Source organism: Comamonas sp. FG99 (assembly GCF_057808605.1).
The window spans coordinates 114,280-159,297 of the sequence record NZ_JBMDII010000008.1; the positions used below are offsets into that span (position 1 = coordinate 114,280).

The 45,018-nt window shown below is 68.0% G+C and carries 39 protein-coding genes and 1 riboswitch (1 of these 40 only partly in view); of the genes, 15 read left to right on the forward strand and 24 right to left on the reverse strand.

Translation table 11 applies throughout. The features are described from left to right. Together ACODRX_RS07700 and ACODRX_RS07705 are read left to right on the forward strand one after the other, a co-directional pair. A protein-coding gene (locus tag ACODRX_RS07700) for a sigma-54 interaction domain-containing protein (protein ID WP_488870688.1) crosses the window boundary here: on the forward strand, window positions 1-1,402 show its 3' portion. Its footprint begins 287 nt before the window's first position; the window shows 1,402 of its 1,689 coding nt (coding positions 288-1,689); its start codon lies off the left edge, out of view; it ends in the stop codon at window positions 1,400-1,402. A gap of 191 nt (window positions 1,403-1,593) precedes the next feature. Continuing rightward, window positions 1,594-2,205: a M15 family metallopeptidase gene (locus tag ACODRX_RS07705; protein WP_488870689.1), complete on the forward strand. Its 612-nt coding sequence runs from the start codon at window positions 1,594-1,596 to the stop codon at window positions 2,203-2,205. 36 nt (window positions 2,206-2,241) lie between these two features. Here the strand turns inward: ACODRX_RS07705 and ACODRX_RS07710 are convergent, their stop codons facing one another. From ACODRX_RS07710 to ACODRX_RS07730, 5 genes are all read right to left on the reverse strand, one after another. Further along, the gene (locus tag ACODRX_RS07710) at window positions 2,242-4,719 is read right to left on the reverse strand and encodes a penicillin-binding protein 1A (RefSeq protein WP_488870690.1); all 2,478 of its coding nucleotides are present in this window, start codon (window positions 4,717-4,719) and stop codon (window positions 2,242-2,244) included. A gap of 101 nt (window positions 4,720-4,820) precedes the next feature. Continuing rightward, on the reverse strand, window positions 4,821-6,122 hold the full coding sequence (gene yjjJ, locus ACODRX_RS07715; RefSeq protein WP_488870691.1) for a type II toxin-antitoxin system HipA family toxin YjjJ: 1,302 nt from the start codon (window positions 6,120-6,122) through the stop codon (window positions 4,821-4,823). 165 nt (window positions 6,123-6,287) lie between these two features. Continuing rightward, a complete protein-coding gene (metH, locus tag ACODRX_RS07720) occupies window positions 6,288-9,047 on the reverse strand; it encodes a methionine synthase (RefSeq protein WP_488870693.1) in 2,760 nt (919 codons plus the stop codon). Between the two features lie 29 nt (window positions 9,048-9,076). Continuing rightward, window positions 9,077-9,163: riboswitch (S-adenosyl-L-homocysteine riboswitch) on the reverse strand. Window positions 9,164-9,218: 55 nt separating this feature from the next. Continuing rightward, window positions 9,219-9,377 carry a hypothetical protein gene (locus tag ACODRX_RS07725; RefSeq protein ID WP_488870695.1) on the reverse strand — a complete coding sequence of 53 codons (159 nt, stop codon included), beginning with the start codon at window positions 9,375-9,377 and terminating at the stop codon, window positions 9,219-9,221. A gap of 107 nt (window positions 9,378-9,484) precedes the next feature. Further along, window positions 9,485-9,931, reverse strand: a complete 447-nt coding sequence (locus ACODRX_RS07730; RefSeq protein ID WP_488870697.1) for a PACE efflux transporter — start codon at window positions 9,929-9,931, stop codon at window positions 9,485-9,487. A gap of 95 nt (window positions 9,932-10,026) precedes the next feature. Between ACODRX_RS07730 and ACODRX_RS07735 the strand changes: the two genes are divergently transcribed. The 4 genes from ACODRX_RS07735 (at window position 10,027) to ACODRX_RS07750 (ending at window position 16,925) form a co-directional block, all read left to right on the forward strand. Then, window positions 10,027-10,968, forward strand: a complete 942-nt coding sequence (locus ACODRX_RS07735) for a LysR family transcriptional regulator (protein WP_488870699.1) — start codon at window positions 10,027-10,029, stop codon at window positions 10,966-10,968. Between the two features lie 142 nt (window positions 10,969-11,110). Beyond that, window positions 11,111-14,467 (forward strand): mechanosensitive ion channel domain-containing protein, encoded by a 3,357-nt coding sequence (locus ACODRX_RS07740; RefSeq protein ID WP_488870701.1) that lies wholly within the window; start codon window positions 11,111-11,113, stop codon window positions 14,465-14,467. Between the two features lie 27 nt (window positions 14,468-14,494). Continuing rightward, window positions 14,495-15,463 (forward strand): Bug family tripartite tricarboxylate transporter substrate binding protein, encoded by a 969-nt coding sequence (locus tag ACODRX_RS07745; RefSeq protein ID WP_488870703.1) that lies wholly within the window; start codon window positions 14,495-14,497, stop codon window positions 15,461-15,463. A 139-nt stretch (window positions 15,464-15,602) separates the two neighbouring features. Further along, on the forward strand, window positions 15,603-16,925 hold the full coding sequence (locus ACODRX_RS07750; protein ID WP_488870704.1) for a Glu/Leu/Phe/Val family dehydrogenase: 1,323 nt from the start codon (window positions 15,603-15,605) through the stop codon (window positions 16,923-16,925). Between the two features lie 57 nt (window positions 16,926-16,982). Here the strand turns inward: ACODRX_RS07750 and uraD are convergent, their stop codons facing one another. After that, window positions 16,983-17,513 (reverse strand): 2-oxo-4-hydroxy-4-carboxy-5-ureidoimidazoline decarboxylase, encoded by a 531-nt coding sequence (gene uraD / locus ACODRX_RS07755; RefSeq protein ID WP_488870706.1) that lies wholly within the window; start codon window positions 17,511-17,513, stop codon window positions 16,983-16,985. Window positions 17,514-17,580: 67 nt separating this feature from the next. After that, on the reverse strand, window positions 17,581-18,510 hold the full coding sequence (locus ACODRX_RS07760) for a LysR family transcriptional regulator (RefSeq protein WP_488870707.1): 930 nt from the start codon (window positions 18,508-18,510) through the stop codon (window positions 17,581-17,583). A gap of 142 nt (window positions 18,511-18,652) precedes the next feature. Here ACODRX_RS07760 and ACODRX_RS07765 point away from each other — a divergent pair, with 142 nt between their 5' ends. From ACODRX_RS07765 to ACODRX_RS07785, 5 genes are all read left to right on the forward strand, one after another. After that, window positions 18,653-19,993, forward strand: a complete 1,341-nt coding sequence (locus ACODRX_RS07765) for an MFS transporter (protein WP_488870708.1) — start codon at window positions 18,653-18,655, stop codon at window positions 19,991-19,993. Window positions 19,994-20,007: 14 nt separating this feature from the next. After that, complete coding sequence (locus ACODRX_RS07770) at window positions 20,008-20,535, forward strand: hydroxyisourate hydrolase (protein ID WP_488870710.1); 528 nt, start codon at window positions 20,008-20,010, stop codon at window positions 20,533-20,535. Between the two features lie 45 nt (window positions 20,536-20,580). Continuing rightward, entirely contained in the window at window positions 20,581-20,916 is a 336-nt protein-coding gene (uraH, locus tag ACODRX_RS07775) for a hydroxyisourate hydrolase (RefSeq protein ID WP_488870711.1), read from the forward strand. A gap of 30 nt (window positions 20,917-20,946) precedes the next feature. Beyond that, the gene (locus ACODRX_RS07780; protein WP_488870712.1) at window positions 20,947-21,429 is read left to right on the forward strand and encodes a nucleoside deaminase; all 483 of its coding nucleotides are present in this window, start codon (window positions 20,947-20,949) and stop codon (window positions 21,427-21,429) included. Between the two features lie 216 nt (window positions 21,430-21,645). Further along, entirely contained in the window at window positions 21,646-21,888 is a 243-nt protein-coding gene (locus ACODRX_RS07785) for a hypothetical protein (protein ID WP_488870713.1), read from the forward strand. 14 nt (window positions 21,889-21,902) lie between these two features. Here the strand turns inward: ACODRX_RS07785 and ACODRX_RS07790 are convergent, their stop codons facing one another. Next, window positions 21,903-22,304 (reverse strand): OsmC family protein, encoded by a 402-nt coding sequence (locus ACODRX_RS07790; RefSeq protein WP_488870715.1) that lies wholly within the window; start codon window positions 22,302-22,304, stop codon window positions 21,903-21,905. Window positions 22,305-22,441: 137 nt separating this feature from the next. Between ACODRX_RS07790 and ACODRX_RS07795 the strand changes: the two genes are divergently transcribed. After that, complete coding sequence (locus ACODRX_RS07795) at window positions 22,442-23,149, forward strand: DUF2076 domain-containing protein (protein ID WP_488870716.1); 708 nt, start codon at window positions 22,442-22,444, stop codon at window positions 23,147-23,149. 164 nt (window positions 23,150-23,313) lie between these two features. On the opposite strand, the gene gap is transcribed toward ACODRX_RS07795, so the two are convergent. The 13 genes from gap to ACODRX_RS07860 all read right to left on the reverse strand — a co-directional run bounded on the left by gap (window position 23,314) and on the right by ACODRX_RS07860 (window position 36,321). Then, window positions 23,314-24,315: a type I glyceraldehyde-3-phosphate dehydrogenase gene (gene gap / locus ACODRX_RS07800; protein ID WP_488870717.1), complete on the reverse strand. Its 1,002-nt coding sequence runs from the start codon at window positions 24,313-24,315 to the stop codon at window positions 23,314-23,316. 29 nt (window positions 24,316-24,344) lie between these two features. Then, on the reverse strand, window positions 24,345-26,381 hold the full coding sequence (gene tkt / locus ACODRX_RS07805; RefSeq protein WP_488870718.1) for a transketolase: 2,037 nt from the start codon (window positions 26,379-26,381) through the stop codon (window positions 24,345-24,347). A 101-nt stretch (window positions 26,382-26,482) separates the two neighbouring features. After that, the gene (locus ACODRX_RS07810; protein ID WP_488870719.1) at window positions 26,483-26,989 is read right to left on the reverse strand and encodes a GNAT family N-acetyltransferase; all 507 of its coding nucleotides are present in this window, start codon (window positions 26,987-26,989) and stop codon (window positions 26,483-26,485) included. Continuing rightward, a complete protein-coding gene (locus ACODRX_RS07815) occupies window positions 26,986-28,173 on the reverse strand; it encodes an MFS transporter (protein ID WP_488870721.1) in 1,188 nt (395 codons plus the stop codon). The genes ACODRX_RS07810 and ACODRX_RS07815 overlap by 4 nt, the downstream gene beginning before the upstream one ends. Before the next feature lie 90 nt (window positions 28,174-28,263). Continuing rightward, entirely contained in the window at window positions 28,264-29,088 is an 825-nt protein-coding gene (hutG, locus tag ACODRX_RS07820; RefSeq protein WP_488870723.1) for an N-formylglutamate deformylase, read from the reverse strand. 3 nt (window positions 29,089-29,091) lie between these two features. After that, window positions 29,092-30,486 carry a formimidoylglutamate deiminase gene (locus tag ACODRX_RS07825; RefSeq protein ID WP_488870724.1) on the reverse strand — a complete coding sequence of 465 codons (1,395 nt, stop codon included), beginning with the start codon at window positions 30,484-30,486 and terminating at the stop codon, window positions 29,092-29,094. Between the two features lie 5 nt (window positions 30,487-30,491). Then, the gene (locus ACODRX_RS07830; RefSeq protein WP_488870726.1) at window positions 30,492-31,112 is read right to left on the reverse strand and encodes a HutD/Ves family protein; all 621 of its coding nucleotides are present in this window, start codon (window positions 31,110-31,112) and stop codon (window positions 30,492-30,494) included. Window positions 31,113-31,123: 11 nt separating this feature from the next. Further along, entirely contained in the window at window positions 31,124-31,909 is a 786-nt protein-coding gene (locus ACODRX_RS07835; protein WP_488870728.1) for an amino acid ABC transporter ATP-binding protein, read from the reverse strand. Further along, window positions 31,906-32,574 carry an amino acid ABC transporter permease gene (locus ACODRX_RS07840; protein ID WP_488870729.1) on the reverse strand — a complete coding sequence of 223 codons (669 nt, stop codon included), beginning with the start codon at window positions 32,572-32,574 and terminating at the stop codon, window positions 31,906-31,908. The genes ACODRX_RS07835 and ACODRX_RS07840 overlap by 4 nt, the downstream gene beginning before the upstream one ends. Window positions 32,575-32,629: 55 nt before the next feature. Continuing rightward, the gene (locus ACODRX_RS07845) at window positions 32,630-33,370 is read right to left on the reverse strand and encodes a transporter substrate-binding domain-containing protein (protein ID WP_488870731.1); all 741 of its coding nucleotides are present in this window, start codon (window positions 33,368-33,370) and stop codon (window positions 32,630-32,632) included. Window positions 33,371-33,419: 49 nt separating this feature from the next. Then, window positions 33,420-34,184: an IclR family transcriptional regulator gene (locus ACODRX_RS07850; RefSeq protein WP_488870732.1), complete on the reverse strand. Its 765-nt coding sequence runs from the start codon at window positions 34,182-34,184 to the stop codon at window positions 33,420-33,422. Window positions 34,185-34,381: 197 nt separating this feature from the next. Then, a complete protein-coding gene (locus tag ACODRX_RS07855; protein ID WP_488870733.1) occupies window positions 34,382-35,122 on the reverse strand; it encodes a 16S rRNA (uracil(1498)-N(3))-methyltransferase in 741 nt (246 codons plus the stop codon). 68 nt (window positions 35,123-35,190) lie between these two features. Further along, window positions 35,191-36,321 carry an aminoglycoside phosphotransferase family protein gene (locus tag ACODRX_RS07860; RefSeq protein ID WP_488870734.1) on the reverse strand — a complete coding sequence of 377 codons (1,131 nt, stop codon included), beginning with the start codon at window positions 36,319-36,321 and terminating at the stop codon, window positions 35,191-35,193. Window positions 36,322-36,485: 164 nt separating this feature from the next. Between ACODRX_RS07860 and ACODRX_RS07865 the strand changes: the two genes are divergently transcribed. From ACODRX_RS07865 to rsmA, 3 genes are all read left to right on the forward strand, one after another. Further along, on the forward strand, window positions 36,486-38,822 hold the full coding sequence (locus ACODRX_RS07865) for an LPS-assembly protein LptD (RefSeq protein ID WP_488870735.1): 2,337 nt from the start codon (window positions 36,486-36,488) through the stop codon (window positions 38,820-38,822). A gap of 11 nt (window positions 38,823-38,833) precedes the next feature. Continuing rightward, window positions 38,834-40,246 carry a peptidylprolyl isomerase gene (locus ACODRX_RS07870; RefSeq protein WP_488870747.1) on the forward strand — a complete coding sequence of 471 codons (1,413 nt, stop codon included), beginning with the start codon at window positions 38,834-38,836 and terminating at the stop codon, window positions 40,244-40,246. 172 nt (window positions 40,247-40,418) lie between these two features. After that, the gene (gene rsmA / locus ACODRX_RS07875; RefSeq protein ID WP_488870737.1) at window positions 40,419-41,186 is read left to right on the forward strand and encodes a 16S rRNA (adenine(1518)-N(6)/adenine(1519)-N(6))-dimethyltransferase RsmA; all 768 of its coding nucleotides are present in this window, start codon (window positions 40,419-40,421) and stop codon (window positions 41,184-41,186) included. A 19-nt stretch (window positions 41,187-41,205) separates the two neighbouring features. Here rsmA and ACODRX_RS07880 read toward each other — a convergent pair whose 3' ends face one another. The 3 genes from ACODRX_RS07880 to ACODRX_RS07890 all read right to left on the reverse strand — a co-directional run bounded on the left by ACODRX_RS07880 (window position 41,206) and on the right by ACODRX_RS07890 (window position 44,663). After that, window positions 41,206-41,631 (reverse strand): barstar family protein, encoded by a 426-nt coding sequence (locus ACODRX_RS07880; RefSeq protein WP_488870738.1) that lies wholly within the window; start codon window positions 41,629-41,631, stop codon window positions 41,206-41,208. Between the two features lie 145 nt (window positions 41,632-41,776). Beyond that, window positions 41,777-42,196 (reverse strand): guanyl-specific ribonuclease, encoded by a 420-nt coding sequence (locus tag ACODRX_RS07885; RefSeq protein WP_488870740.1) that lies wholly within the window; start codon window positions 42,194-42,196, stop codon window positions 41,777-41,779. A gap of 154 nt (window positions 42,197-42,350) precedes the next feature. After that, window positions 42,351-44,663 carry an NADP-dependent malic enzyme gene (locus ACODRX_RS07890; RefSeq protein ID WP_488870741.1) on the reverse strand — a complete coding sequence of 771 codons (2,313 nt, stop codon included), beginning with the start codon at window positions 44,661-44,663 and terminating at the stop codon, window positions 42,351-42,353. Window positions 44,664-45,018: the final 355 nt, after the last annotated feature.

Sequence of the window (45,018 nt, forward strand, 5' to 3'; positions counted from 1 at the left end):
CGAATCGGCCGCGCTGCTCGATTTCGTGGCGGCCGTGCCCTTTGCATTCGCCATCCTGAACATGTTCCTCACCAACCCGTACCAGGCGGTCACCGTGGCCGACCGCGAGGGGCTGATGCGCTACATCAGCCCGGTGCACGAGAAATTCTTCGGGCTGGCGCCGGGCGCGGCCATGGGCCGCAGGGCCGAGGAGGTGATTCCCAACTCGCGGCTGCCGCAAGTGGCCCGCAGCGGCAAGGCCGAGATCGGCGAGCTGCAGCAGCTCGGCTCCGGCGTGACCCGCATCGTCAACCGCCTGCCCGTCTTCGAGGGCGGCGCCGTGGTGGGCGCGGTGGGCCAGGTCAGCTTCAGCGGCGTGCAGGCCCTCAACCGCATGCAGCAGCGCCTGAACCAGCTGCACGACGAGGTGCAGCACTACAAGCGCGAGCTCCACCAGCTGCGCCGCGGCCCCGCCTCAGGCGCGCTGGTGGGCAGCAGCGCGCCCATGCAGCGCCTGGCGCGCGAGATCGATGCGGTGGCGCCGCTGGACGTGCCCGTGCTCATCCTCGGCGAAAGCGGCAGCGGCAAGGAACTGGTGGCCCAGGCCCTGCATGCACGCGGGCGCGACGCCCAGGCGCCGCTGGTGAGCCTGAACCTTGCCGCGCTGCCGGCGACGCTGATCGAATCCGAGCTTTTCGGCTACGAGGCCGGCGCCTTCACCGGCGGCCGCAAGCAGGGCCAGCCCGGCAAGCTGGAGCAGGCCGAGGGCGGCACGCTGTTCCTCGACGAGGTGGCCGACATACCGATGGAGATCCAGGTCAAGCTGCTGCGCGTGCTGGAAGACCGGCATGTGCAGCGCCTGGGCGGGCAGGCGGGGCGGCGCGTGGATTTCCGCATCGTGGCGGCCACGCACCGCGACCTGCGCGCCCTGATCGACGGCGGGCGCTTTCGCCTCGACCTGTTCTACCGCCTGAGCGGCGTGGTGCTGCGCGTGCCCGCGCTGCGCCAGCACCTGGAGGACATACCGGCGCTGGTGCAGCGCTTTGCCCAGTCCTTCTGCGAGCGCAACGGCATCGCCGTGCCGCGCATCGCGCCGGATGTCACGGGCTACCTGGCACGGCAATCCTGGCCTGGCAACGTACGCCAGCTGCGCCAGCGGGTCGAGGAAGCGCTGGTGTTCTGCGATGGCCAGGTGCTGACGGTGGGCAGCTTTGCGCGCCACGAAGACCCGCTGACAAGCACCGCACCGCCCGCCCCGCTGGCCACGGCCGGGCCGCTGCCTGCAGCCGCGCCCCTCAAGGCACTGGAGCACGGCGCCATCCTCGCGGCCATCGCCCGCTGCGGCGGCAACAAGAAGCAGGCCGCGCAGGAGCTGGGGATTTCGCGCTCCTACCTCTACAAGGTGCTGGCGGCGCTGGGGTAGGCTTAACCGAAGCGCGCTCAGCGCAATGCCAAGCTTGCGACCATCAGGATTGCGCGCATCCACCCAGCCCCTGCGACACCGGTGGGCCAATGCCGGCAACCACGGGCTGGCTCAAGAGCTGCAGAAGGTGGACAATTTCCCGACCTGCAATGGCGTCTCGCCGCTACAAAGACCTGTTCAAGGAGACCAGCATGCGTATCGAAGAGATGATCGCCGCCGTGCAAGAGGCGCTGGGCGTGGACGTGGACGGCAAGGCCGGGCCCCAGACCTGGGGTGCCATCTATGCCCGGCTGGTGCAAAAGAAGATCGATGGGCAGCCCCCCGCGCAAGCCATCACCCTCGTGGATGAGCGCAGCGAGAAAACACTCGCCACGCTGCTGCCCGAGGTGCGGCCCATGGCCCGCGCCCTGGTGCAGAAGGCAGCGGCGGCGGGCATCACCATCAGGATCATCAGCGGCCTGCGCAGCTACGAGGAGCAGGATGCGCTGTATGCGCAGGGGCGCAGCGCGCCTGGGAGCGTCGTCACCAAGGCCCGCGGCGGCTACTCGAACCACAATTTCGGCATCGCGTTCGACGTGGGGGTGTTCGAGGGCAACCGCTACCTGGGCGATTCGGCCAAGTACAAGGCGGTGGGCGCGCTGGGCATGGATCTGGGGCTGGAATGGGGCGGCAACTGGAAGTCCATCGTCGACCAGCCGCATTTCCAGTTGCGGCCGGTGTGGGCGCTACCGCTTTCCGAGAGCCAGATGCTGGCCGAGCTGCGCCGGCGGCGCGCGGCGGGCCAGCCGGTGTATGCGGCGTAGCCTGTGCCGACGTACTGGCCTGGCAGGCCGCCCAAACTATCGCGCCTGCAGTTCGCTGGCCGCAATGCCGGCATCACCCGGGCTGCCCGCCGCCTCGGGCTCGGGCGTGGCCCGGCGCCATACGATGCCATCGGCGCCGGCTGGCGGCCGGGCTGCGTCGGGCGGCGGTGCGCCGGGCACCACCACGCCCTGCTGCACCGGCACCGGGCTGGGCGGTGCAATGGCATTCGGCGCAGGAGGGGCGGTCTCGAACACAAAGTCCCCCTCGCCGCCACCGCTGCGGCGGTTGATGGGCTTGGGCTCGTCATCGATCACCGGCGGCAGCTTGTCGCCGCCCTGCACCGCGGGCGGATGCTCGAACGGATCGGGTTGCGGGCGGCTGTCGGTCGAAAAACCCAGCAGCCAGCTGCGCAAACGCTGCACGAAGGTGTTGTTCTCCGCCGGCTTCTCGAAGCGGGCGCCGGTATCGACCAGCTTGGCGCGCTGCGCCTGTGCCGCCACCTGGGCCACGATGGGCAGCGCGCTGTGCGCGCCCTGGCCCCAGTAGTCGTTGAGCGTGATGCGGCCGTCGTTGAAGCCGACCCAGGCGCCCGCGACGAACTGCGGGTGGATGAGCATGAACCAGCCGTCGGTGTTGTCCTGCGTGGTGCCGGTCTTGCCGGCCCAGTCGCCCTGCACGCCCCAGCGACGCACGCCCTGGCCGGTGCCCCGCGCAATCACGCCGCGCATCATGTCCACCAGCGCGTAGTCCACGCCCACATCCAGCGCCAGCTGGGTATCGGGCGGCGCGAACTCTTCCAGCACCTGGCCGTTGCGGTCGGTGATGCTGGTGACCATCACCGGCGGCCGGTAGCCGCCGCCATTGGCGAGCGTGGTGTAGGCGGTCACCATCTCCTGCAGCGTGACGGGGCTGGTGCCCAGCGCCAGCGCCGGCACGCTCTCCAGCGGGCTCTGGCGCACGCCCAGCGCGGTGGCCAGCTTGGCCACCTTGGCGGGGCCGACCTGTATCATCACCTGGGCGGTGATGGTGTTCTTGGAGTAGGCCAGGCCGTCGGCCAGCGTCATCGGCTGGTTGGATGGCGGGCCGCCGTCGCTGGGCCGCCAGTGCTGGCCGCCGGCGAGCACGATGTCCACGGGCTGGTCCATCAGCGTGTCGCTGGGCACCGCGCCATTGAGCAGGGCCGCGCCGTAGACGAAGGGCTTGAAAGTGGAGCCCGGCTGGCGCCGCGCCTGCGCGACATGGTCGAACGGATCGAGCGCGAAGTCGCGGCTACCCACCCAGGCCAGCACATGGGCGTTGCGCGGGTCCATGGCCATGAAGCCGGCCTGCACGCGGGTTTTTTCCTCGCGCAGCTTGGCCATGAAGTCGCCGTCGGCCAGCAAGGCCTTGAGCGCCTCGTCCTTGTCGGCGCCGCCCTGCAGCGCCTGGCGGTAGGCCGCGCTTTCGCGCACGAAGCTGGCCAGCTGCGGGTTCTTGGCATTCCACTGGCTGCGCGGCCCCCACAGGCCGTTGGCAATCTTCTGCAGCTGCTGTCCCTGGCGCGCCACCGCCTGGTTGGCCCAGGCCTGCACGCGCGAGTCGATGGTGGTGTGCACCACCAGGCCGTCGGCATAGATGTTGTAGTCGTGCGCGTCGGCCCAGTCGATCAGCCATTTGCGCAGCTGCTGCGCAAAATGCGGCGCGCTGCCCACGGTTTCGTCCTGGCGCTCGAAGTCGAGCTTGATGGGCCGGGTCTTGAGCGCGCCGAACTCGATGTCGCTGAGCTTGCCGTGCTTGTACATCTGCGCCAGCACGGTGTTGCGGCGCTCCTTGGCGCGCTCGGGGTTCTGCACCGGGTTGTAGTAGCTCGTGCCCTTGAGCATGCCCACCAGGGTGGCGGCCTCCTGTACGTTCAGCTCGTCGGCCGATTTGTCGAAATAGGTGCGTGCCGCCATCTCGATGCCGAAGGCGTTGTACAGGAAGGGCACAGTGTTGAGGTAGGTCTCCAGGATCTCATCCTTGGAGTACGAAGACTCGATCTTGAAGGCGGTGATCGCCTCCTTGAGCTTGCGGTTGAGCGAACGCGCCCGCCCCACCTCTTCGGGAAACAGGTTGCGCGCCAGCTGCTGCGTGATGGTGGAGCCGCCCTGCGGCCGGCCGGTGGCGGTGTGCACCACCGACGCCAGCGTGCGCCGCCAGTCGAGGCCATGGTGCTGGTAGAAGCGGTGGTCCTCGGTGGCGATCAGCGCATTGATGACATTGGGCGAGATATCCTTCAGCGCCACCCATTCGCGGTTGGAGCGGCGATATTGGGCCAGCACCTTGCCGTCGGCCGACAGCAGCTGTGTGGGCGCCTCCAGCTTGGCCTTCTTGATATCGCTGATCGACGGTGTGAACGGGATCAGCACCAGCACGTACAGCAGCAGCAATGCCGGCAGCGCGGCGGCCATCAGCAGCCACTGCTTTTTGCCGCGGCTGCGCAGCCATTGCCATCCGCGGCGCGCCAGCGCCGGCACCTTTTCGAGAAAACGCATACTACTCAGACTGAAAACCTGCGCCATTGTGCGGCAGCAGCATTCCGCAGGGGTTTGGATTTACGGGATATTGACGCAGCCAACTGTAACAAGCGCTGCAACTATGCCGGCGGCACCTGCGCCCAGAACCTGCGCGCCAATGCCTGCGCGTCGGGCCAGACCTCCAGCGTCGCCGCGCTGGGCTGCACCGCCTGCATGTCCCATTCCCAGGCCGGCACCTCGCCTTGCACCGGCATGAAGCGCATCGGCAACATGTCGTAGCAAGGCGCCAACGCCCAGCGGCGCCCATCCCACAGTAACGAGACATTGCCATAGTGCCGGTCGGTATTGGCGATCAGCTGGCCAAACGCGTCCCAGAGCTTCAGGCTGCGGGCAGCCTGCCCGCTGAGCAGGCCACGCTCGCGCAGGCGCTGCGCAGTCCTGGCCCATTGGTCCACCGGACCCGCATATTCAGCGTTGTAGGCCTGCAGCGAGGCCATGCCTATGCGGCCCGGCGCATAGGCATGGCCTGATAGATCGGGCGCCGTTCGATCAAACCGCAGTGCAGCCATGAACACACGGCCTTCGCGCTCGAAGCACCGGGTGAGCGCGACCGGCTGCCCCGCCTCGCGCAGCACCTGCAGCGCCAGATGCTCGCAGCGCAGCAGATGCCGCACCCGCTGCGCCACGGGGTTGTCGCCAGCCGGCGAGAACTTCACGATCCAGCTGCGCCCCTGCCCATCCAGGCAGCAGAACTTGGGCTGCTCGCCGCCCGCGCTGGAGCCCGGCACGGCGCCGGCCATGGCCGCGGCGGCCAAGGCCGGATAGTCCTCGGGCGCGGCCAGCGGCAAGGGGGAACGGCTGCCCTGCAGGTGGCGCTGCAGTGCCGCCTCGCCCACGATGAGATTGCCAGGCAGGTCATCGCCCCAGGCGCCAATGGCGCGCAGCAAGTCGTCATCGCTCCATTGCCGCGGATCGGGCCCCAGGCTGTGCCCGGCATGGACTCGGGCCAGGCTGCGGCCCAGAAAACCCTGTGGCCGCATATCCTGGACCAGCCAGGGCAGGCCGTCGTGATAGGCCTCGCCGCCCAATGGCTTGCGCAGCGCCTCGCCTTCCACCCAGAAGCCTCCGCCCTGCAGCGCCAGCAGGCTGCCCAGGGACTGCACGCCCCCCTGGCGGTCCACCTGGGCCACGGCAATGGAATGCCCCAACCCGCCGATGTGGCGCGGCAGGCCGTATCGCAGGCCACGCCCCTGGCCCAGCTTGCAGGCCTGCCCGGCCAGCACCAGCGCCGCCAGCGCCCGCGATGCGGTGGGCTGGCTGATGCCCAGCTGCCGCTGCAGATCGGCGCTGCGCATGGGGGCACCGCTTCTGCGCAGCGCCGCCAGCATGGCATCGGCGTGGGGAATGGCAGATGCGCCCATTGGATGAATGTCAGAATGAATAGATCAATGAATATAAATCAATTCATTTTTTTTCTGAAAATTCAATGACCTCTACCACTGGATAGACGATTGAATGAATAGAAAATAGCACCCCACGCTCGCGATTGCATGTGGTCGCCGCCCCTCCATGAGGGGGCTCTTGCCTCAGCCCAGGTTCGGCGCCAGCCGCCGCCGCAGCTCGGCCACATCCATGCCGCGCCGCGCGGCCATGTCCTCCACCTGGTCCTCGCCGATCTGGCCCACGTTGAAGTAGGTGGCTTCGGGGCTGCCCAGGTAGAAGCCGCTGACGCTCGAGGCCGGGAACATGGCCAGGCTGTCGGTCAGCTCCATGCCGATCTCCTTGGCGTCGAGCAGCCTGAACAGATCGGTCTTGGCGGTGTGGTCCGGACAGGCCGGGTAGCCGGGCGCGGGGCGGATGCCCTGGTACTGCTCCTTGATGAGCTGCTCGTTGCTGAGCCGCTCATCGGCCGCGTAGCCCCACAGGTCCTTGCGCACGCGCTCGTGCAGGCATTCGGCGAAGGCCTCGGCCAGGCGGTCGGCCAGGGCCTTGAACATGATGCCGGAGTAGTCGTCCAGCGCGTCCTGGAACTCCTTGTCCTTCTTCTCGGCGCCGATGCCGGCCGTGACGGCGAACAGGCCGGCGTAGTCGGCAATGCCCGAGTCCTTGCCAGCCACGAAGTCCGACAGGCAACGGCTGGGGCGCATCACACCATCGATCACCTGCTTTTCGGTCTGCTGGCGCAGGCCGTACCAGGTCATCAGCTCGGTGCTGCGCGATTCGTCGCTGTAGAACACGATGTCGTCGCCCACGCGGTTGGCGGGGTACAAGGCCATCACGCCGTTGGCGGTGAGCCAGCGGCCTTCGATGATCTTCTTGAGCATGGCCTTGGCATCGGCCAGCACCTTGCGCGCCTCCTCGCCGACGATCTCGTCGTCGAGGATGGCTGGGTAGGGCCCGGCCAGGTCCCAGGTCTGGAAGAACGGGCCCCAGTCGATGTACTGGGCGATCTCGGCCAGGTCGAAATTCTTGAACACGCGCCGCCCCAGCGCGCGCGGCGCCACCGGCGGGTGGGCGGCGAAGTCGAGCACGGTGGCATTGGCGCGGGCCTTGTCCAGCGGCCACAGCGGAGTCTTTTTCTTATTGGCGTGCTGGTGGCGCACCTTGTCATAGTCGGCCATCACCTCGGCCAGGTATTCCCGCTTGTTCTCGCCGAGCAGGCTCTGGGCCACGCTGACGCTGCGCGAGGCATCGGGCACGTAGACCACCGGGCCGTCGTACTTGGGCGCGATCTTCACGGCCGTGTGCACGCGCGAGCAGGTGGCGCCGCCGATCAGGAGCGGGATCTTCTTGATGCGGAAGTAGTCGTCCTTGTCCATCTCGCCGGCGACGTACTGCATCTCTTCGAGGCTGGGCGTGATCAGGCCCGACAGGCCGATGATGTCCGCGCCCTCGGCCTTGGCGCGCGCCAGGATCTCGTGGCAGGGCACCATCACGCCCATGTTGATGACCTCGAAGTTGTTGCACTGCAGGACCACGGTGACGATGTTCTTGCCGATGTCGTGCACGTCGCCCTTGACGGTGGCGATGACGATCTTGCCCTTGCTGGACACGTCCATGCCCGCGGCCTCCTGCTGGCGCTTTTCTTCCTCGATGTAGGGAATCAGGTGGGCCACCGCCTGCTTCATCACGCGCGCGCTCTTGACCACCTGGGGCAGGAACATCTTGCCCGCGCCGAACAGGTCGCCGACGATGTTCATGCCGTCCATCAGCGGGCCCTCGATCACATGCAGCGGCCGGCCGCCGCCCTGCACCACGATCTGCTGGTAGGCCTCTTCGGTATCGGCGACGATGAAATCGGTGATGCCGTGCACCAGCGCGTGCGACAGGCGCTCGCCCACGGTCTTGGGGTGCTCGGGCGTGCCGCGCCATTCGAGCTTCTTGCTGTCGTCCTTGGCCGCGCCCTTGGCGGCCTCGGCGATCTCCAGCAGGCGCTCGGCGGCGTCGGGGCGGCGGTTCAGCACCACGTCTTCCACGCGCTCACGCAGCTCGGGCTCCAGGTCGTCATAGACGCCGACCATGCCGGCGTTGACGATGCCCATGTCCATGCCCGCCTGGATGGCGTGGTACAGGAACACGGTATGGATGGCCTCGCGCACCGGGTCGTTGCCGCGGAAACTGAAGGAGACGTTCGACACGCCGCCGCTCACCTTGGCGCCCGGCAGATGCCGCTTGATCCAGCGCGTGGCCTCGATGAACTCGACCGCGTAGTTGTTGTGCTCCTCGATGCCCGTGGCCACGGCGAAGATGTTGGGGTCGAAGATGATGTCCTCGGGCGCGAAGCCCACCTCGTCGACCAGCACCCGGTAGGCGCGCTCGCAGATCGCGATCTTGCGCTGGTAGGTATCGGCCTGGCCCTGCTCGTCGAAGGCCATGACCACCGCGGCGGCGCCGTAGCGCTTGATCAGCTTGGCCTCGTGCTTGAACTTGTCCACGCCCTCCTTCATCGAGATGGAGTTGACGATGCCCTTGCCCTGCAGGCAGCGCAGGCCGGCCTCGATCACTTCCCACTTGGACGAATCCACCATCACCGGCACCTTGGCGATGTCGGGCTCGGAAGCGATGAGGTTCAGGAAACGCACCATCGCGGCCTTGCTGTCGAGCATGGCCTCGTCCATGTTCACGTCGATCACCTGGGCGCCGTTTTCCACCTGCTGGCGCGCCACCGATAGCGCCTCCTCGTACTGCTCGCCCAGGATCATGCGCGCAAAGGCCTTGGAGCCGGTGACGTTGGTGCGCTCGCCCACGTTGACGAACAGCGTGCCCTCGCCAATCAACACGGGCTCAAGGCCCGACAGGCGCATGGGGGGAACGGAAATGGGCGACGTGGGGACTGCGGCAGACATACGGCTCACCTGTGTTTTCAGGGCATCTCAACAGGTGAGCGTCGTTGCGGATACCAGGCTGCCTCCGAGCCTGACGCCGGGCTCAAGGCACGGGCGCTGCAACGCTCCTCGGAGGGGAGCGCCATTTTAGCGCGCTCCCCAGGGCGCTGCGGGAGCATGGCCAAGCCAGGGCTATTTGCTGCCCAGCAGCATGATCGCGGCGATGGTGCCCGCGCCGAAAACCACGGCCCAGATGGCCTGCGCAATCATCTCGGCGCGCAACAGCTGGTCCCAGGGCATGCCGCCCGGCTCGCTGCCGGTGCTGGCCTGGCGGCTGTCTATCGGATCCATGAACACTCCCATCTTGCATTCATCGGGCTGCGAGTCTAATCACAGCCGGGCCCGCGCGGCGTGACCGGAGGTAACAGCTGTCCCGCGCCATTTCCTCGCCACACCGCTTACTGGGCCGCGGCCGGCAGGCCGAACACCCGGTCGAAACACCAGTTGAAGACGAAGGTATAGACCAGGAAGAACAGCAGCAGGCCAATATCCATCACCAGCGCCTCCCACAGCGACACCTGGAACCACCAGGCGAACAGCGGCACCAGCATGAAGACCAGGCCGCCCTCCATGCCGAGGGCATGCGCGATGCGCCGGCCCAGGCTGCGCCCGCGCACGCTCTGGCGCGCTTCCCAGCGCTCGAAGAGCGTGTTCCACACCAGGTTCCAGACCAGGGCGATGGCCGACGACACCACCGAGATCGCGCCCGAATGCAGGGCGCCCTGGCCAGTGGCGGCGGCCAGCCCGGCGGTGGCGACCACGACGGCGATCAACTCGTACAGCCCCATGTAGGCGACGCGGCGCATCGGCCCCTGCAGCGACCAGAGAACGGGTTTGGATAGCATTTGTGTTGACATGGCCGGCATGGTATATCCACAATACTGAAATATAAAGTCATAATCTTTCATTTATATTGATAGATAAACCGCACTCCTTCACCATGGCCTTTACTTCTGACAACATCCAGGTCTTCCTGGCCGTGCTCGACCGGGGCTCGTTCTCGGCCGCCGCGCGGGCGCTGGGGCGGGTGCCTTCGGCCGTGAGCATGTGCATCGCCCAGCTGGAAGCGGAGCTGAGCCTGCCGCTGTTCGAGCGCAGCGGCCGCGAGCCGGTGCCGCTGCCCGCGGCCCGGGCGCTGGAGCCCCAGGCCCGGCTGCTGGCCACCCAGCTGCAGCAGCTCAACACGCATGCGCTGGCGCTGGAGCAGGGGCTGGAGAGCCGGCTGACGCTGGCCATCGCGCCCGAGCTGCTGTCCGCGCCGTGGACGGTGCCGCTCGCCACCCTCACCAGCGAATACCCGCAGCTCAATGTCGAGGTGCTGACCGCGCCGCAGGCCGATGCGATGGCCATGCTGCACAGCGGCCGCGCCCAGCTGGCCATCGTGTTCGAGCGCCCGAGCATCGACGGGCGCGAGGGCTTCCAGGAGATCGGCGAAGACACGCTGCTCGCGGTCATCGCGCCCAGCCATCCGGTGATGCAGGCCGCCAGGGCGGGCCACGCAAGCCCGGCGGACCCGACGGATGGCGGCGCGCCGGTGCTGCTGCGCGAGCACCATCTCGTGAACACGCGCCAGATCGTGGTGGCTAGCCGCGACTGGAGCGTGACGGACAGCCGCCTCGCCTACGCCCGTGACATCTGGCGCACCGACAACCACTGGGCGGCCATGAGCATGATCTGCGCCGCCCTGGGCTGGGGCCTGCTGCCGCGCCAGCTGATCCAGCCCTCGGTGCAGTCGGGCGCGCTGGTGGCGATCGAGTTCGAGAACCTGAGCAATGGCGTCAGCCTGCATGTGGACGTGGTCTGGTCGCGGGAGCATCCGCAGGGGCTGGCCGCGCGCCGCTACGTGCAGCTGGCACGACAATGGATGGGCGGCGCCGCTTGATTCAAGAAAAATCAAGCCATACCCCTTATGTATCAATCGCTTACAGCTATCATTTTTATAACAATGACTGCCTGCTTGGCATGGCGTACAGTTGCACAGGTCTCCCTACGCTGAAATGGTATCGATGCAGGCCATCCGGGCTTTGATTTCTGCGCTGCCCCGCCTTGCCAGGCTGGCCCTGCTGGGCGCGCTGCTGCCGCTGCTGGCCAGCGCCGCGCAGCCCGATTCCACGCCCCGCCTGCCCACGCAGGCGGGCGCGCTGGGTGCGCTGCGCGCCAGCCTGAGCAGCCCCAGCCTGGACGAGGAGCGCCGCAAGGCAGTCCAGGCCCAGCTGGATGCGGCCGATGCCGCCACCAAGGAGGCCGACGCGCTGGCGCAGGAGCTCGACCGCCTGCGCGCCCGGGTGCAAGCCCCTGTGTCCGCGGCGCCCGCGCCGCTGAGCGACGCGGAGCTGGCCGGCCTGTTCGAGCGCTGGAAGGAGCGCATTCCGGCCAATGCCGGCATGGATGTGCTCGAACGCCTGCTGGCCGACGAGCGCCAGGCCATCGCGGCGCTCAAGACCGGCATCGAGAAGACCGCGGCCGACCAGGCCGACCTGGTATCGCAGCCCGGCCCGGCGCGGGCCGACCTGCCGCTGCTGCAGCGGCGCGTGCAGGAAAGCGCCGAGCCGGTGACGGCCGAGCCCGGCGAGCCGGCCGCGCTCACCCAGGCCCGCCAGCTGCGGCGCAGCGCCGAACACCGGCGCGCCACGCTGGAGCTGGCGCTGCGCCAGGAGGAGCAGGCCACCGTCGAGGCCCGCCAGCGCCTGCTGGACGTGCAGCTGCAATCGCGCCGCCTCGAACTGCTGGAGCGCACGCCGCGCGTGGCCTGGCTGAACCAGCGCATTGCCGAGCGCAGCCGCCAGCAGCTGGAGCAGCAGGCCAAGGAGGCCGCCGATGCAGCGGCCGCCCAGGCCGGCGCGGCCGACCCCGCGCTGCGCGAGCTGGCGCAGCGCAACGCCGCGCTGGCCGCGCAAATACTGGACTACACCAACCGCCTGGCCCAGGAGCGCCAGACCCTGGCGAGCGACGAATACCGCCGCGACCAGCTCGCCTCGGCGCTGCGCGACACCCAGGCCCGCCTGCGCCTGGGCGGCACCGGCGCCACCGTGGGCCAGTGGCTGTGGAGGCAGCGCATGGCGCTGCCCACGGACAACGCGGTCAAGGCCCGGCGCAAGAACATACAGCGCCACCTGGCCGAACTGCGCCTGGCGCTGTTCAACTCCAACGAATGGCGCTTCAACCTCAACGGCACGGCCCCGGCCGCCGCCCAGGCCGATGGCGTGGCGGCGCAGCCCGATGCGGACGACGCCGGCACCGCCGCCCAGCGGACTGCGCTGATGGGCCGCCAGCTCGCGCTGGTCGACCAGCTGCAGCCGGTGCTGCTGCGCCGCATCGCGGTGCTGGAGCAGACCGACGACATGCTGCAGTCGGCGCTGCGCAGCAGCGGCGAGCTGGTGCAGGTGATGGACAAGGAGCTGCTATGGTTCCCCAGCCACAGGGCCATGGACGCCACCTGGCTGCAAGAATGGCGCGCCACGCTGCAGGACGGCCCGTCCCTCACGAACAGCTCGCCGTGGGCCACCACCCGCGCGCTGGCGGCCAGCGTGGCGGAAGATCCCCTGGCCTATGGCGCCATCGCCACGGTCGTGGCACTGCTGCTCGGGCTGCGCCGCTATGCATCGCGGCGGCTGCACGCGATTGCGCAGCGCGTGGGCAATTTCGCGCAGGACCATTTCGGCCTGAGCCTGATCGCGCTGGGCTGGAGCCTGCTGTACGCCCTGCCCTGGAGCTTCGCCACCGCGGCCCTGGGCGCTCTGATGCAGGCCTCGGACACGCAGGGCGCCGCGCTCGAGCCGCTGGGCCGCACGCTGGAGCAGCTCAGCGACTTCATCTTCGTGGCGACGCTGCTCAACGCGCTGTTTCGCCCCGGCGGGCTGGCGCTGGCCCATTTCGGCTGGCAGCCCGCGCGCGTGCGGGCGCGGCGCCAGCTGGTGCGCCGCGCCACCTGGCTGATCGTGCCCACCGAACTGCTGGGCGGGATGGCCTTCTTCAGCCACGACGACATCGCCATCAGCACCTGGGGGCGCCTGTCCATCCTGGTGCTGGCGCTGGGCCTGGCATGGATGGCCTGGAACCATTTGCGGCGCGGCGCGCAGCCGCCGGGCCCGGCCTGGGCGCGGTGGCTGGCCGGCGCGCTCATGCTGCTGCTGGCCGGCGTGGCCGTCGGCACCGCGCTGGGCTATGTGTACACCGCCACTGAATTCATCCAGGCGCTGCTGGGCAGCTTCGTGTTCCTGACCGCGGCCGAGGTGGTGGTCGGCCTGCTGCGGCGCTGGCTGCTGCTGGGCGAGCGGCGCCTGGCGCTGAGCCGGCTGCGCGAAGCCGCCACCCAGGCCATGAGCGGCGGCCCCGCGGACGCGGGCAAGGCCCCGCCACCGGACGAGGAAAGCCAGATGGCCCTGGTCACGGTGAGCACGCAGGCGCACCGGCTGCTGGGCCTGCTGCAGCGGGTGCTGATCGTGCTCAGCCTGCTCTATGCCTGGTCGCGGGTGCTGCCGGCGCTGCTGCGCTTCGAGGGTGTGGTGCTCTGGTACACCACCAACACCGGCAGCGACGGCGTGGCCCATGCCGCCCCGGTGAGCCTGATGGACATGCTGCTGGCCGTGCTGATCCTGCTGCTCACCTTCAGCCTGGCGCGCAACCTGCCCGGCCTGCTGGAGGTGATGCTGTCGGCCTCGCGGCACATCAGCAGCTCCGCGCGCTACACCACGGCCACGCTGGCGCGCTACATCATCAGCATCGCGGGCACGGTGACCGCCTTCTCGCTGCTGGGCCTGCGCTGGGGCCAGCTGCAGTGGATGGCCGCAGCGCTCACCGTGGGCCTGGGCTTCGGCCTGCAGGAGATCTTCGCCAACTTCGTCTCGGGGCTGATCTTGCTGGTGGAGCGGCCCTTTCGCGTGGGCGACGTCATCACCATCAACGTGCACACCGGCACGGTCACGCGCATCCGCACCCGCGCCACCACGGTGCTGGATTTCGACAACCAGGAAATCGTCATCCCGAACAAGACCTTCATCACCAGCGACGTGACCAACTGGACGCTGAGCGACGACGTCACCCGCCTGGTCATCCATCTATCCGTGGCCCATGGCAGCGACGCGGAGCAGGTGCGCGAGATGCTGCTGGCCATTGCCCGCGAGCATCCCCAGGTGCTGCGCGAGCCCGCGCCGAACTGCTGGTTCATGGCGCTGGAGGGCAGCGGCCAGAAATTCGAGCTGCGCGCCTATGTGGGCACGGTGGGCGACCGGCTGCAGGTGCGCCACGACCTCAATCGCCGCATCAACGAACGGCTGGCGGCGGCCGGCATCGCGATCGCCTTCCCGCAGATGGACATCCACGTGCGCGACCTGCCGGCCGGTGCGCCGCCAGCCCATCCACCCGCCCCGTCCGGCGCCTGAGCGCCGCATCCACCCAGAAAGCCCTGCATGCAACGACGCCATCTCCTCGCCCTCGCCGCCCTTGCCGCCCCCTGGGCCGCCACCGCGCAGACCGGCGGCCACTGGCCGAGCAAGCCGATCCGCATCGTCATCCCATACGCCGCGGGCGGCATCACCGACAACGTGGGCCGCAAGCTGTGCGAGCAGATGGGCAAGGCCCTGGGCCAGCCGCTGGTGGTGGAGAACAAGGCCGGCGCCGGCGGCACGCTGGGCATGGCCGAGATGGCGCGCGCCCAGCCCGACGGCTACCTGCTGGCGCTCAGCGCGATCAGCCCGCTCACGCTGTCGCCGCACCTGATGAAGCTGCCCTACGACCCGCAAAAGGACATCGCCGCGGTCGCGCCGATGATGTACTCGCCGGTCTACGTGCTGGCCACCCCGGCCTTCACCGGCAAGAGCTGGGACGAGCTGGTCGCCCAGGCCAGGGCCCGGCCCGACAGCATCCGCTTCGCCACCTCGGGCATAGGCTCGGTGGGGCACATCATGCTGGAGCAGATCCAGGCCCAGCTGGGAATACGGATGATCCACGTGCCCTACAAGGGCGTGGGCCAGACGGTGAACGACGCCGTGGGCGGGCACTTCGAGATCATGCTCGGCAACCCGTTCGGCACCATCAACGGCCTGCTGCAGCAAGGCACGCTGCGCCTGCTGGCCACCACCGGGCCGCAGCGCGCGCCCAACCAGCCGCAGGCCGCCACGCTGGCCGAGCTCGGCGTGCCCGAGGCCAACCTGACCTCGCTGTTCGGCTTCATGGCGCCGGGCAAGACGCCGCCCGCCATCATCGAGCAGCTGGCCCGCACCATCCACGCCCAGTTGCAGCAGGACGACATCCGGCAGCTGATGCGCAGCACCGACAACGTGCCGCTGCAGTTGGCGCCGGACGCCTTCGCCGCGCTGCTGCGCAAGGAGAGCCATAGCAATGCCGAGATCATCCGCAAGGCGCACATCCAGCTGTGAGCGGATGCGGATGCGCTGCAGGGATTGATTATTTTTTAATCAATCTCATGCATTGAATGCATAATTCCTTTGCCATCCGGCCTTGGACAAGGCCTGGCCGCACTCGTAAGCTGTAGGTCTTTCCACAACGAGACTGGCCATGACCGCCAAACCGACCAGCGCCAAAAGCGCGCCCTCGAAGCACCCAGCACACCCGCTGCCGTCCTATCTGCAGGCCGACCACCTCGGCCCCTGGGGCATCTACCTGCAGCAGGTCGACCGCGTGACACCCTACCTGGGTCACCTGGCGCGCTGGGTCGAAACGCTCAAGCGCCCCAAGCGCATCCTGATCGTGGATGTGCCGATCGAGCTGGACAACGGCACCATCGCCCACTACGAAGGCTACCGCGTGCAGCACAACCTGAGCCGCGGCCCCGGCAAGGGCGGCGTGCGCTTCCACCAGGACGTGACCCTGTCCGAAGTCATGGCCCTGTCGGCCTGGATGTCGGTCAAGAACGCAGCGGTCAACGTGCCCTACGGCGGCGCCAAGGGCGGTATCCGCGTCGATCCCAAGACCTTGTCGCGCGGCGAGCTCGAGCGCCTGACGCGCCGCTACACCAGCGAGATCGGCCTGCTGATCGGCCCCTCCAAGGACATCCCGGCTCCTGACGTGAACACCAACGGCCAGATCATGGCCTGGATGATGGACACCTATTCCATGAACACCGGCGCCACCGCCACCGGCGTGGTCACCGGCAAGCCGGTGGACCTGGGCGGTTCGCTGGGCCGCGTCGAGGCCACCGGCCGCGGCGTGTTCACCGTGGGCGTGGAAGCTGCCAAGCTGACCGGCCTGTCCATCGAAGGTGCGCGCGTGGCCGTGCAAGGTTTCGGCAACGTGGGCGGCACGGCCGGCAAGCTGTTTGCCGACGCCGGCGCCAAGGTGGTGGCCGTGCAGGACCACACCGGCACCATCCGCAATGCCAAGGGCTTCGACGTGCCGGCGCTGCTGGCCCACGTGGCGGCCAAGGGCGGCGTGGGCGGTTTCGCCGGCGGCGAGGCCATGGACGCCAAGGACTTCTGGGGCGTGGACTGCGACATCCTGATCCCCGCCGCGCTCGAAGGCCAGATCACCAAGGACAATGCCGGCCAGATCAAGGCCAAGATGGTGATCGAAGGCGCCAACGGCCCCACCACCACCGAGGCCGACGACATCCTCAACGACAAGGGCGTGCTGGTGCTGCCCGACGTGATCGCCAACGCCGGCGGCGTGACGGTGAGCTACTTCGAATGGGTGCAGGACTTCTCCAGCTTCTTCTGGAGCGAGGACGAGATCAACGCCCGCCTGGTGCGCATCATGCAGGAGGCCTTCGCCTCCATCTGGCAGGTGGCCCAGCAGCACGGCGTGACGCTGCGCACCGCCACCTTCATCGTGGCCTGCCAGCGCATGCTGCATGCGCGCGAGATGCGCGGCCTGTATCCGTAAAGCGGGCAGGTACCGGCCCCTTCGAAAAAAGCCGCGGCCGCGGCTTTTTTGCGTGCTTCAGCCCGCCTGCACCCGCTGCTGCAGGCGCAGGCCGGTGATGAAGCCGATCTGGCGCAGGGCCTCGGCCAGTTCGCCCTCGGTATCGCGCCCGCTGCGCGAGCCCAGTTCGGCGAACAGGCCGGCGCGGGTGTAGTGGCGCACGCAGGCAATGAAGGGAAAGCCGTGCCGGTCGCGGTAGGCCTGGTTCAGCGCAGTCAGGCGCACCGCCTGGTCGGGCGGCAGGTCGCCCAGGCCGGCGCCCTGCTGCTCCTGCTGCGAGTCGCTGGTCAGCGTGCCGGCATTCACCGCCTGCGCCGACAGCTCCGGGTGGCCGCACAGAAATCGCACCACCTGCTCGCGCGGGCTGGACTGCACCACCGCCATCATGCGGCGATGCATGTCCTGCACGCTGGCGAAGGGGCGCTGCGCGGCGGCGGCCTGCGCCACCCAGGGGGCGTACTCGAAGACTTCGCCCAGGGCGGCGACAAAATGCTCGGGCGCCATGGCATTGAGCGCGGCGAGGGTCAGGGGGGTGGGGTTGCTCGTCATGCCGGCCAGTGTAGGTAGCCACCCCGCGGCTTTCCCAGTGGCGGATTGTTATAGGCGGTATAACAGCTCAGGCGGCGCTGAGCGCCTGGGCGGCTGCGCTCAGCACCCCGCGCAGCCAGGTGTGCGAGGCCAGGCGGTGCTGCGACGCGTGCCACAGCAGGTAAAAGCGCATGGCGCGGGGGCCCATGGGCAGCGGCACGATGCGCAGCGGCAGCCGCCTGGCATGGTATGCGGCGAAGTGGCGGGCCGTGGTCATCAGCAAGTCGGTGCCCACCAGCAGGTCGGGCGCCAGCCCGAAATACGAGCACTGCACCCGCCGGTCGCGGCTGACCCGCATGGTGCCCAGGCTGGACTCGACCACGCCGCGCTGCGCGATGGAATAGGGGGTGGGCACGATGTGCGCGCCCTGCAGGTAGCGCTCGGGCGTCAGCTCGCCGGGCGCGGCCCAGGGGTGGGCGGCGTCCATCAGGCAGACCACCTCGTCTTCGAGCAGGGTGGACATGTGCAGGTGCTCGGGCGGGCTGGGCCAGTTGCCGATCACGATGTCGATCTCGCCGCTTTGCAGCGCCTGCTCGTAGTCGAACTGCGGGCCCAGCGGCAGCACCGCCAGCCGGGCGCCCGGCGCCTGAGCCCGCAGGGCCTGGGTCACCCGCGCGAGGAAAGGCGGCGCCAGGTAGTCGGGCGTGGCGATGGTGAAGCGCAGCTGGGTGCTCTCGGCTGCGAACGCCTTGCCGGCATTGACCATGCCGTCGATCAGCTCCAGCGCCGCGCGGGCCTGGTCGGCCGCCAGCAAGGCACGCGCGGTGGGCACCATGCGGTTCTTGTCGCGCACCAGCAGCGGATCGCCGAACAGCAGCCGCAGCCGCCTGAGCGCCGCGCTGATCGCCGGCTGCGACTGGTCCAGCCGGATCGCCGCGCGCGACACGCTCTGCTCGCTGATCAGCGTGCACAGCACCCGCAGCAGGTAGGTATCGAAGGCATCCTCGTTTCGTGACAAGCCGTGCTCCTGGGCCGCCGCGCATGGGGTATATGCGCTTTGCTATTCGGTCTATAGATGCTGCGCAGTTTCGCTCAAGAGGCCAAGCCGCGACCATGCAGCCGTGAAAACGCAGATAACTGTTGGAGACAAGGACCCCATTATGAGTGCTCAGACCCTACCGGCGACCGGCATGCCTGCCGCCGACGACCAGGTGAACGCCACCTATTCCAAGATTTCCTGGCGCCTGCTGCCCTTTCTCGGCGTGCTGTGGGTGCTGGCCTGGCTGGACCGGGTGAACATCGGCTTCGCCAAGCTGCAGATGCTGGACGACCTGAAGTTCAGCGAGGCGGTCTACGGCCTGGGCGCCGGCATCTTCTTCATCGGCTACTTCCTGTTCGAGGTGCCGTCGAACATGCTGCTGCAGAAGATCGGCGCCAAGAAGACGGTGATGCGCATCACCATCGGCTGGGGCCTCATCTGCATCATGCAGGCCTGGGTCAGCACGCCGGCCCAGTTCTACCTCCTGCGCTTTCTGATGGGGGTGTTCGAGGCGGGCTTCTACCCGGGCATCATCCTGTACCTGACCTACTGGTACCCCTCCAAGCGCCGCGCCAAGGCCTTCGGCACCTTCATGTCGGCCTCGGCGATCGCCGGCGTCATCGGCGGCCCGCTGGCCGGCGGCATCATGACCTGGGCAGCCGGCGCGCACGGCATGCATGGCTGGCAGTGGCTGTTCATCATCGAGGGCATCCCCTCGGTGCTGGCCGGCATCTTCGCCTATTTCTACATGACCGACCGCCCCGAGCAGGCCAAGTGGCTCAGCGATGCGGACCGCGCCGTGGTGCGCCAGCAGCTCGAACTCGACCAAAAGGCCCAGGGCGAGCGCCACAGCGACTGGCGCACCCTGTTCGGCAACCCCATGGTGTGGCTGCTGATCGCGGTCTTCTTCTGCCTGCTGTGCGCCAACTCCACGCTGACCTTCTGGATACCCACGGTGATCCGCGAGGCCGGCTTCAGCTCGCCGATGGAAGTCGGCTGGATCGCCGGCGCCGCCTACCTGCTGGGCGCGGCCGGCATGATCATCAACGGCCGCCATTCGGACCAGCGCGGCGAGGTGCGCTGGCACTTCGCGGGCTCGGCCCTGCTCGGCGCGGTGGGCATGCTGGTGCTGGCGGTCACCATGGGCATGGGCAGCATTCCGGTGCTGCTGGCGCTGAGCGCCATGGTGCTGGCCCTGGTGGGCACCATGAGCGCCATCCCGGTGTTCTGGCAGATGCCGAACATGCTGCTGAGCGGCGGCGCCGCTGCGGTGGGCGTGGCGCTGATCAACTCGGTCGCCAACCTGGCCGGCTTCGGCGCCCCCTACCTGATGGGCGTGATCAAGGCCTCGACCGGCAAGGTCGCGCCGGGCCTGTACCTGGTGGCCATCGTCGAGGCGCTGGCGGCCATTCTCGCCATCGCTTTCGTGGCCCGCATCCAGCGCCGCAAGAACAACCCCTGAAGGAGACACCGAGCATGCCATCCAACCTCTTGCAAGCTCCGCTGGCGCCGTCGCGCCGGCGGTTCGCCCTGTCCGGCATGGCGCTCGGCGCCTCGGCCCTGGCGGCCGCGCGCGGCGCGCTGGCAGCCGATGCCCCGCCGCCGGCCGCACCGGCGCAGAGCAGCGGCCCGATTTCGCTGCACGGCGCCAGCCCGCGCCTGACGGTGCACACCATCGACACCTACCACGGCATGGCCGCCACCGGCCTGCGCATCGACTTCTCGCGCCTCGACGGCGAGGCCTATGCGCTGCTGCGCTCCTTCACCATCAACGCCAACGGCCGCGCCGACGAGCCGCTGCTGGTGGACGACAGCTACCGCACCGGCCGCTACGAGCTGCTGCTGCATGTGGATGAGTATTTCGCCGCCAAGGGCGCCAGGCTGCCGCGCCCGCCATTCCTCTCCAAGCTGCCGGTGCGCTTTCAGATCGCCGATGCCGCGCAGCGCATCCACCTGCCGATCCAGTTCGGCCCCTGGAGCTACACCTATTCGCGCGGCAGCTGAGCAGCCGCGGCACCGCTCTATCGCAATCCCATCGAAAGGCACGCCATGGCAGGCATCAGCACCCATGTACTCAACCTCACCACCGGCCGCCCCATCAGCGGCATGCGGGTGGAACTCTACGACCTGGCGCAGACGCCCCCGCAGCGCATCACCAGCACGCGCACCAATGCCGACGGCCGCACCGATGCGCCGATGATGGCCGCCGCGGCGGCCCGCACCGGCGACTTCGAGCTGCGCTTTCACGTGGGCGAGCATTTCAAGGAGCCCACCGCGCTGTCGGACGAAGTGCTGGTGCGCTTTTCCATCTTCGACGCGGCCCAGCACTACCACGTGCCCATGCTGTGCTCGCCGTGGTTCTTCAACACCTACCGCGGCAGCTGATTTTGTTTTTTTACCAAGGAGAGTGACCCGATGAGCAACGACAACGACGCCGGCAAGTACCTGCTCGAATCCATCCGCCTGGCCATGGGCAATGTCAAGGACCGCGCACAGGCCACCTGGCCGTTCGGCGCGGTGCTGGTCAGGGATGGCCAGGTGCTGGCCCGTGCCGTCAACCAGGTGGACGAGCTGTGCGACCCCACGGCCCATGCCGAGATGCAGGCCGTGCGCGCTGCCGCCAAGGCCCAGGGCCATACCGATCTGAGCGGCGCGGTGGTCTATGCCAGCGGCTATCCCTGCAGCATGTGCTACACCGCCATGCTGCTGGCGGGCGTGAAGACGGTGTACTACGCCTACTCCAACGAAGACGGCGAGCCCTACGACCTGTCCGCCGCGCGCGGCTACGACGAGCTTCGCAAGGCGCCCGGCGCGCGCGCGCTGCAGCTGGTCTCGCTGCCGGTGCGCGACGAAGGCGAAGACCTGTATGAGGCCTGGCAGGAGAAGGTGGCGCGCTAGGCGCGCCGGTATCCTGCTGGGCAGGCTGTGAGCGCTTGCAATGTCCTACACGGAACTGCCACGCAGGCATGGTAAAAAGCAGGCTCGCCAGTGTGCATACGAACTGGCTCCTCCAGCGGACCGCCGATGCAGCGGACCGCACACCATGCCTGCCGTGATGGCAGCCGCGTCCCTCAAGTTCCAGCCCCCTGCGGGCACCTCAGCAGGAGTATCGATATGACGACAAGCAATCAGCGCGCGTACAGCGGCGACTTTCAGGCCCGTGTGGTCGGCCCGGTGCAGCACCGCATCGGCGACGGCCAGCTGGAAGAGATTCCCCGCGACCTGGACGTCCAGGTCTCCACCGCCATCGCCAGCTATGTGCTGTCGTGGGAGTCGGACGGCCAGCCGGTGACGGTCACCCTGTCCACGCCCGACTTCGAATACCACGTCGAGCACGGCAACATCATCGTCAAGTAGGCCGCCAGGCGGGCTCAATCGAGCTGCGTGGCGATGCGGATCTCGCCGCTCAGCAGCTTGTGCACCGGGCAGGCCTCGGCCACCTGCTGCAGCCGGGCGCGCTGCTCCTCGGACAGCGCGCCTTCGAGGTGGATGGTGCGCACGATGGCGTTGCCCTGCGCGGGCTTGCCATCAGGGTTGAGCGCCAGCTCCACCCGCACCGCATCCAGCGGCCAAGCCTTGCGCTGCGCATACATCTGCAGCGTGATCGTGGTGCAGGCGCCCAGCGCGGACAGCAGCAACTGCGAAGGATCGGGCGCCGCATCCCCGCCCCCCTTGTCCGCAGGCTCGTCGGCCCGCCACTGGTGGCCGGCCGGGTCGGACAGCTCCACCCGGTAGGGCGTGGCGGTGCTGCGGGCAGTGGCTTGTTCGCTCATCGGTATCTCCTGGGCCAAATCCGCATCTTAGACCACGCTTAAGCGCTGCACCTGGATACACCGCCGCGGCTTTTGCGGCGCGATACTGTCCCCATCTTCCTGCTGCATGCCCCGACACGGGGGAAAGGATGAATGCGATGACTTCCCAGGAACAGCAATGGCTCGATGAATTCCTGCAGCGGCTGGCCGCCGCCCAAGGCGTGGCCAAGGACCCGCAGGCCGACGCGCTGATCCGCGAGCGCCTGGCCGCGCAGCCCGACGCCAGCTACCTGCTGGTGCAGCGCGCGCTGCTGCTGGAGCGGGCGCTGCACGATGCGCGCCAGCAAATCGCCCAGCTGCAGCAACAAGCCCAGGGCCAGGGCAGTTTTCTGGGCCAGGGCCTGGACACCCAGTTCGGCCGCAATCCGGCGGCGGCCCCTTCCCCCACCCCCGCCTATGCAGCACCCGCCTATGCGGCAGCGCCGCCGGCCCAGCCCGGCTGGCGCGAGCGGCTGTTCGGCGGCCCGGCCGCCGCTGCCGGCGCGGCGGCACCGGCAGCGGCCGGCAGCAGCTTTCTCGGCCATGCGGCGGCATCGGCGGCGGGCGTGGCCGGCGGCATGTTCCTGTTCAACGGCCTGGAGAACCTGCTCGGCCACCACGGCACGGGCAGCGGCTGGCCGGGCGGCGGCAATTCGCCGCAGGTGGTCGAGAACGTGACCCAGAATTTCTACGACGACGGCCAGAACCAGGCCGGCCTCGACCAGCTGGCGCGCGAATCCGGCGGCGATGCCGGCCTGCTGCGCGGCAGCGACGACTTCGACAGCACCGGAGGCTTTTTCGACGATGACGACGACAGCTTCGCCTGATAAAAATAAGAGCTGCCAGCGATTACCGCACAATGATTTCAATATGAAAGCTATTTGAAAACATTGTATATAAAGCGCAAGCAGCTCCTGTTTTTGAAATCTCCAGCAACAAAAAGGCGCGCCCGCGGACGCGCCTTTTTGCCGTTGGCACTGGATGGCGGCGCTTACTTGCCGGCCACCACGCGCACCATCTCCAGGCACTTGTTGGAGTAGCCCCACTCGTTGTCGTACCAGCTCACCAGCTTGACGAAGGTGCCGTCCAGCGCAATGCCGGCCTCGGCGTCGAAGATCGAGGTGCGGGTGTCGCCGCGGAAGTCGGTGGCCACCACCTTGTCCTCGGTGTAGCCCAGGATGCCCTTGAGCGCGCCCTGCGACTGCGCCTTCATCTCGGCGCAGATCTCGGCGTAGGTGGCGTCCTTGGACAGCTCCACCGTCAGATCCACCACCGACACGTCGGAGGTGGGCACGCGGAAGGACATGCCGGTCAGCTTGCCCTTCAGCTCGGGCAGCACCACGCCCACCGCCTTGGCGGCGCCGGTGCTGCTGGGGATGATGTTCTCGAGGATGCCGCGGCCGCCGCGCCAGTCCTTGTTGCTCGGGCCGTCCACCGTCTTCTGGGTGGCGGTGGCGGCGTGCACCGTGGTCATCAGGCCGCGCTTGATGCCCCACTTGTCGTTCAGCACCTTGGCCAGCGGGGCCAGGCAGTTGGTGGTGCACGAGGCGTTGGAGATGATGGCCTGGCCGGCGTAGGTCTTGCAGTTCACGCCGAAGACGAACATCGGGGTGTCGTCCTTGGACGGGGCCGACATGATGACCTTCTTGGCGCCGGCGTCGATGTGCTTCTGCGCGGTTTCCTTGGTCAGGAACAGGCCGGTGGACTCGATCACCACATCGGCGCCGACCTCGCCCCACTTCAGGTTGGCGGGGTCGCGCTCCTGCGTCAGGCGGATCTTCTTGCCGTTGACGATCAAGGTGTTGCCCTCGACGGCGATCTCGCCCTGGAAGCGGCCGTGCACGCTGTCGTACTGCAGCATGTAGGCCAGGTAGTCGGGCTCCAGCAGATCGTTGATGCCCACGATCTCGATGTCCGAGAAATTCTGTACCGCAGAGCGCAGCACGTTGCGGCCGATGCGGCCGAAGCCGTTGATACCTACTTTGATCGCCATGAAAGCTCTCCCAAAAGTGAAAAAAGAAACTATTTCTTCAGCACGGCGCGCACCGTGGCCGCGACATTCGCGGGCGTGAAGCCGAAGTGCTCGAACAGCACCGGCGCCGGGGCCGATTCGCCGTAGACATCGATGCCCACCACGGCGGCGCAGCCGTACTTCCACCAGAAGTCGGTCACGCCCATCTCCACCGCCACGCGCGGCAGGCCGGCAGGCAGCACGCTGCTCTTGTACTTGGCGTCCTGCTTGTCGAAGGTGGTGGTGCTGGGCATGGAGACCACGCGCACCGCGATCTTCTTTTCGGCCAGCTCACGCTGCGCCTTGAGCGCCAGCTGCACCTCGGAGCCGGTGGCGATGATCACCGCCTGGGCCTTCTTGCGCAGGCCCACGTCGGCGGGCTCGGACAGCACGTAGGCGCCGCGGCTGATGTTGCCCACGGCCTCGCCGCTCTTGGGCGCATAGGGCAGGTTCTGGCGCGACAGCAGCAGCGCGCTGGGCAGGCGGCGGTTGGTCAGCGCCACGCTCCAGGCCACCGCGGTCTCGGTGGTGTCGGCCGGGCGCCAGACGTCGAGGTTGGGGATCAGGCGCAGGCTGGCCGCATGCTCGATGGACTGGTGCGTGGGGCCGTCCTCGCCCAGGCCGATGGAGTCGTGGGTGAAGACATGGATCACGCGCTGCTTCATCAGCGCCGCCATGCGGATGGCGTTGCGGCTGTAGTCGCTGAAGGTCAGGAAGGTACCGCCGTAGGGGATGTAGCCGCCGTGCAGCGCCACGCCGTTCATGATGGCGGCCATGCCGAACTCGCGCACGCCGTAGTTGATGTGGCGGCCGATCCTGCCGTCTTCGGCCTTGACCACGGCGCCCTTGTCATCGACGCGGAAGGCCGGCGTGCTCTTGGTGTTGGTCAGGTTGGAGCCGGTCAGGTCGGCCGAGCCGCCCAGCAGCTCGGGCAGCGCGGCGGTAAAGGCCTCCAGCGCCAGCTGGCTGGCCTTGCGGCTGGCCACGGTCTCGCCCTTGGCATGGGCATTGGCCACCGTCTCGACCGCCACCTGGGCGAAGTTCTTCGGCAGGTCGCCAGCCATGCGGCGGGTGAAGGCCTCGGCCAGCTCGGGGTGGGCCTTGGCATAGGCGGCGAAGCGCTGGTTCCAGGCGGCCTCGGCCTTGGCGCCGGCGGCCTTGGCATCCCAGTCGGCATAGACTTCGGCCGGGATCTCGAACGGGCCGTGGTCCCAGCCCAGCGCGACGCGGGTCAGCGCGATTTCTTCGGCGCCCAGCGGCTCGCCGTGGGCCTTGGCCGTGTCCTGGCGGTTCGGGCTGCCCTTGCCGATATGCGTCTTACAGATGATGAACGAGGGCTTGTCGCTGCTGCCCTTGGCCTGGACGATGGCCGCATTCACCGCCTGCACGTCGTGGCCGTCGATGGGGCCGATCACGTTCCAGCCATAGGCCTCGAAGCGCTGCGCGGTGTTGTCCACGAACCAGGGCGCGACCTTGCCGTCGATGGAGATGCCGTTGTCGTCGTACAGCGCGATCAGCTTGTTCAGCTTCCAGGCGCCGGCCAGCGCGCAGGCCTCGTGGCTGATGCCCTCCATCAGGCAGCCGTCGCCCAGGAACACATAGGTGTGGTGGTCGACGATGGCGTGCTTGCCCTGGTTGAACTCGGCGGCCAGCAGCTTCTCGGCCAGCGCGAAGCCCACCGCGTTGGTGATGCCCTGGCCCAGCGGGCCAGTGGTGGTTTCCACGCCAGGGGTGATGCCAACCTCGGGGTGGCCGGCCGTCTTGCTGTGCAGCTGGCGAAAGTTCTTCAGCTCCGACAGCGGCAGCGCGTAGCCCGTCAGGTGCAGCAGCGCATAGATCAGCATCGAGCCATGGCCGTTCGAGAGGATGAAGCGGTCGCGGTTGGCCCAGTGCGGATTCGCGGGATTGTGCTGCAGATGCTGCCCCCACAGCGCCACGGCCATGTCTGCCATGCCCATCGGGGCGCCAGGGTGACCGGAATTGGCTTGTTGAACGGCATCCATTGCGAGTGCGCGGATCGCATTCGCCATATTCTGAGTGTTGGCCATGGAGAAGGAGGGGTTCGAATTATCAATAAACCCCGCATTTTAACGGGCCGGCCCGCCTGCCCTCTGTCGCACCCGGCAATGCCGCAGGCCCGAGAACGTGTTTACCGGTATTCCTGCACCATGTAGACCGCGTCCGCCCCATAGCCGCGCAGGCGCTGCAGCTGCTCGGGCGGCAACTGGCCATGCAAGCGGTAGCCATGCCGCTCCCAATAGGCCCGCGCGCCCTGCACCGCCACCAGCGCGCTGTAGCGCGGGCCCCAGGCCGCCGCCTGGGCCCGCGCGGCCCGCAGCAAGGCGCCGGCCATGCCCTGGCCGGCATGGGCCGGCGCCACCGCCATGTCGTGCAAATACAGGGTATCGGGATCGCCAGCCTGGCCGAAATCGCCGTGCAGCGGCGTGATCGCATGCAGCCGCGAGCGGTAGGCCGCCAGGTAGGCCAGCACCTCGCCGCCCGCATCGGCCGCCACCAGCGAGCATTGCGCGCTGCTGGCGATGCGCCGGCGGTACACCTCGGCCGGCTCGACAAAGCCCGCGCCGTAGCAGGCCCGCTGCACGCGCAGCACGCCATCCAGGTCGGCCGGCCGCATGGGCTGGATCTGCCAGCTCATGGCCGCCGCAGCGCCGCGCGGGCGCGCCAGCGCCATGCCACCGCCAGCAGGCCCAGCGCGGTCAGCGCCAGCGGCGGCAGCGAGCCCCAGTTCAGCATGCTCCAGCCCTGGCTGGTCACCAGCGCGCCCGAGGCGAACGAAGTCACCGCCATGGTGGCGAACACGCAGAAATTGATGGTGGCCTGGGCACGGTCCTTCTCCTCGGGGCGATAGTGGTCCATCGCCAGGCTGGTGCTGCCGGTGAAGAGGAAGTTCCAGCCCACGCCCAGCAGCGCCAGCGCCCAGGTGAAATGCATCACCGACTGCCCCGACAGCGCAATGCCCACGCAGACCAGGTTGAGCAGCACGCCCACGCCCATGATAGCCAGCACGCCGAAGCGCTTGATCAGCTGGCCGGTGACGAAGCCCGGCGCGAACATGCCCACCACATGCCACTGCAGCACGCCGGCGGCATCGGAGAAATCGTAGCCGCACACATCCATCGCGATCGGCGTGGCCGCCATCAGCAGGTTCATCACGCCATAGCTGGCCGCGGCGCAGAAGGTGGCCACGGCAAAGCCGGGCTGGGCCAGCAGCTGCCAGGCGCTGCGCGACGGCGCCGCGCCAGCCGCGGCGGACCTGGCCGCCGGCGCCGGAAACCGCACCCGGCCCATGCAGGCGATGCCGATCGCGGCCACCACCATCAGCGCCAGATAGGCCCCCAGGAAGGGCGTCGGCAGCCAGGTCTTGGCACGGCTGGCCAGCGCCGGCCCGAGCACCGCGCCCAGCAGCCCGCCGGCCAGCACCAGCGAAATCGCCCGCTCGCGCTGCGAGGCATCCACCAGCTCGGCCGCCGCAAAGCGGTACAGCTGACCGTTGGCGCTGTAGTAACCCGCCACCACGGTGGCCAGGCACAGCAGCGCGAACTGCTGCGCATAGGCGGCAAACGCGCACAGCGCCGCCGACACCAGCGCCACCAGCAGGCCCAGCTGGAACGAGCCGCGCCGCCCCCAGCGCCGCTGGCTGGCGGCCACCAGCGGCGTCGAGAGCGCACCGCCCACCACATAGCCCATCACCGGCAGCGTCGCCATCCAGGGGCGCGGCGCCAGGTGCAGGCCCACCAGCCCGTTGACGGCGATGAACACCACGTTGTTGGTGAGCAGCAGGCCCTGGCAGAGCGTGAGCCAGGCGATGGAGCGGTTCATGGCGAGCAGGCCTCGTTGTGGATGTCTGCCGCTAGCATACGCGGGAAACATGCCGGCAGCACGCCGGAACCGCCTGCCCCCAGGCCCAGGCTAGGCCCGCGCCTGCACGAGCCGCAGCAGCGTCTCCACCATGCGGCGCACATGGGGCTGGATGCGGGCCGCGACCGCGGGCAGGTAGTCGAACGGCAGGGCCTCCTGCATGTAGGAGCACTGGGTCATCTCCAGCTGCACCGCGTGCACGCCCTGCCCGGGCTGGCCGTAGTGGCGCGTGATGTAGCCGCCGGTGTAGCGGCCGTTGAGCACGGCGCTGAAGCCATCGGCCGCGGCCTTGCCGGCCTCTGCCAGCAATTGCTCGCCCAGGCCTGGTGCGCAGCTGGCGCCGCGGTTGGTGCCCAGGTTCAGGTCGGGCAGCTTGCCTTCGAAGAAGCGCGGCAGCACCGAGCGGATCGAATGCGCATCCCACAGCCCCGCCGCGCCGAACTGCTGGCGCATGCGCGCGATCTCGGCGGCAAGCTGGTCGTGGTAGGGCTGCCACACCAGCTCGCGGCGCCGGGCGATCTCGGCCTCGTCTGGCGCCAGCGCCGCTTCGCGGTACAGCGGCGTATCGTCGAAGGTGTCCACCGGGCACAGGCCGGTCACGCTCTGGCCGGGATAGAGGCTGGCGCCATCCGGGGGGCGGTTCAGGTCCACCACATAGCGCGAATGGGTGGCCACCAGCGTCGAGGCGCCGATCTCCTGCGCAAATGCGTACAGGATGGGCAGGTGCCAGTCCGTATCGGGTACCTGGCGCGCCTCGCCGGTCAGGCGCTCGGCCAATACCGGCGGCACATGGGTGCCGGCATGCGGAAAGGAAATCAGCAAGGGCGCGGAGCCCTGGCGGAATTCGAATGCCGGGCGGTCGGTTTCAAAGTGCATGGTTCAGTCCTCCTTGGTCAATGCGGCGCGGGCTTCGACAAAGGCATCCCGGGCGCGGCGATGCGCCGCATGGCGCCCTTGCTGCACCAGGCGCCGCCCGCCCACCCAGACGCCGTCCACCGCACTACTGCGGCTGCTGGCGAAGACGTGCGAATCGAGCTGCACGACCGCCTGCAGGCCGGCCAGCGCGACATGGCCGGCATCGAGCACGACCAGGTCGGCCTGCTGCCCCACGGTCAGCCCGGCAATCGCGCGGCCCGAGGCCTGGGCGCCGCCCGCCACCGCCTGCAGCATCAGGTGGCTGGCCACATGCGGCTGCTGCGCACTGGCCGCCACGTTGCGCTGCAGCTGGCGCAGGCGCTGGCTGTATTCCAGCTGCATCAGCTCTTCAGCCGGGTTGGTGCCGACATGGCTGTCCGAGCCGATGGCCCAGCGCCCCCCGGCCTGCTCCCAGCGCGGCAGCTCGAAGATGCCGTCGCCCAGGTTGGCCTCGGTCAGCGGGCACAGCCCCGCCACTGCCTGCGATGCAGCGGCGCGTGCATACTCCGCCGCGTCCATGTGCGTGGCATGCACCAGGCACCAGCGGCCGTCGACCGGCATGTGGTCGAGCAGCCACGCCACCGGGCGCTGGCCGCTCCATCGCAGGCAGTCCTGCACTTCCGCCACCTGCTCGGCGATATGGATATGCACCGGTGCCCGCGCATTCATCGCATGCAGGCCTTGCACGGCTGCCTTCAGCGACTCGGGGGCGACGGCGCGCAGCGAATGCGGTGCCAGCCCCAGCGCGGCGCCCTGCTCCGCACACGGCGCGGCCAGCGCCTGCAGCAGCGCCAGCATGCTGTCGGTGCTGCGGATGAAGCGCCTCTGGCCATCAGACGGCGGCAGAGCGCCAAAACCGCTGTGCTGGTAGAGCACCGGCAGCAGCGTGATGCCAATGCCGGCACTCCTCGCGGCACGCAGCAAGGCCAGGCTCAGCTCGGCATCGCTCGCATACGGCGCGCCATCGGGCTGGTGGTGCAGGTAGTGAAACTCGCACACGCTGGTGTAGCCGGCTTCCAGCATTTCGATGTACAGCCAGGTGGCGATCGCCTCCAGCTGCTCTGGCCCCAGCCGGGCCGCGAAGCGGTACATCAGCCTGCGCCAGCTCCAGAAACTGTCCTGCGCTTGGCCACGGAACTCGCTCAGGCCCGCAAAGCCGCGCTGGAACGCGTGGGAATGCACATTGGGCATGCCCGGCAGCAGCGGGCCGCCAGCATGCGGAGTGCCAGCCACGGGTGTTGCACCAGCCTGCACCTGCGTCAGCTGGCCGTCCGCATTCCAGCGCAGCAGCACGTTCCTGGCCCAGCCGCCGGGCAGCAGCGCATCGGCCGCAAACAAACTGCGGGTGCATCGATCCATGGCCGTCACACCCCGTGCCCGGCAGCCGCAGCTGCAGCTGCATCGTGCAGCTCCACGAGGAGCAACAGCGCATCCCGGGTCTGCGGCACCGCGGCCATGGCGGCATCGCCGCAGTCCGCCCAGTACACGCCATCCTGCGCACCGGCAGCCAGATCCGCAGCCACCGCAGGGCCGTCGATGCGCCACGTTCCGCGCAGCGCCAGCAGCAGGCCATGCGGCGCCGCCGCCCGATCCGCCGCGCCCTCGGCGACTCTGAGCGCCGCCCGCAGCGCTCCGCGACGCACCATCACATTGAAGTCGCGCGACGCGCCGCCGAGCAGCCGGCAGTCCAGCGCCACGTCGCCCGCAAACGCAAACGGCGCCAGCGGCCGGTTCAGCGCATGGTCGATGCTGCCATCGGCCGACGTCAGCTGCACGCCATCGCCCTGCAGCAGCGCGATGGTGCGGTCGATGCCTGGAAACGCCGAGAACGGCCCGCTGCTGGCGATCCGCGCAATGCTGATGCGCCACGCAAAATTGGAGAGATCCGCGCCCGGAGGCCAGCACACCACTTCCTGCGTGGTGCCGCCGCCGTTCTTCCATGGCGTTGCGGGCAGCTGTCCGCTGCTGAAGAATTCGATCGTCATCTCACACCCGCCTATTGTCTGGTGAGCACCGCTTGCAGGAAATTGCGCGTGCGCTCCTTGGCCGGATTCGAGAAGATCGTCGCCGGCTCACCCGCCTCGACGATGACCCCGCCGTCCATCACCACCACGACATCGGCCACCTCCCTGGCGAAGCCCATTTCGTGGGTCACGACCATCATGGTCATGCCTTCGCTGGCCAGCAGCTTCATCACCTGCAGCACTTCGCCGACCAGCTCGGGGTCGAGCGCCGAGGTCGGCTCGTCGAACAGCATGACCTTGGGCCGCATCGCCAGTGCGCGCGCAATCGCCACGCGCTGCTTCTGCCCGCCCGAGAGGCTGGCCGGCATCGCATCGGCCTTGTGCCCCAAGCCCACCTTCTTCAGCAGGTCGTGCGCAAGCGCCTCGGCATCTGCGCGGCCCAGGCCGTGCAGCTTGCGCGGCCCCAGCGTCACGTTGTCGATCACCGACAGGTGCGGGAACAGGTTGAACGACTGGAACACCATGCCGACCTCTTCGCGCAGGGCATTCAGCTCCTTGTCGGGCAGCGTCCGGCCGTCATGCACCAGGGTACGGCCGCAGATGTCGATGCGCCCGCCCTGGGGCTGCTCCAGGCCGTTGCAGCAGCGCAGGAAGGTGCTCTTGCCCGAGCCGCTGGGGCCGATCACCACTACGACCTGCCGGGCCTGCACGTCAAAATCGATGCCGTCGAGCACCACATGCTCGCCGTAGGCCTTACGCAGGCCGCGAATGCTCACCATGGGCGCATCCTGGGTCGGGTTTGCAGCAGCAGCCTTCATTGCACCATGCCTCCTGCGCGCATGCGCTTCTCGAAATGGCGCAGCAGCAAGGTGGTCGCGCCGGTCAATACGAAATAGATCACCGCGATCGCCAGATACACCTCCAGCGAGCGGTACGACACGCTGATGATCTTCTGGCCCTCGTGCATCACGTCATGGATGGTCAGCAGCGACACCAGGGCCGAGTTCTTGATCAGCGCGATGAATTCATTGCCCAGCGGCGGGATCATGCGCACCACGGCCTGCGGCAGGATGACCGAGGCCATGGCCTGGGCGGACGACATGCCGATGGAGCGCGCCGCCTCCATCTGCCCGCGGTCAATGGACTGGATCGCGCCACGCACCACCTCGGACACATAGGCGCCCGAGTAGATGCCCAGGCCCAGCACGCCACAGGCAAAGGCCGGCAGCATGACGCCGAACTGCGGCAGGCCGAAGAACAGGATGAACAGCTGCACCAGCAGCGGCGTGCCGCGGATGGCGGCCACATAGGCAGTGCATAGGCCGTAGACGATGCGGCGCTGCGGATTGAGCCGCCCGATGCCCACCAGCAGGCCCATCACACAGCCAAGCAGCAGCGAGGCCGCGGTGATCTCCACCGTCACCGCCGCGCCGCGCAGCAGCTCGGCCCACCCCGCCCAGACGGGGGAAAAGTCCAGATCCATAGCGTTTTATCCTGCGGTTTTCACGAATCCTGCGGTTTTCACGATGCTGCAGGCATCACTTGGAGGAAGGGAACCACTTGTCGACGATGGCCTGGTAGCCGCCATCGGCCTTGAGCTGCGCCAGCGCCTTGTTCACCGCCTGGGTCAGCTCGGGCATGTCCTTGCGCACCGCCATGCCGTATTCCTCGGTGGTCAGCTGCTCGCCCAGCACCTTCATGCCGCCACGGGTGCGCAGGTACTGGAAGGCGGCGGGCTTGCCGGTCACCGCAGCGTCGGCGCGGCCTATGGACACCAGGTTGAACATCTCCTGGTTCTTCTCGACCTCCACGCGCTGCACCTTCGGGTAGTGCTCGGTCAGGAAGCCCACCGACTTGGTGCCCACCTGCACCGACACCCGCTTGCCGTCCAGGTCGGCCAACTTGGCGATGGGGCTGCCGTCCTTGACCATCGCAACCAGACCGCCCGCGTAGTAGGGCTGGCTGAAATCCACCACCTTCTTGCGCTCGTCGGTGATGTAGATCGCCGAGACCGCCATGTCGAAGCGCCTGGCGATCAGTCCTGGTACCAGGCCCTTGAAGTCGATGTCCACCCACTGCACTTTCTTGCCCATCTTCTGCGCCACGGCCTCGACCAGCTCGATATCGAAGCCAGTGCGCTTGCCGTTGTCCACGAACTCCATGGGCGGGAAGGTGGCATCGGTGGCCACGCGCAGCAGATCGGATTGGGCGAACGCGGCATGGGCGCCAAGCGCCAGGACTGCGATGCCGCTTTTCAAGGCGGTGCGACGGAAGTTCATGGGAAAGTCCTTTCTTGGATGGTGAAGGTATCGTCCGGGGCCGGAGCCATCATTCGGCCAGGATGCGGGAGATGCGGGCCGCCGCCGCCAGCGTGGCCTGCACCAGCTGCTCTTGCTGGTGCAGCACGCGCTGGTGCGGGGCCATCAGCGTGATCGCCGCCACGGCGCGGCGCCCACCGCCGAACAGCGGCACGCTGCAGCCCCAGACGCCGGCATCCACTTCGCCGACGGTGGTGACATAGCCGCGCTCGCGCAGCTGCTGCAGCTCGGCCGCGGCCTGCGCCCGCAGCGGGGTGCCCGCGCCATAGTGCCGCTCCAGCAAGTCGTCGCGCTGCGGCGCCGGCAGGTGGGCCAGCACGCACTTGGCCGAGGCGCCCACCTTGAGGGGCACGCTGCTGCCCTTGGCGAACGAGCAGCGCAGCGACAGCGGGCTTTCCACCATGTCCAGGCATACCGCCTGGCCATTGGCGGCCACCAGCAGGCCCACGCTTTCGCGCGTCTGCCCGGTCAGCTGCTCCAGCACCGGGCGCGCGACCTGCACCAGGTGCGAGCCGTCGTCGAAGCCGCGCGCCAGCTGCAGGCCCAGCGGGCCGGGGGCGTACAACGCGCCGCTTTCCATCACGAAGCCGAAACGCTTGAGGCGCGCCAGCTGCCGGTACAGGCTGCTGCGCGGCAAGCCCGTGCCCTGCATCAGCTCGGCCGCCGCCAGCGGCCGGCCCGCACTGGCCAACACCGCCAGCACATGCAGCACCCGGTCGGCAGCCGATACCTCGGCGGGCGCGACGTCTATGGCAAATGGGTCTGGAGCATTCATCTTTCATTCCCATTTAATGGGACAAAAAATACTGTTCATCGAGGAACATTAATGCTCAAATTCTCATTTTTCACTCACAGCGAGAGACTAGAACAAACCCTAGATGGGCAGCAAATAGCAGAGCCAATTCCCATTAAACGGGAATGAAAAAGGCATGGCAAACCGCTGGCGCGGCGTGCCACGGAAGATCAGTGGGGCTACAGCGCGGCCAGATAGGCCAGCGCGGCCAGGGGCGCGGTTTCGGCGCGCAGGATGCGCGGCCCCAGGGTGACCGGCGCAAACCCGCTGGCGCGGGCCAGCGCTTCTTCGGCCGGCGACAGGCCGCCTTCGGGGCCGGAGAGCAAGACCAGCGCGGGCGCCGCGGGCAAGCCCGCTCCAAGCGCCGGCTCCAGCGCCTGCGGCAAGGGCTGGGTGCCACAGGCCAGCGAGAGCACCAGGCGCAGCGCATCGGCCGGTGCGCCGGCCCGGCTCCATTGCTGCAGGTCGAGCGGCGCATGGATGGGCGGCACCCGGTTGCGGCCGCACTGCTCGCAGGCGCTGGCGGCAATCGCCTGCCAGCGCTCCTGGCGCTTGGCGGCACGCTCGCCCTTGAGGCGCATCACCGAGCGCTCGGCCTCGATGGGCGTGATGCTGGCCACACCCAGCTCGGTGGCCTTTTCCACCAGCCATTCCATGCGCTCGCCGGCGGTGATGCCCGCCAGCAGGTGCACGGCCATGGCGGCCTCGCGCTCGATGGCGGCGTGCGCCTCGATGCGCACCTCGACCTGGCTACGGCCCATGCGCACGACGGTGGCGCTGTATTCGCCGCCCTGGCCGTTGAACAAGGTGATGCCGTCGCCCGGCTGCAGCCGCAGCACCTGCACATGCCGCGCCGCCTCGGGCGGCAGCTCCAGTTCGGCGCCGATGGCCAGGTTCACAGGGCAATAGAAGCGCGGCATGCGATGCGGATACTCATGAATTGATAGCTGTCAGCGCTTGATATATAAGCACTGCAGGCCTATTTTAATCAAACCCGGCCGAAGGCCCAGCCGGAGGGTGTCTCGATGCCCTCGATCTCGTCCACCAGGCGCAGCAGCGGCTTGAGCTCACGGTAGCGCGACGCGGTGGCGCGGATGTAGTGGATGAAGCGCGGCGCATCGGCCAGGTACTTGGGCTTGCCGTCGCGCAGCGTCAGCCGCGCGAAGATGCCGGCGACCTTCAGGTGGCGCTGCAGGCCCATCCACTCGACGGCGCGGTAGAACTCGCCGAAATCCTCCTGCACCGGCAGGCCGGCCTTGCGGGCTTTTTGCCAGTAGCGCACGGTGATGTCGATGACGAAGTCCTCATCCCAGCTGATGAAGGCATCGCGCAGCAGGCTGGCGATGTCGTAGGTAATGGGGCCGTAGAGCGCGTCCTGGAAATCGAGCACGCCCAGGGCGGTGTTTGCATGGCCGGGCACCATCAGGTTGCGCATCATGAAGTCGCGGTGCACGAAGACCTGCGCCGCCGACAGGTTCTGCGCCACGATGGCATCGAAGGCCTGCGCCAGCACCGCCTGCTGCTTGTCGTTCAGCACCACGCCGCGATGCCGGGCGATGTACCAGTCGGGAAACAGCTGCAGCTCGCGGCGCAGCACCGCCTCGTCGTAGGGCGGCAGCGCGCCGGGGCGCGAGGCCTGCTGCAACTGCAGCAGCACGTCCACCGCCTGCAGGTACCAGGGGCGGGCCTGGGCCGGGGTGGCCTGCTCGGACAGGAGTTTCTCGAGCACCGTCTGCGCGCCCAGGTCGTTCAGCAGCATGAAGCCGTGCGCCTCGTCCCACTCCAGGATCTGCGGCACGTTCAGCTGGGCCTCGCGCAGCAGGGACTGCACGCGCACGAAGAGCGGGCAGTCTTCCTTGTCGGGCGGCGCATCCATGATGATGCAGGTGGCGCCATCGCGGTCGTCGAGCCGCAGGTAGCGGCGAAAGCCGGCATCGGCCGACGCGGCGCGCAGGGTCTCGGGCAGCAGCCGCTGGGGGCCGGCGATCCGCGCCAGCCACTGCGCAAACTGCGCCTGGCGGCCGGCGTCGGTCCATGCAACCGCCGTAACAGAGGGTAAAGCTTGCGCTGCGGCAGCGGCGGCGGAAAAGTCGGTCATGGGGGGAATCGGATGGCTCATGGATAATGGCGGGTCACGTCCTAGATTCTACAAACCCGACCCGCCGCCAGCGGGAACCGATGCGGGGCCGGCGCCACACGCAATGTCATACAACGCTATCCCATCGCTGCAGCCTCCCTTTGTCCATGGATACTGATTCTTCAACTGACGCGCATCGCCCCCGCATGACCGCCATCGCCAGCCTGTGCCTGGCCATGCTGTGGCTGCCCTGGGGCCCGGCGGCGGCGCAGACCGCCGATGAAGGCCTGCAGCTGCAGGCCAGCCCCCGGCTGCGCGAGCAGCTCTCGTCGGCCGAGCGGGCGCAGATGCCGGTGTTCCTCGAAGGCGACGACCTGACCGGCCAGTCGGCCGGCACCACGGTGGTCACCGGCAATGCGCAGCTGCGCCGCGCCGACACCATGATCCGCGCCGACCGGCTCGAATACCACGAACCCACCGATACCGCCTTCGCCCAGGGCAACGTGCACATCAACCGCGCCGGCAATGTGTTCGACGGCCAGGAGCTGCAGATGCAGCTCGACTCGCACGAGGGCTATTTCAAGGACGGCAACTACCGCCTGCTGCTGAACAACGCCTATGGCGTGGCCTCGCAGGTGGATTTCATCGACCGCAACCGCTCGCTGGTGCACCAGGGCACCTACACCACCTGCCAGCGCACCGACGAGGCCAGCTGGCAGCCGGACTGGATCATCCGCGCCGACAAGATCCACATCGACACCATCGAGGAAATCGGCGTGGCGGAAAACGCGGTGCTCGAATTCAAGGGCGTGCCTATCCTGCCGGTGCCCAAGATCAGCTTTCCGCTGTCGGACAAGCGCAAGTCCGGGCTGCTGCCGCCGACCTTCACGCTGGACAGCAACAGCGGCTTCAGCTATGCGCAGCCGTACTACTGGAACATCGCCCCCAACCGCGACGCCACCATCACCCCGAGCGTGATGACCAAGCGCGGCGCGGCGCTGGCCGGCGAGTTCCGCTACCTGGAGCCCAGCTACAGCGGCCTGTTCGCCGCGCTGTACATGCCCAACGACAAGCTGCGCGAGCGCGACCGCTGGTCCTATGTGCTGCAGCACAACCAGAGCCTGAATTCGCCCATCGGTGGTCTGGGGCTGAACCTGAACCTCAAGCGCGTGAGCGACGACTACTACTGGCAGGACTTCATGCGCAACAGCTACCACCTCAACGAGCGCCTGCTGAGCAGCGACGGCACGTTGAACTGGTCGCGCGGCGACCAGAGCCTGCTGCTGCGCGCGCAGTCGTGGCAGACGCTGCAGGACCCGCTGTCGGGCATCGTGGTGCCGCCCTATGACCGCCTGCCGCAGCTGCAGTACCGCTACACGCCGCGCAACCTGGGCTATGGCCTGGAGGCCAAATTCGAAGCCGACGTCACGCGCTTTCACGCCGACCCGCTGCTGACCAAGCAGTCGAACGCCGACCGCGCCTACGTGCAAGGCGAGATCAGCCGCCCCTTCATCGCGCCGCAGGGCTACATCACGCCCAAGCTGATGTTCAATGCGCGCCACTACAGCTTCGACGACACCTCACTGACCGGCATCTCCAGCAAAAGCGTGGCGCTGCCCACCTTCAGCATCGACAGCGGCCTGGTGTTCGAGCGCAATACGAGCCTCTTCGGCCGCAACCTGATCCAGACGCTGGAGCCGCGCGCGTTCTATGCCTACACGCCCTACCGCGACCAGAGCATGATCCCGGTGTACGACACCGGGCCGTACGACTTCAGCTTCGCCACGATCTACACCGAAAACGCCTTCACCGGCTACGACCGGATCTCGGACACCAACATGCTGACGGTGGGCGCCACCACGCGCTTCCTCGACGCCGACAGCGGCGCCGAGGCGGCGCGCTTCAGCGTGGCGCAGCGCCTGCGCTTCAAGGACCAGCTGGTCACCATGCCCGGTGTGGCGCCGGATCTCAGCAGCGGGCGCTGGTCCGACATCATGCTGGGCGCCGGCATCAACTGGACGCCGCGCTGGGGCTTCGACACCACGGTGCAGTACAGCCCCGAGATCGACCGCTCGGTCCGCTCCACCGTCGCGCTGCGCTACAAGCCGGGGCAGTACAAGACCCTGAGCCTGGCCTACCGCTACCAGCGCGCCGACACCACGCAGACCACCAACAGCGAGCAGATCGACCTGGGCTGGCAATGGCCCCTGGAGTCGCTGATGGGCGGCGCGCGCAAGCAGGGCGACGGGCGCTGGTACACCGTGGGCCGCCTGAACTACAGCAGAGTGGACCGCAAGTTCGTCGACTCGCTGGCCGGCCTCGAATACAGCAGCTGCTGCTGGTCCACCCGCGTGGTGCTGGAGCGGCTGCAGACCAGCCTGGTTCAGGCCAACACCCGGCTGCTGTTCCAGGTCGAGTTCCGCGGCCTGTCCCGCTTGGCGCTCGGCTCCGACCCGCTGATTTCGCTGCGCGACAATGTGCCTGGCTACCAGCCGCTGACGCGCGACACCACACCGGCCAGCCGCTTCAGCAGTTACGATTGACCACCATTACCATGACCTATCGCTTTCTTCTCGGCAGCCTGTGCCTGGCCACAGCCGTTGCCGCCAGCGCCCAGGGCTTCAAGACGCCCCAGCAGACTCCCTCCACCTCCGGCACTGGGCTGCGCGGCGCCGCCGAAATCACCGCGCCGGTGCCGCTGGACGGGCGTGGCCCCGCGCCCAGCACCGCGCCGCGCGCGGCCGACTACATCGTGGCGGTCGTCAATTCCGAGCCGGTGACCAACTATGAAGTCCAGCAGCGCACCGACCGCGCCATGGCGCAGCTGCAGGGCCAGGGCGGCGAAATGCCGCCGCGCGAGGCGGTGCGGCGCGAAATGCTGGAGCGGCTCATCGCCGAGAAGATCCAGCTGCAGATGGCCGCCGAAGTCGGCATCAAGGTCGACAGCTTCGCGATCCAGCAGGCCGAGCAGTCCGTGGCCCGGCAGAACAACCTCAGCATCGACGAAATGCTGGAGCGCCTGGCCCGGGACGGCATCTCCCGCGACCAGTTCCGCGCCGACCTGCGCCGCCAGCTCACCGTCCAGAAGCTGCGCGAGGCCGAGGTGGACTCCAAGGTGCGCGTGAGCGATCTGGAGGTCGACCAGTACATCCGCGAGCAGAAGGCCAAGGCGGGCACGCCCCTGGCGGCGGTGCAGGTCAACCTCGGCCACATCCTCATCGCGGTGCCGGAAAACGCCAGCGAGCAGCAGCTCAAGGAACTGCAGGCCAAGGCCCAGGCGGCAGCCGACAAGGCCAAGGGCGGCGAAGACTTCCTCAGCGTGGTGCGCGAATACTCCGACGTACCCGACGGCCGGGGCGGCGGCGCCATGGGCCTGCGGCCCGCGGACCGCTATCCGGAGCTGTTCGTCAACGCCACCAGGAACACGCCGGTGGGCGGCGTGGTCGGCCCCATCCGCTCGCCGGCCGGCTTCCATGTGCTCAAGGTCATCGAGAAAACCAGCGGCGAGGTGCCGCTGATCGCGGTGCAGAACCATGCGCGCCACATCCTGCTGCGCCCCGGCCCCAAGCTGAGCGAGGCCCAGGCGGTCGAGCGCCTGGAGGACTACCGCCGCCGCATCACCGACCACCAGGCCGATTTTGCCGACCTGGCGCGCCGCTACTCCGAAGACGGCAGCGCCAAGGAAGGCGGCGACCTGGGCTGGGCCGGCCCGCACAAGTTCGTGCCCGAGTTCCAGGCGGCGCTTGACCACCTGCAGCCCGGCGAGATCAGCGAGCCCGTGGCCTCGCGCTTCGGCATCCACCTGATCCAGCTGCTGGAGCGCCGCGAGGCCAAGCTCAGCCAGCGCGAGCAGCGCGACATGGTGCGCGACCAGGTGCGCGAGAAGAAGCTGGAGCAGGCCTTCAGCACCTGGGCCCAGGAGGCGCGGGCGCGCGCCTATGTGGAATACCGCGATCCGCCGCAATGAATATGGCCCCCACGCTCGCCCACTGCGTGTGGCTCCCTGCCCCCCGAGGGGGCCGCTTTTTGCCTTGGGGCGGCCCGGCGGCAAAAATGGCTCCCCACGCTCCCCACTTCGTTGGGTCGCTGCCCCTCCAAGAGGGGCGCTTTTTGCCTTGGGGCGGCCCGGCGGCAAAACCATGAAACACATTCCCCGCAAGCGCTTCGGCCAGAACTTCCTGACCGACGGCGGCATCATCGATGCCATCGTGCGCGCGATCGCGCCCCAGGCGGGCGAGCCCATGGTCGAGATCGGCCCCGGCCTGATGGCGCTGACCCAGCCGCTGGTGGAGCGCCTGGGCCGCCTCACGGTCATCGAGCTTGACCGCGACCTCGCCGCGCGGCTGCGCCAGCACGCGCAGCTGCAGGTGCTCGAGTCCGATGTACTCAAGGTGGACTTCTCGGCGCTGGCCGAGCAGCTGGGCGCGCGCCGGCTGCGCGTCGTGGGCAACCTGCCCTACAACATTTCGTCGCCCATCCTGTTCCACCTGCTGGAGCATGTAGACCGCATCCAGGACCAGCATTTCATGCTGCAAAAAGAGGTGATCGACCGCATGGTGGCCGCGCCGGCCACCAGCGACTATGGCCGCCTGTCGGTGATGCTGCAGTGGCGCTACGCGATGGAGGATGTGCTGTTCGTGCCGCCCGAGAGCTTCGATCCGCCGCCCCGGGTGAACAGCGCCGTGGTGCGCATGGTGCCGCGCGAGGCGCCGGCGGCGCTCGATCCGGCGGTGCTGGAGGAGCTGGTGCAGGTGGCCTTCAGCCAGCGCCGCAAGATCCTGCGCAACACGCTGGGCCGCTGGCTCGACGCGCAGGGCTTTGCCGGCAGCTTCGAGTTGCAGCGCCGCGCCGAGGAGGTGCCGGTGGCCGAATACGAGGCGCTGGCCGCGGCAATTTCGCCAAAGTAAGTATCTATTTACTTACTTTTCAGAGAAACGAATAGAAGCAGCGGAACGGGATCTTGCGCTCGGCCCAGTACTCGGCGGCATCGCGGAAGACGTCGAGCAGCTGCTCGCGCGCCTCCTTGTCGAACTTCATCGCGGTGGGGATCTGGTCCAGCACGACGACGAAGCCGGGCTGCTTGCCGCTTTTGTGCAGCGGATCGGTGAGGCAGTCGTACAGGGCGTCGAAATTCTTGCCGTAGTGCGGCGGAAAATGAAACTGCGTGCCGATCAGCTCCAGCACGTCGGCCTTGGACAGCGCGTGCGCCAGATTGGCGTACAGGAAATGCTGGCCCAGCGCCATGGCTGCGTCGCGCAGGTCCTGGAGCCGGTAGGCCCGGATCGACTGCACGATGTTGGGCCGCACGAAACGCAGCTGCGTATCCTGTTCCTGAAGAAGCGGAGTTTCCATCTCCGTTGCTCTTTCCATTAGCATGTGTGACAACTCGAGTTTTCACGATTCCCCAAAAGGGCCTCGTTGATTGTTGATCCGCTGCACTGCAATGCGCAAGCAGTTTCTTGTGCAAATATGACAACAAGGTGCGTCAGATCAGCGCTCATTTGACGATCACACGGAAGCTGGCATAGTGATCGTTGGTGTAATAGCACGCATCGGGCCGCGTAGGCTGCTTGCCGCCGCAGATGATCCGGCGCGCGCCGCGATTGCGCGCGCGCGGCGTCTTCACCGTGTATTCGCGGTAATAGCCACGCTTTTGCTGCGGCAATATGCGTTCGCGGTTGCCGAAAACCGAGCCGTCCTTGTCATAGGGGAAAGGTCCGCCGTCCATGATCAAGGCATAGGTGGCGCGGCCCTGCTCGGGCAAGTCCGCCAGCTCCACCGGAGCCAGCACCCCGGAAGCCGCGGCCGCGTACCGGCTGTCGCGCGCCATGCCGGGAAGCGCCGTCCCCAGCAGCAATGCCCCCAGCACACCTGCAACGACCGAACGATATCCCTGGGAGGCCAGTGCCTTCAGCATGCGTACCTTTCAAGAATACGGGTTATCCCGCAATTCAAGGCCGAAAGTGTGACGGATGCGGGCGCAAAAAGCAAGAGGACTGCTCAAAATTTGAGCAGTCCCCAAGGGTACTCGGCGCAAGGGAGTTTGCGTCAACTATCGTTAAAGGCCGGTATCAGCGTGCAAAATTCGCATCCGCCACGGTGACCGCGGTCATGTTCACGATACGGCGCACCGTGGTGCTGGGCGTCAGCACATGCACCGGCTGGGCCGCGCCCAGCAGGATCGGGCCGATCGCGATGTTGCCGCCCGCCGCGGTCTTGAGCAGGTTGTAGCTGATGTTGGCCGCGTCGATGTTGGGCAGCACCAGCAGGTTGGCGCTGCCGGTGAGCTGGCTGCCCGGCAGGATCGCGCTGCGGGCCTTCTCGTCCAGCGCGAGGTCGCCATGCATCTCGCCGTCCACTTCCAGCCAGGGTGCCTGCACGCGCAGCAGCTCCAGGGTCTCGCGCATCTTGACCGCGCTGGGCTGGTTGCTGGAGCCGAAGCTGCTGTGCGACAGCAGCGCCGCCTTGGGCTTGATGCCAAAGCGCATCATCTCCTCGGCGGCCATGATGGTGATCTCCGCCAGCTGCTCGGCCGTCGGGTCGTAGTTGACATGGGTGTCCACCAGGAACACCTGGCGCTCGGGCAGCAGCAGGCCGTTCATGCAGGCATAGGTGGCGACGCCGGCGCGCTTGCCGATCACCTGGTCGATGTACTGCAGGTGGTGGGCGGTATGCCCCCAGGTGCCGGTGATGAGGCCGTCGACCTCGCCCTTGTGCAGCAGCATGGCGCCGATCAGCGTCAGGCGGCGGCGCATCTCGATCTTGGCGATGGGCGCGGTGACGCCCTTGCGCTCGGTCATGCGGTGGTAGGTCTGCCAGAAGTCGCGGTAGCGGTCGTCATGCTCGACGTTGACCACGTCGTAGTCCGCGCCCTCCTTCAGGCGCAGGCCGAATTTCTCGATGCGCTGCGCGATGACGGCGGGGCGGCCGATCAGCGTCGGGCGGGCGATGCGCTCGTCGACCACGATCTGCACCGCGCGCAGGATGCGCTCTTCCTCGCCCTCGGCATAGGCCACGCGCTTCTTGCTCGCCTTCTTGGCCGCGGTGAAGATGGGCTTCATCGCGGTGCCCGAGGCGTAGACGAAGGTCTTCAGGTGCTCGCGGTAGGCGTCCAGGTCGGCGATCGGGCGCTGGGCCACGCCGCTGTCGGCCGCGGCCTGGGCCACGGCCGAGGCGATCATCATCATCAGCCGCGGATCGAAGGGCTTGGGGATCAGGTACTCGGGGCCGAAGCTCAGCTCCTGGCCCACGTAGGCGGCCGCCACCTGCTCGCTCTGCTCGGCCTGGGCCAGCTCGGCAATGGCGTGGACGGTGGCGATCTCCATCTCGTCGGTGATGGTGGTGGCGCCGCAATCGAGCGCGCCGCGGAAGATGTACGGGAAGCACAGGACGTTGTTGACCTGGTTCGGGTAGTCGGAGCGGCCGGTCGCCATGATCACGTCATCGCGCACCGATTTGGCGTCTTCCGGCGCGATTTCCGGGTTGGGGTTGGCCAGCGCGAAGATCACCGGCCGGGCGGCCATGCGCGCCACCATGTCGGGCTTGAGCACGCCGCCGGCCGACAGCCCCAGGAACACGTCGGCGCCGTCGATCACCTGCGCCAGCGTGCGCTTGTCGGTTTCGCGGGCGAACCTGGCCTTGTCTTCGTCCATCAGCTCGGTGCGGCCCTGGTAGACCACGCCGGCCAGGTCGGTCACGAACACATGCTCGCGCTTGAGGCCCAGCTTGAGCAGCAGGTTCAGGCAGGCCAGCGCCGCGGCGCCCGCGCCCGAGGCCACCAGCTGCACCTCCTCGATCTTCTTGCCCGCGACCTTCAGCGCATTGAGCATGGCCGCCGCGACGGTGATGGCGGTGCCGTGCTGGTCGTCGTGGAAGACCGGGATGTTCAGGCGCTTGCGCAGCTCGCGCTCTACGAAGAAGCACTCGGGCGCCTTGATGTCCTCGAGGTTGATGGCGCCGAAGGTGGGCTCCAGCGCGGCGATCACCTCCACCAGCTTGTGCGGGTCCTTCTCGTTGATCTCGATATCGAACACATCGACGCCGGCGAACTTCTTGAACAGCACGCCCTTGCCTTCCATCACCGGCTTGGAGGCCAGCGCGCCGATGTCGCCCAGGCCCAGCACCGCCGTGCCGTTGGAGATCACCGCCACCAGATTGCCGCGGCTGGTGTACTTGAAGGCGGCGGCCGGGTCCTTGACGATCTCCTCGCAGGGCGCGGCCACGCCGGGCGAATAGGCCAGCGCCAGGTCGTGCTGGTTGGCCATGGGCTTGGTGGCGGCGATCGCCACCTTGCCGGGACGCGGGAACTCGTGGTACTCCAGCGCCGACTGGCGCAGCAGTGCGCGTTTGTCACTATTGGAATTCGTGGAAGAAATTTCAGGCATGGCGGTCTCCGGCACTCGATGTCGCTGTTGCACCGCCGCTGGCCCCCAAATCCCGGGCCGGCGGCGCTGGATGGGCCATTGTAGGCCGACGCCGACAGCTTGCGGCCAGCTGGGTCAAGCAGCCATCGGAGAAAACACTTATGACTTTTCCGTAGCTAGTAAAGCCCAATGTAAGCTGGTTGTATGCTGAAAAGTGCATGCTGCACAGGAATAAGCCTGCATCGCCGCATGCCAACGGCAGCGGGCGGGCCCGCTAGGGCCTGTTCACACAAATACGGGGTCGCGCAAGTCCGGCAGGGTTGTCAATGCTAGGCACGCGACGCCGTGCGTGTGCCCACCCGCACAAGGAGCGCAA

What these genes read in the sequence shown, in the direction of transcription:
- ACODRX_RS07750 (WP_488870704.1), top strand. Translation starts at nt 15,603, where the DNA reads ATGACCGCCAAACCGACCAGCGCCAAAAGCGCGCCCTCGAAGCACCCA.
- ACODRX_RS07850 (WP_488870732.1), bottom strand. Translation starts at nt 34,184, where the DNA reads ATGAATGCTCCAGACCCATTTGCCATAGACGTCGCGCCCGCCGAGGTA.
- ACODRX_RS07840 (WP_488870729.1), bottom strand. Translation starts at nt 32,574, where the DNA reads ATGGATCTGGACTTTTCCCCCGTCTGGGCGGGGTGGGCCGAGCTGCTG.
- ACODRX_RS07795 (WP_488870716.1), top strand. Translation starts at nt 22,442, where the DNA reads ATGACTTCCCAGGAACAGCAATGGCTCGATGAATTCCTGCAGCGGCTG.
- ACODRX_RS07870 (WP_488870747.1), top strand. Translation starts at nt 38,834, where the DNA reads ATGACCTATCGCTTTCTTCTCGGCAGCCTGTGCCTGGCCACAGCCGTT.
- ACODRX_RS07735 (WP_488870699.1), top strand. Translation starts at nt 10,027, where the DNA reads ATGGCCTTTACTTCTGACAACATCCAGGTCTTCCTGGCCGTGCTCGAC.
- tkt (WP_488870718.1), bottom strand. Translation starts at nt 26,381, where the DNA reads ATGGCCAACACTCAGAATATGGCGAATGCGATCCGCGCACTCGCAATG.
- ACODRX_RS07770 (WP_488870710.1), top strand. Translation starts at nt 20,008, where the DNA reads ATGCCATCCAACCTCTTGCAAGCTCCGCTGGCGCCGTCGCGCCGGCGG.
- ACODRX_RS07730 (WP_488870697.1), bottom strand. Translation starts at nt 9,931, where the DNA reads ATGCTATCCAAACCCGTTCTCTGGTCGCTGCAGGGGCCGATGCGCCGC.
- uraH (WP_488870711.1), top strand. Translation starts at nt 20,581, where the DNA reads ATGGCAGGCATCAGCACCCATGTACTCAACCTCACCACCGGCCGCCCC.
- ACODRX_RS07855 (WP_488870733.1), bottom strand. Translation starts at nt 35,122, where the DNA reads ATGCCGCGCTTCTATTGCCCTGTGAACCTGGCCATCGGCGCCGAACTG.
- ACODRX_RS07810 (WP_488870719.1), bottom strand. Translation starts at nt 26,989, where the DNA reads ATGAGCTGGCAGATCCAGCCCATGCGGCCGGCCGACCTGGATGGCGTG.
- ACODRX_RS07885 (WP_488870740.1), bottom strand. Translation starts at nt 42,196, where the DNA reads ATGCTGAAGGCACTGGCCTCCCAGGGATATCGTTCGGTCGTTGCAGGT.
- uraD (WP_488870706.1), bottom strand. Translation starts at nt 17,513, where the DNA reads ATGACGAGCAACCCCACCCCCCTGACCCTCGCCGCGCTCAATGCCATG.
- rsmA (WP_488870737.1), top strand. Translation starts at nt 40,419, where the DNA reads ATGAAACACATTCCCCGCAAGCGCTTCGGCCAGAACTTCCTGACCGAC.
- hutG (WP_488870723.1), bottom strand. Translation starts at nt 29,088, where the DNA reads ATGCACTTTGAAACCGACCGCCCGGCATTCGAATTCCGCCAGGGCTCC.
- ACODRX_RS07865 (WP_488870735.1), top strand. Translation starts at nt 36,486, where the DNA reads ATGACCGCCATCGCCAGCCTGTGCCTGGCCATGCTGTGGCTGCCCTGG.
- ACODRX_RS07765 (WP_488870708.1), top strand. Translation starts at nt 18,653, where the DNA reads ATGAGTGCTCAGACCCTACCGGCGACCGGCATGCCTGCCGCCGACGAC.
- ACODRX_RS07745 (WP_488870703.1), top strand. Translation starts at nt 14,495, where the DNA reads ATGCAACGACGCCATCTCCTCGCCCTCGCCGCCCTTGCCGCCCCCTGG.
- ACODRX_RS07845 (WP_488870731.1), bottom strand. Translation starts at nt 33,370, where the DNA reads ATGAACTTCCGTCGCACCGCCTTGAAAAGCGGCATCGCAGTCCTGGCG.
- ACODRX_RS07825 (WP_488870724.1), bottom strand. Translation starts at nt 30,486, where the DNA reads ATGGATCGATGCACCCGCAGTTTGTTTGCGGCCGATGCGCTGCTGCCC.
- ACODRX_RS07835 (WP_488870728.1), bottom strand. Translation starts at nt 31,909, where the DNA reads ATGAAGGCTGCTGCTGCAAACCCGACCCAGGATGCGCCCATGGTGAGC.
- ACODRX_RS07780 (WP_488870712.1), top strand. Translation starts at nt 20,947, where the DNA reads ATGAGCAACGACAACGACGCCGGCAAGTACCTGCTCGAATCCATCCGC.
- metH (WP_488870693.1), bottom strand. Translation starts at nt 9,047, where the DNA reads ATGTCTGCCGCAGTCCCCACGTCGCCCATTTCCGTTCCCCCCATGCGC.
- ACODRX_RS07710 (WP_488870690.1), bottom strand. Translation starts at nt 4,719, where the DNA reads ATGCGTTTTCTCGAAAAGGTGCCGGCGCTGGCGCGCCGCGGATGGCAA.
- gap (WP_488870717.1), bottom strand. Translation starts at nt 24,315, where the DNA reads ATGGCGATCAAAGTAGGTATCAACGGCTTCGGCCGCATCGGCCGCAAC.
- ACODRX_RS07830 (WP_488870726.1), bottom strand. Translation starts at nt 31,112, where the DNA reads ATGACGATCGAATTCTTCAGCAGCGGACAGCTGCCCGCAACGCCATGG.
- ACODRX_RS07790 (WP_488870715.1), bottom strand. Translation starts at nt 22,304, where the DNA reads ATGAGCGAACAAGCCACTGCCCGCAGCACCGCCACGCCCTACCGGGTG.
- ACODRX_RS07880 (WP_488870738.1), bottom strand. Translation starts at nt 41,631, where the DNA reads ATGGAAACTCCGCTTCTTCAGGAACAGGATACGCAGCTGCGTTTCGTG.
- ACODRX_RS07860 (WP_488870734.1), bottom strand. Translation starts at nt 36,321, where the DNA reads ATGAGCCATCCGATTCCCCCCATGACCGACTTTTCCGCCGCCGCTGCC.
- ACODRX_RS07785 (WP_488870713.1), top strand. Translation starts at nt 21,646, where the DNA reads ATGACGACAAGCAATCAGCGCGCGTACAGCGGCGACTTTCAGGCCCGT.
- ACODRX_RS07705 (WP_488870689.1), top strand. Translation starts at nt 1,594, where the DNA reads ATGCGTATCGAAGAGATGATCGCCGCCGTGCAAGAGGCGCTGGGCGTG.
- yjjJ (WP_488870691.1), bottom strand. Translation starts at nt 6,122, where the DNA reads ATGGGCGCATCTGCCATTCCCCACGCCGATGCCATGCTGGCGGCGCTG.
- ACODRX_RS07890 (WP_488870741.1), bottom strand. Translation starts at nt 44,663, where the DNA reads ATGCCTGAAATTTCTTCCACGAATTCCAATAGTGACAAACGCGCACTG.
- ACODRX_RS07725 (WP_488870695.1), bottom strand. Translation starts at nt 9,377, where the DNA reads ATGGATCCGATAGACAGCCGCCAGGCCAGCACCGGCAGCGAGCCGGGC.
- ACODRX_RS07815 (WP_488870721.1), bottom strand. Translation starts at nt 28,173, where the DNA reads ATGAACCGCTCCATCGCCTGGCTCACGCTCTGCCAGGGCCTGCTGCTC.